Source organism: Pseudoalteromonas sp. NZS11_1, assembly GCF_015864275.1.
GTDB classification, from domain to species: Bacteria; Pseudomonadota; Gammaproteobacteria; order Enterobacterales; family Alteromonadaceae; genus Pseudoalteromonas; species Pseudoalteromonas arctica.
The window spans coordinates 1-57,671 of sequence record NZ_JADYXK010000012.1 but is presented as its reverse complement, the minus strand read 5'-3'; the positions used below and the strand labels follow the sequence as shown (position 1 = coordinate 57,671).

The window sequence follows — 57,671 nt, the reverse complement described above, 5'->3', positions numbered from 1 at the left end:
CAGGTAAGCTCACAAAATAATGAGTTTAAACAGGTTGCTGATTTAGCAGAATTAAAAGAAGCAGTTGCACAAGCAAACGACGAAGGTCGAATGGTTATGGTCGATTTATATGCCGACTGGTGTGTGGCGTGTAAAGAGTTTGAACATTACACCTTTCCTGATACCAAAGTGCAAAGTGAGTTTAGCCACTATCAGCTTATTCAAATTGATTTAACTGAGAGTGATAATAAAACAATTGAGCTAATGGAAGAGTACATGGTGTTTGGTTTACCTAGTATTTTGTTTTTTAATACTCAAGGACAAGAGCTTAGTACGCAGCGCGTAACGGGCTTTTTAAATGCTGAGGACTTTGCTAAACACCTAGCAGTTGTGCGCGCCAGCGCACAATAATAGTGCAATAGTGCCACTTGAATTGACTAAGTGGCACCTTCTTAATTCTTCTTATATTTGTACCCACGACACTGATAAGACCAGTATTTTGCTGCTATTTACGTCGAAATCACTATAATAGTTGGTTAACGTGAGAAATTGTTGCTACATTGCTTTTTCTGCTTACTTAAAAGTGAAAAACTAGTTAGTAACCGCTTAACTCATTACTTATAGGATATATCGCGTATTATGGCTGCAAAATTTAACCTTTTAGTTATAAATGGTCCAAATTTAAACATGCTTGGTAAACGTGAACCGGATAAATACGGTTTTCAGACGCTGAGTGAGATTATGGAGGAGCTAACCAGTGCTGCTAATAGTCTAGATGTTGAGTTAACGCATTTTCAAAGTAATAGTGAGCAAGCACTCATCGAACGCATTCACAATGCTTGGCAAGCGGTTGATTACATAATTATCAATCCAGCTGCATTTACGCATACTAGCGTCGCATTACGTGATGCACTGCTGAGTGTTGATATTCCGTTTTTTGAGGTGCACTTAAGTAATGTGCACGCACGTGAAGCCTTTCGTCATCATTCGTATTTTTCTGATGTGGCACAAGGCGTAATATGTGGATTAGGTGCAATGGGTTATCACGCAGCATTAAACGCCGCTGTTAACCGGTTGCAAAGCGCAATTTAATTTAAATTAACACACAAACAACTTACAGGCGGGTCGTGTAATGGATATTCGCAAGATAAAGAAGCTTATCGAATTAGTAGAAGAATCAGGTATTGCTGAGCTAGAAATCACTGAAGGTGAAGAATCAGTACGTATTAACCGTAACAACATGAGTGCAGGCCCAGGTTACCCACAATTTGCTCCACAGCAATATGCACCAGCGCCAGCAGCACCAGTTGCAGCGGCTCCTGTAGCTGTTGAAGCAGCAGCACCAGCTGAGCCAACGGGTCATCAAGTTAAATCACCAATGGTTGGTTCTTTTTACTCTGCTGCGTCTCCTGAAGCTCCAGCATATGTAGAAGTTGGTCAGCAAGTTAAAGTTGGCGATACACTTTGTATTATCGAAGCTATGAAAATGATGAACCAAATTGAATCAGATAAAGCCGGTACAGTAAGAGCTATCTTAGCTGAAAATGGCGAGCCAATAGAATTTGATCAACCTCTATTCATCATTGAATAATAGCGTAACCTAAAAGGCCAACTCTAATGTTAGATAAAGTAGTCATTGCAAACCGAGGTGAAATTGCACTTCGTATATTGCGCGCCTGCAAAGAGCTTGGGATCAAAACGGTTGCTGTGCATTCAACGGCAGATCGCGATCTTAAGCATGTATTGCTTGCAGATGAAACCATCTGTATTGGTAGACCATCAGCAACTGAAAGTTATTTAGATATTCCGCGCATTATTGCTGCGGCTGAAATAACTGACGCTGTAGCGATTCATCCTGGTTACGGTTTCCTTGCAGAAAATGCTGATTTTGCCGACCAAGTTGAGCAAAGTGGTTTTGTATTTATCGGTCCTCGTGGCGACACTATTCGCCTTATGGGTGATAAAGTGTCTGCTATCGCAGCAATGCGTAAAGCCGGCGTTCCATGTGTTCCAGGCTCTGACGGTCCGGTATCAGATGATAAAGAACGCAACATGCAAATCGCTAAGCGTATCGGTTACCCGGTAATCATCAAAGCCGCTGGTGGCGGTGGTGGTCGTGGTATGCGTGTTGTTCGCAGCGAATCTGAACTTATTGATTCAATTGCATTAACACAGCAAGAAGCTAAGCAATTCTTTGGTAATAGCATGGTTTACATGGAAAAATTCCTTGAAAACCCACGCCATATCGAAGTTCAAGTATTAGCAGACGGCCAAGGTAATGCAGTACATTTAGGTGAACGTGATTGTTCTATGCAACGTCGTCACCAAAAAGTAGTTGAAGAAGCTCCAGCACCAGGAATTACTGCTGAAACGCGTAAATTCATTGGCGAGCGCTGTACACGTGCATGTATCGAAATTGGATACCGCGGTGCAGGTACGTTTGAGTTTTTATACGAAAACGGCGAGTTTTACTTCATCGAAATGAATACACGTATTCAGGTTGAACACCCTGTAACTGAAATGGTTACTGGTATCGATTTAGTGAAAGAGCAGTTAAAAATTGCAGCGGGTCAACCGTTATCATTCACTCAAGACGACGTTGTTATTCGTGGTCATGCTATTGAGTGTCGTATTAATGCTGAAGATCCTGAAACGTTTATCCCGTCACCGGGTAAAATTACACGTTTCCATCCAGCAGGTGGTTTAGGTATTCGTTGGGACAGCCATATTTACGCTGACTACACGGTTCCACCACATTACGATTCAATGATTGGTAAGTTGATTACTTACGGTGAAAACCGTGACGTAGCTATTGCCCGCGCGCGCAATGCACTTAACGAGCTAGTAATTGACGGAATTAAAACTAATACTCCTTTGCATAAGAGAATTCTTGCAGATGAAAACTTCCAAAATGGTGGTACTAACATCCACTATCTTGAGAAGAAATTAGGATTGTAATTCTAGCCTGCAAAAGGCGTTTTATCTCAGTTAATAACCAGAGTTGTTAATCTGATTTAAATAATTAAAAATCCGATATCAGGAGACTGATATCGGATTTTTTAATGCCTGTAATTTATACCAATTCGCTTAATTAAATGATCTATTTTGAGGGCAGAAAAACGTGTTGCTAGCTAGGCAAAAAATTCGCTATTTAGTTGTTTTAAATGAGAGTTTTTTAACGCAGGTAGCGACGCGTTTAGCCCCGCAAAATGATTAAGTATTATTGCGGATTGGTATTAAGCCTTATAGGCAATAAAAAAGTCCATAAAATATACTGCAAAGAGTAAATTCGATGGACTCAATATTTATACAATATGTTGAACTAACATTAAACTAATTTAGATTCAATTAACTGCAGTGCTTCTTCTAAAATTGTTTCTACTGCTTTTTTAGCGCGTTCAGGGTCGCGTGACTTTATGGTCTCTAAAATATCAGCGTGCTTAGCAACGTCTGCGCCCGGTACACCTTTAATGTGGTTTGTATAACGAATACTTACTCTAAGGGCTGTACTAATAAACTCAGTTAACTGCACAAAAAAGCGATTGTTACTGGCAACTAATATGCTGGTATGAAAAGCAATGTCAGCTTCTAGTGGATCGTCTAAGCCTTCGTCTGCTTCAGCCATACGGGCTAAAGCGTTATCAATTTCAGCGAGTTGTTCTGCAGTTGCATTTAGTGCAGCAAGAGCGGCTGCTTGTGGCTCAAGCGCGACACGTACTTGAGTAAACTCTTTTAATAATGACAGTGATGGCTTACTGCTTAAAATCCAACGTAGTACGTCGGTATCAAACATGTTCCAGCTGCTTTCAGGTAATACACGAATACCTTGCTTAGGACGAGAAGAAATTAACCCTTTAGCTGAGAGCATTTTTACCGCTTCGCGGGTGGCGCTGCGACTTACATCATATTTTATACATAAATCGGCTTCAGAAGGCAGGCCTTCGCTTACAGGGTAAACACCACGCACAATAGCAAAACCCAAATCGTGGGTTAATTGTTGTGTTAAATTTTGACGGGGTTGGCTTTTCATTGCGCAGGATTCCGAGTTGATATATTGCTTTATTATATATCATATATCATATTAATGTACTCAAGGATATGATATAAACTTTTAATTAGCTAAATATTTTAACACAGCAATAACAGCTTAGTTTGGCTCTTTATAGTGTAAGTATAAGTTTATAAAGAGTTTAAATGAAATTGAAAATGCGCTGTATGGAGAGTTGAATTTGAACACCCTCGCTCAATATCATAGTCTTTCTGGTAAAGTTATTTTTATTACTGGTGGTGCATCAGGCATCGGCAGAGCAATGGTTAAGTCCTTTGTAAACCAAAATGCAAAAGTAGCATTTATAGATATTGATGATAAGGCAGCGCAATCGCTTATTCGTGATTTACCCAATGCAAAACTATGGTATAGGCAAGTTGATGTCACTGACTCTCATGCACTTCAGCAATCACTTGTGGATGCATGCGCCGCTTTTGGTGCCATTAATGTACTAGTTAATAATGTAGCGAACGACCGCCGCCAAGCGAGCGAAGACGTTACAGTGCAAGACTGGGATCAGTGCTTACAAATAAACTTAAACCCTGCATTTTTTGCTTCTCAAGTTGCTATGTCTTTTATGAAAGGCGATGGAGCCGGCAGTATCATTAACTTTAGCTCTATTAACGCGATTATGGGCCAGCCACAAATGGCAGGCTATGTAACCGCAAAAGCAGGGCTAATTGGCATGACTAAGGCATTGGCTCGCGATTACGGCGAGTTTGGTATTCGCGTTAACGCTATTTTACCTGGATGGGTTGCTACCGACCGTCAACTAGCAAGTTGGTTTACCGAAGAAGAGCAAGTTAAGTGGATGGAAGCCATGGCGCTTAAAAAATTAGTAACCCCTGAAGATGTTGCTAATTTGGCACTCTTTTTAGCCGCCGATGAAAGCAGTATGATCACCGGGCAGAGTATTAAAATCGACGGTGGGAGGCTTTAAAGCTTGGCTAATTCATCTCTTTTTATTGCTGTTGACTGGGGCACGAGCCATTTACGTGCTTATTTGTGCGAAGTACATGCGCAATCAACACTTAAATTACTAGCACAGCGTGATGGCCCAGGAGTTGTTAAGGCGAATCAAAATTTTGAGCAAACCTTAATTGACACCATTGCGGTGTGGAAGCAAGAATATGGTAGTTTACCCGTTTATATTGCCGGGCAAATTACCTCAAGTATTGGCTGGCACGAAACGCCTTATTTAGAGTGCCCAATTAATCCCGAAGGGTTACTTAATGCTGCGGTTAGTTTTGATTGCAATGGGCATACTATTAAAGCGTTACCCGGCACAAAGTGTACGCTGCAAAATAGCTTATTTGATGTAATGCGCGGCGAAGAGCTGCAAATTTTAGGGTTTTTAAAACAAAATCCAGAGTATCAACAAGGTAAAATATTATTATGTTTGCCTGGTACACATACTAAATGGGTGCTTATAAACAACGGCGAAATCATTTGCTTTAAAACAGCCATGACCGGCGAGTTATACGATTTGTTATGTCATCAAAGTGTTTTAATTCCTAATGACTGCGCAGAAGGTGAGTTTGACTTTAAAGCATTTGAGCAAGGCTGTGAGCTAACTTTAGGTAGTGATAGCGGTAACTTGGCACATGGTATTTTTAGTGTGCGTACACGCCAGCTTTCAAAGGAGTTAACGCCAGTACAAGCCAAAGCCTATTTGTCGGGTGTATTAATTGGCAGCGATGTACGAGCAGCTCGCCATGCTAGCGAATGGCAATTATTGAGTGATACACAAGTTGTAGTGATTGGCACAAAGCAGCTGAATAAGTGTTTTACTACGGCGCTTAATCAAATAGGTGTGAAGTGTGTTGAGTTTGATATTAAAACAGCCACGCTAAGCGGCTTTAATTACTTATTTAATTTAGAGTCAAAAAAATAAACCCCTCTATAAAAATTAAATTATAAAGGGGTTAACAGGAAGCTATTATAACTTAATAGTTAAGCGCTTTTAGCTGCTTGGTTATGCTCAATGTAATCATTGAGCGCAGCAACTTGTGCCTCATTAAAACGTAGTCCTAATTTGCTGCGGCGCCATAAAATATTGTATGCGTTTTCTGCCCACTCTTCATTTAGCAAGTAATCTACTTCTGCTGCAAATAAACCATGGCCAAAATCTTGGCCTAAATCACTCAACCCAGTTGCACTACCTAATATATTTTTAGCACGAGTACCATAAGTGCGTACAAAGCGTTTAAGTGTTATTTCAGGTAGCCATTCATATTTTGCTTTTAGCTCTGATTTAAGTGCTTCTACAGAGCTAAAATCACCACCAGGGAGCGAGCTATGCTTGGTCCACGCTTTGCTCATTTGTGGGTAAAAGTCTTCAAGCTTATTAACCGCAGCTTCGGCAAGTTTGCGATAAGTTGTAATTTTTCCACCAAACACACTCAATAGAGGTGCTTGCTTAGCATCACTCGAAAGCTCTAATTTATAATCGCGAGTAACGGCTTGTGCATTAACTGATTCGTCATCAAGTAATGGGCGTACGCCTGAAAAGGTATGTACTATGTCTTCGCGTTTAATCGGTTGTTTAAAGTAGGTATTAGTAATATCAATTAAGTAGTCAATTTCTTCATCACTAATTTTAACGTCTTGTGGGGCACCTTTGTGCTCTACATCGGTTGTGCCAATAAGTGAGAAGTCATCTTCAAACGGAATAACAAACACAATACGCTGATCTTTATTTTGTAAAATATAAGCTTGTTTCTCATCGTGAATGCGAGGCACTACAATGTGGCTACCTTTTACAAGGCGAATATTTTGTGGCGATTTTTCTGTTAGGGCTTCATCAAATAATTTAGCTACCCACGGGCCTGCAGCATTAACAATGCCTTTGGCAGAAATGGTGTATTTAGCTTTGCTCTTTTGCTGCTCAAGCGTTACCTGCCATTTACCTTGCTCACGTTTAGCATTTACACACTTAGTTTGTGTGGTAATAACGGCGCCTTTTTCCTGCGCTGCAAGGGCGTTTAAAACGACTAAGCGAGAATCGTCAACCCAGCCATCAGAGTATTCAAACCCTTTGGTAATAGAGGGTTCTAAAACACTATTTTCGCCAAATTTAATGCTTCGAGAACCCGCTAGTGTTTCGCGTTTCGCTAGGTTGTCATACATAAACAAACCAATGCGAATCATCCATGCAGGGCGTAGATGCTTTTGATGCGGCAATCTAAAGGTTAGTGGCCACATAATGTGAGGTGCGTTTTTAAGTAGCACTTCACGCTCGGCTAAGGCTTCTTTTACTAATCTAAATTCGTAGTGCTCAAGGTAGCGCAGACCACCGTGGATCAGCTTAGAACTGTTTGAAGATGTTGCACAGGCAAGGTCTGATTGTTCGCACAAGAGTACTTTTAATCCTCTGCCTGCTGCATCAGCTGCTATTCCAGTGCCGTTTACACCGCCACCGATGACTAGTAAGTCATATTCGTTATCTGCTAATTCCACCGAGCTAACCTTTTTATTTGTAATATAAATAAGACATAAGCATCATAAAGCTGCTGTTTTCATTTGACAATAGAAAACCCAGTTTTTTATTCGTTAATTTTGACGCTGATCCATTTTCAATTTAAAGCAGTAAAGCATCCCTTTAAATCTAGCTATTGGCTAAGTTAAAAAGGCGAAGTGGCTAAAGTATTGGCTTAGCCACTTAGTACTTACTCCGGACAGTTTTTATTCGTTAAACATACTTGAGCAACGCAGTGTTGCCATTTTGCATATAAATCGTTACGTTCGTCGGCGCTCATAGTTGGCTCAAAACGACGGTCGCATGTCCACATTTTAGATAACTGCTCAGTTGACTCGTACACACCTGTTTGTAAGCCAGCTAAATATGCTACGCCTAAAGAGGTGGTTTCGGTCACAGTTGGGCGCTCAACTGTTGCGCCTAAAATATTTGATAAGAAGGTCATAACCCAGTTATTTTTTACCATACCGCCATCTACACGAAGCACACTTGGGCGAAGACCATCACGCTCCATCGCTTTTTGTAAATCTTTGGTCTGGTAACCAACTGATTGCAGAGCAGCCGCAACAATTGTGCTAATACCTGAATCGCGTGTTAGACCTAAAATAGCGCCACGTGCATTAGGGTCCCAATAAGGAGCGCCTAAACCCGTAAACGAAGGCACTAAAAATACACCATGATCGAGGGGGACATCTTTAACCATCGATTCACTTTCGCCAGCATGGCTAAGTAGCTTTAAGCCTTCAACAATCCACTGCATCGTTGCGCCAGCCATAAATATGCTGCCTTCAATGGCGTAAGTTGGCTTGCCGTTTAATCTATAGGCAACAGTGGTCAATAAGCGGTTTTCTGAGGTCAGTGCTTTTTCGCCAGTATTAAGCATTAAAAAACAGCCTGTACCGTAAGTGCTTTTTGCCATGCCTTGTTCAAAACATGCGTGGCCAACAAGTGCAGCTTGCTGATCGCCTGCAATACCACAAACACGAATTGGCGCACCAAAAATGTCAGCACTGGTTGAGCCAAACTCGTCAGCTGAATCCATTACTTCTGGAAGCATAGATTCTGGAATATCGAATAACTCTAAAAGCTCTTGATCCCATTGCTGGGTATGTATATTAAATAACATGGTGCGCGATGCATTGGTTGCATCGGTGCGGTGCTCTTTGCCGCCCGTTAGCTGCCAAAGCAGGTAGGTGTCAACCGTACCAAAAGCGAGCTCACCTGCAAGAGCTTGTTCGCGTGCGCCTTCAACGTTATCTAAAATCCAACGAATTTTAGTGGCCGAAAAATAAGGGTCGAGCAATAAGCCTGTTTTTTCGCTTATTGTTTGGCAAAGCTCATCAGTTGTTAGGCTTTCGCAATAGTCACTAGTGCGACGGTCTTGCCAAACAATTGCGTTATAAATTGTTTTGCCTGTTTTTTTGTTCCACACTAACGTGGTTTCGCGTTGGTTGGTGATACCAATGGCAATAATTTCTTCAGGCTTTACATCGTTTTTAGTTAAGACTTCGCGGCTAGTGCTAAGCACTGTTTGCCAAATATCGTTAGGGTCGTGTTCTACCCAACCATTTTGTGGAAAATGCTGCGAAAATTCTTGTTGTGCTGTACCAAAAACGTCTGCATCTTTTGTAAACAAGATGGCCCGAGAGCTTGTGGTTCCTTGATCAATTGAGAGTATGTATTTGGACATGATATTTGTGTTATTTATCTTATCTTATATATGACTAGATTGCCTTTAACCGAAGTTAATGGCAATGGTTTTTTCTTAAAATAGCAGATTAAAAAATAAACACGCTAATATTTGTTGGTAACTCTTTTATATAAAAGGCGTTTTATTTTTGCATTATTTTAAGGGCGTACGCGGCTATTGATTAAAACAGCCGCTTAAAGCTTATTATTACTTGGTGTGAGGTTTAGCTTGTTGCCAATCCATACCGGTAGAAAAGCGATTATCAAACCCGCGCCACTGTGGCAGCGGCTTACCATCAACAACAGCTTGGTCGCCGTTTTGTGGTAAATCTAAGTATTTACACTCGTTGGCTATGCCTTTTACGTGGCAATCCATCATGGCAAGTACAAAGTGTTTGTTGATTTCGTTTAGTGTACGCATAGACCACGAAGGCTCGTAGTAATGGCCTATATCTAGCTCACTGCTGCTTTGTGCAATAGCAGGGGCTGGGTGTGGTGCAATATTATGGCGTGCATTTTTGTAAGTAAGCATGTACTTATCTTTGCTGCCTGTTTGGTTATAAAGGTTTTTAATACCTTCATAGCCAGAAATGTCATCTAAGTTACCGGCTACATAAAGCGAAGGTACTTTAATATTTTCCATTGCTTTGGCATCAAATATAGCGTGCTGTCCGCCCCATGGTGCAAAGGCCACCATCGCTTTTATACGTGGGTCTACTTTTGGGTTTTGGTATTGCCCACCAGCGCAGCTGTTTAGTAATTGCTGTACTTTTTCAATTTGAACAGGGTCTTTCATACCCGTAAACATAGCCGTTGTTTGCTCATTAAAAGCGTAACAACCACCTATCGTATTTACAGCGCCATAGCCACCCATTGAGTAACCAATTACGCCTGCGCTTTTGTTGTCTACTTGCTTGCTTGCAAAGTTGTTTTGCTCATTAAAGTAATTAATAACAAACTGCTGATCGCGTGAGCGATTTACAAGCGTGCTAAAAAAGCCAGAGAATGGCGCGTTTTTAAAATCAACATCGGCGTTGGTTGAGTCAGTATGATCAATAGCTACCACAATGTAACCGTGCGACGCTAAATGCTCGCCAAGGTAGTACATAATTGTACGGTAACCGGTATAACCGTGCGAAAGCACTATCACAGGGTAGTGTTCTTTATTATTAATGGCGACATCACGCATTGCATCGGCTTGCAAAGTAAACTCTTTACCTGAGCGAGTTTCATCTTTGTAGCTGGTAAGTGGCGCTTTTGCTGTCTTTGCAGCCGGATACCACACTTCTACTTTTAAAGGACGATCTTTTTGGCCTTGTGTAGCGGGGTTAAATTGCGCGGGGTTAACTAAATCAAGTGTTTGCACACCTACATTGTAGCTACCTTTAGCTGCAAGCTCTGGGAGTACTTCGCTAGTGATTGGCGGGTATAGCTGCTCTGGTTTATTAGATTCAGCAACAGCTACACTGGCAGATAAACTGCACGTAGCAAGTAATATAGCTTTTGAAAGCGCCTTGAGTGTGTGTGTCATTGTGTGTCCTTGTTGTGTATTTTTATTTTTTAATTAATCAGTTCAGCCGACTCGACGGCATTGCTATATTGCAACTGCCATTGTGCTCGTAAGGTATCCATTATGTTCATAACTCGTAAGCTAGTACCGAGGGGCAACACGCTGCTTTGGGTTTGTTTTTGTAATATACACTGCGTGACATGTGCAATTTCAAACTTAAAATTTTCATCGTCGCTAAAGTCGTATTCAAAGTATTGCGGGTCTTGGTCGTTTATGTGTAGCTCTAGCGTTTTTGCACCTACAAACTGAGGTATTCGAATATAGCCAAGCTCACCATTAATACATGCTTCTGTTGGGCCATTTTGCTGCAGTGCGCTGGCAAGAGATGCAAATTGCCCGTTACCGTAATCAACTATAGCAGTGCTTCGCTCATCAACACCGGTTGTGCTTTTATGTACAAAGGATTTGATGTGTTCAGGGGCTTTATTAAATACCACATCAGCAATCGAAATAGGATAAATACCTAAATCGAGTAGGGCGCCACCCGCTGTTACAGGGTTCATTAATCGGTGGCTGTCGGCAAAGCTGCCGGGTAAACTAAAGTTGGCATTAACACTGTGCACATTACCAATAACACCTTCATTTAGGAGCTGCTGTAATTTTACTATGGCTGGTAAAAATCGCATCCAAACGCCTTCCATTAAAAAGCAGTTTTGTTGCTCTGCAAGCTCAGTGAGACTTTGCAACTGCTTAGCATTAACGGTAATTGGTTTTTCGCTTAGCACGTGCTTATTGTGTTTTAAGCATTGGGCGATAGTTTTAAAGTGTTGATCGTGCGTATTGGCAATATAAATAGCATCTATATTTGGGCATTGCATAAGAGCTTGATAGCTTTCATAGCCTTGAATATTGTACGGTGTGGCAAATTCTTTAGCGCGCTGCATGCTCGTTGATGCCGCGCCAATAAGCTGTGCATCACTGCAATGCGCAATGCTTGTAGCAAAGGTGTGAGCTATATTGCCACACCCAATAATTCCCCAATTAACCTTTGCCATGCTTATTCCTTAAGTTTATTTAAAAAGACGTAATTTGTAATCCTGAACCCGCTGAACATACGTAAATATCAGCATTTAAGTTAAAGCGCTCAAAGTAATGCTTTTCTACCGCTGCTTTAATAAGAGGTACTTCCGCATCGCGACACAAACATACAATTGCGCCACCAAAGCCGCCACCCGTCATGCGCACTGCGCCGCGATCGCCCATCGCTTCTTTACAAATTTCTACTAGGCCATCGGTTGCAGGTACGGTTACTTCAAAATCGTGTTTAAGCGATTGATGCGATGCAGCCATTAGCGTACGAAGTGCATCCATATCATTATTTTGTAGTGCAGTTGTTGCTGCAATTACACGGTCGTTTTCGCTAATTACGTGGTGTGCACGTTTATATTCGTTTTCGCTTAATGTTGCTTTTACTGCTTGCAGGCCAGTCATGGTGGCTTGGCGAAGTGTTTCTACACCCATTTTTACAGCAGCTTGTTCGCAGTCAATGCGGCGCTGGTTGTACTCGCTATCAACCAACTTACGCGGGTAGTTAGAGTTAACAATAACAATATTTAAATCATCAGGAACTTTAACTGATTTGGTTGCTAAGTTTTCACAGTCGATTAATAGTGCATGACCGTTCTCGCCTTTAGCTGAAATAAGCTGATCCATAATGCCGCATTGGCAATGCATAAAGTCGTTTTCGGCTTCTTGGCCAAATAGCGCAATTTGCTCTGGCGGTAAACCAAGCTGTGCAATATGGTTAAACATACCGCCTACAGCAACTTCTAGTGCGGCCGATGACGACAAGCCACTACCTTGCGGTAAGTTGCTGTCAATAAGTAGGTCGGCGCCACGCAGTGTGTAGCCCGCTCTTTTAAGAACATAAGTAACAGCACGAATGTAGTTACCCCACTGCGACTGGCCTTCAGTAATTTCTTCATCAACGCTAAAGCTGTCTTTTTCGCCTGGGTAATTTAAAGAATGCACAGTAATAATATTGTCGTCGCGCTCTTTAAACATTACTTGGGTTCGAAACTCTAACGAACACGGTAAAACAAAACCGTCGTTGTAGTCGGTAAATTCGCCAATAAGGTTTACACGCCCCGGTGCTGCTGCAATACCTTGAGCAGGCGCGCCATACAGTGACAAAAATTGTTGTTGGAATTCGTTAAGCTTCATCTGTGTGTCCTGCTGTATCTTTATAGTGTGTTGTACTGGCTGCTTTTAAAATAGAAGCAGCGGTTTCTGCGCTTAAGTCGCGTTGGCTTTCGCCTAGCATTTCGTAGCCTACCATGTGTTTTTTAACAGTAGCAGAGCGAAGTAGCGGCGGATAAAAATGGGCATGCAAACGCCAATGTTGCTCATCAGAGCCTCTGTTAGCGGGTGCATTGTGCCACCCCATAGAATACGGGAAGCTACAATTAAATACGTTGTCGTACTTAGTGGTTAATACTTTAAGTGCCTGGGCCAAAGAATCGGTTTGCGCATCGTTTAGCTGGCTAAAGTTTTGAATATTATCTTTAGTTACTAGCATTGTTTCAAACGGCCACGCTGCCCAAAATGGCACAACAACAAGCCAATGTTCGTTTTCAAATACAACACGTGTTTGATCTGCTTGCTCTTTTTGCGCGTAATCGGCAAGCATGGCTGTGCCATGCTTTTTATAATAGTTAAGCTGCTGGTTATCTTCGGCTTCTATTTCGGTTGATAAATGCGAGTGAGCCCATACTTGGCCGTGAGGATGAGGTTGCGAACAACCCATGATCTCGCCTTTATTTTCAAAAACTTGTACGCATTCGTACTGCTGTGCAAGCTCTGTGTAATTTTGTTTCCAGGTTTTTACTACTTCGTGCAATGCGTTTTGGCTAAGCTCTGGTAGTGTTTTATTATGCTCTGGCGAAAAACAAATTACGCGGCATTCGCCACTGGCTTCGTCGGCAATAAATAAATCGCTGTCTGATTCTAAGCTTTGTAATTGCTCGCTGGCATTAGGTGTGAGTGCACCAAAGTCATTTCTAAATACGTGTGTGTATTTATAATCTGGGTTACTGTCGCCATTTGCACGGGTATTACTTGGGCAAAGTGGGCAGCTTTCATCGTGTTTTGGTAATACGTTTTCGTTAACGGCTTCTGTTGCGCCTAACCATGGGCGGTTATTACGATGTGGTGAAACTAATACCCAACGACCCGTTAGCGGGTTTTTACGTCTGTGAGTACTTTCTAATAAAGCCATGTTAACTCTCCAACCCACTTGGGTAATTAGTTTGCCAGCGCCATGTATCGTTGGTCATGTCGCTAAGTGTTAGTTCTGCGTGCCAGTTAAGTGTGTTTTGCGCTTTTGTAGCATCGGCGTAATTACAGGCAATATCGCCTGCTCGGCGCGGTGCACTTTTATACGGAATATCTTTATTGGCTGATGCGCTAAATGCTTTGATCATATCGAGCACTGAATAGCCTTGCCCGGTGCCTAGGTTATAAGCATGAAAGGCGGTATCTGTTTTATGCTGCATAAAAGCGGCAACGTGGCCTTTAGCTAAGTCTAAAACATGAATATAGTCGCGTACGCCTGTGCCATCTTCGGTGTCATAGTCGTCACCAAAAATATTAACCACGTCGCGTTTACCTACCGCAGTTTGAGCAATAAATGGCATTAAGTTATTAGGAATGCCATTAGGACTCTCACCTAATAAACCACTTGGGTGTGCACCTACAGGATTGAAGTAACGCAGTGCGATGCCCATAAATTTACTGTTGGCATTACATACATCTTGCATGGCTTGTTCAACCATAACTTTAGTCCAACCATATGGGTTAGTTGCGCGTATAGGGTGTTTTTCGTCAATAGGGAGGTAGTCGGGTTCGCCGTACACAGTAGCCGATGAGCTAAATATAATATGGTTAACGTCTGCCTCTTGCATGTTTTGTAGCATGCTTAATGTGCCCGACACATTATTTTGATAATAACGCAGTGGTTGCTCAGTTGATTCGCCAACGGCTTTTAAAGCCGCAAAGTGAAAAACAGCTTCGGCTTTAGTATGTTTTAGGGCGAGTTTAAATTGTTGCTCGTCTTGAATGTCACCCAATATAAACTCAAACCGAGTACCTGTAATCTTTTCGAGTTGGTCAAGTACCCGCGCACTTGCATTAGACAAGTTATCATAAATAACAGGTGTAATACCTGCTTCATGCAATGCAATACATGTGTGACTACCTATGTAACCCATGCCGCCAGTGACTAAAACTTTCATGTTTATTCTCGAAAAGTGTATTTATATGATAAATACTACTATTAAGGTGGTTTAAAAACAATAGTTATGATTACTGGATAATTCAAATAAAAGCATAAAAAATATTCAGATTGAACACTCGCTTGTGTTTAAGTGGCATGTTTTTATTTTAACTAACATAGACTTAGCTTTATCAATTGATTAGATAAACTGATTCGATTATTGACCTAATTTCAGCGGTAGGGGTGCTGCTAATATAGCGAGAACAAAGTTAGGAGAAAGCAGCATAAATAAAACAGTTTTACTTACCGGTGCTACCGATAGCACTTGCTAGAAACGCAAAGATGTTATTAACCCAAGTACTGTATTTATGAAATCTGTGGGTGGCTTTGTAAAGTTTTAGAAAAAATCCTTATGGTTGATCTAAAGAGCTCACTTGTCAGTGAGCTCTTTTTTTAGCTGGATTACTGCTCTTGCTGCAAGCGCTCGTATAGCCAATCTTTTAATTCTGTACGTTCATGTTTTAGCTGATGCATTTGCTCATCGCTTATGGGCGCATCTTTGAGCTCTAACACTCTAATTTCTTTATCTAGCTTGTCGTACTTATCTGCTTTTTTTGCAAATTCAGTATCGCTTTCATTTAACTCGGCAATTGTCCTTAAGTACTCTGGAAAGTCATTAGTTAATGAGTGGTCTTCGCCTAACATATTCGCTCCTTAATAGGATATAAATGAGCTCACAAGTAAGTGAGTTGTATGAGTGAATTACTGCCTTTCATATAATACACTGGGGCTTATATAGATATAATTCAACCATTGAGCCGCTAATTTGATGCAGCTCAAACAATCTGTTTATTTTGCTCAGTAAGGCATTTCACTAAAGTGTTTAATAGAGCGATCAATAAACGCACGTACTTTAGGGGTCAATAATTTATTGTTGGGGTATACAGCCTAAAAGGTGTGTTAACTACTCGCGAAAAGCTTAAAACTCGATATTATTGCTCAAGGTGCAAGGAATCTCTGGCTTGAGAGAATAAATTTAAATATCACCATGATTTAATACGTTAATAAATCTCTTAACCAGAGTTCGGGTTAAGTGAACCAGTACCCACTAAAGACTTTAAAGAACTTTTAGCAAAAACAGTTAATTTTTAACGCTTTTTGCTAATTTATGTTGGCTAGTTAATAGTGGTAGAATGCAGCGCTTAGTACCGCTTGCGTGAAGTAAGTGGTCAATAATTTATAAGGTTTGTTGTGTAATGCTGTTAATGATCGATAACTACGATTCGTTTACTTACAACTTAGTGCAATATTTTCAGCGTTTAGATCAAGACGTTTTAGTAAAACGTAATGACGAGCTAAACATTGCACAAATAAAACAGTTAAACCCGCAGCACATCGTGTTATCGCCTGGGCCATGTACCCCTAATGAAGCGGGTATTTCATTAAATGTTGTTGAGCAACTAAAAGGACAATATCCTATTCTAGGGATTTGCTTGGGGCATCAAACTATCGCGCAAGCTTTGGGGGGAGATGTAATTCGTGCTAAAAAAGTTATGCACGGTAAAACATCACCCATAGTTCACACTAATAAAGGTGTGTTTAAAGGTTTAGCTAACCCGTTAACAGTATGTCGTTATCATTCTTTAGTGGTTAAAGCGCAAACTCTACCTAAAGAGCTTGAAGTAACAGCATGGACTCAGACTGAGCAAGGCGAGTTTGACGAAATTATGGGATTACTTCATAAAGAATTAGCAATCGAAGGTGTGCAGTTTCACCCCGAAGCTATTCTAACTGTTCAAGGCTTAGAACTGCTTGATAACTTTTTAACTCGCTTCTAATGTTATAATACACAGAGCATTTAATACTTTATTAATGGATGTCATGACTGAACTTGAAGCGCAACAGCGTACTGCCAAAATATTAAGCCAACGGGCTCATGACTTATTGCTTGGGCACAGCTTTGCGCATCAGCAAATTGGTTTCATTCATACATTAGATATAGATTACGGCGAACCGATGAAGCAACGTACTTTGCTTCAGGTTGAAGTGGCCGCACAGAATAAACGCCAGCAAAGCAGTACTGCACATCATAAGTATCGCGCTCAAGCGAGTGAGCAACTGCACAAAACAATTGAAACAGCTATATATAAGCAGCTTGAAGATATAGATGGCGTAATTCACAGTACTATAGGTATTGAAGATGGCATTGCCAATATACTCGATATATTAGCTGTAAAGTCGGCATCGGTAGGGCGTTTAGAGCCACTGGTTAATGATATAAGCTGGTTGGGTAGAGAATTAGTAACGCTTGTTAATTTACCTTACTACCGTAATCAACGTAGTAAAAACACGTCTGTAAAAGTAGATAAACCATCGCTTGCCCTTCGTTATATTGGCCTTGATAACTTACAGCTTGTTATTCCTACATTTGCTGCGCGTCATTGGATGCCACATAGCACCGAACCATTTTCATTATTAAAACGCCGGCTACGCGACAGCGCGATGGCAAACGCGATTGCAGCGCAAAAAATTGCACAAATTAATAATGTGAATGACGTACATGCATTTACCCTTGGAATGCTTTTAGATGTAGGACGAATTGCATTAGTGCGCTTGTACTTAAAAACGTTTGAGAAAGTATGGCAACGCAAAGTGCAGTTAGCCCGAAATGAAAACCAAAAAGATTTGCACACCGCATTATTAGAGCTACAGCCCGACCCGCTATTTTTAACCACTCTACTTAGCAATAAGTCGATAGAAGTAAGCGCCAAAGTAATAGACAAAATGGCTTTTAAATATTTACCGTTTAAAGGTGTCATGCAGCAGCTAGTAAATGGGGTAGATAAAGGCGATACATTACTGCCATTAACAGAAGTAATGCTAAAGGCACGTTGCTACTCTCAATATCTTAATTTAAAAGAGCATCAACTTATTGAGCCTGATGAAACTCTAAGCTGGTTTTCGTACTTTAAGTTCACTAAAACGGAACTAAAAACCCTCCAATCGAGTAATTTTACCAATTTAGCTATTCAAATTGACTAAAAATCTGAATTTTTTGTTAATTTTTTTGCGACTAACCATTCATTCTCACTCTATTGTTATATTGCATATTTGCCGATTAAAGCATGCGCGCCTTGGTGCTCATGCGGTTAGTTGTTTAAAAATAAGCATAAATAGCTATGCAAATAGTTATTCACTATCTATGAAATAATATCTTTAGCCCTTTATTTTCAAGGGATACATGAAAGTTTTTAACGAGACAGATATAAGTAATTCTGAAATAATGTGCGTCTGAAAATTGAACCACAAAGCAATTTTGCGCAATTATCAGGTTACTGATCTTGCCTATAAAGTTGGTTACAAATATTAACCAAACACCTATTTTGATGTTTTGTGTTGCTCACAATTAAGAGGAAATAAAATGACAGTCAATCGCGAATTATTTGATCACGTAATGGTTCCTAACTACGCACCTTCAAGCGTAATTCCTGTTCGAGGCGAAGGTTCTCGCGTATGGGATCAACAAGGTCGAGAGTTTATCGACTTTGCTGGTGGTATTGCAGTTAACTGTCTTGGCCATTGCCACCCTGCATTAGTAGGCGCATTAAAAGAGCAAGGCGAAAAAATCTGGCATCTATCAAATGTAATGACCAATGAGCCGGCACTTCGCCTAGCTAAAAAAATGGTTGATGCTACATTTGCTGAAAAAGTTTATTTTGCCAACTCAGGCGCAGAAGCAAACGAAGCAGCGCTTAAGTTAGCGCGTCGTTTTGCACTTGATAAGTTTGGCGCAGAAAAATCACAAATCATCGCGTTCAACAAAGGTTTCCACGGTCGTACATTCTTTACCGTAACTGTTGGTGGCCAAGCTGCATATTCAGATGGTTTTGGTCCTAAGCCTGGCGACATTGTACATTGTGATTACAACGACCTAGCTGCTTTTGAAGCGCTTATCAGCGACAAAACATGTGCCGTAATGATGGAACCTCTTCAAGGTGAAGGCGGTATTGTTTCGCCAACTGACGAGTTTGCTCAAGGCGTTCGCGATTTATGTACTAAGCATAACGCACTGCTTATTTTTGATGAAGTTCAAACAGGTGTTGGCCGTACTGGCGATTTATACGCATACCAAGGCTTAAACATAGTACCTGATATTTTAACTTCAGCTAAAGCACTTGGCGGCGGTTTCCCTATTGGCGCTATGATCACAACAACTGAAATTGCACAGCATCTTAAAGTAGGTACTCATGGTTCTACTTATGGCGGCAACCCGCTTGCGTGTGCTGTTGCAGAAGCTGCATTTGATACAGTAAATACCCCAGAAGTACTTGCTGGCGTAAAAGCTAAAGCAGCATTATTTAATGAACTACTTACTGCGGTTAACGAAAAATACAACGTATTTAGCGAAATCCGTGGCCAAGGTTTATTAATTGGTGCAGTAGTGAACGAGCAATATAAAGGTCGTGCAAAAGAGTTTTTAGTGGCAGGGACTGAGCAAGGCCTTATGTCATTAGTTGCTGGTGCAGACGTAATACGTTTCACTCCATCTTTAGTAATTCCTGAAGCGGACATTCGCGAAGGTATGGCACGCTTTGAAAAAGCAGTAGCAAGCGTAGTAAACGCATAAGCGACTTAAGCCAACCAATTAAGGGCAAGCACTGCTTGCCCTGCAATTCCTATTTACCGTTATTTATAAGGGAGCAAGCGGACTCATGATGATCCTTCGCCCAATCCAGCAAAATGATTATTCAGCATTACTGAAAATTGCCCACGAATCAGGGCATGGTTTTACGTCTTTGCCATTAAACGAAGAACTATTGCAAAAAAAGATCGACCATTCAGTAAGCTCTTTTGCTAAACAAACGTCACAACCTGGTGACGAAGGCTACCTGTTTGTTCTTGAAGATAGCGAAACCGGTGAAGTTGTAGGAACGTCTGCAATTGAAGCGGCAGTAGGGCTTGATGATGCATTTTATCATTATCACTTAAGTAAAGTGATTCACTCTTCGCGCACATTAGACGTATACAAAGCGGTTGATATTCTAACGCTATGTAACGACTACACAGGTGCTACAGAGCTTTGCACATTGTTTTTAAAAGATGGTTATCGTAAAAATTGTAACGGTAAACTACTTTCCAAAGCGCGCTTTATGTTTATAAAGCAGCATCAAGAGCGTTTTGCACAAACAGTGATTGCAGAAATGCGCGGTGTGTCTGACGAAAACGGCAGTAGCCCTTTTTGGCAGTGGCTAGAAGAGCATTTTTTCTCAATGGATTTTCCAACAGCCGATTACCTAACAGGTATTGGCCAAAAGGTTTTCATTGCTGAACTAATGCCTAAATATCCAATTTACGTAAATTTGCTAAGTAAAGATGCGCAAGCTGTAATAGGTAAGGTACACGACAATACACGCCCAGCAATTGAATTATTAAAAAGCGAAGGCTTTACGTTTAATGGCTACGTAGATATTTTTGACGCGGGCCCAACTGTTGAAGCCAAAGTAGATAACATTGCGACTATTCGTAATGCGCATAACTTTAAAGTTGAAATAGGCCAAATGACTGGCGACACCATGGTGTTACTAGCTAACGAAAAGCTTAATGACTTTAGAGCGACTGTTGCGCCAATGTCGTTTGACGATCGAGCTAAAAGCCTTATTTTATCGCAAGAAATAGCAGATGCACTGCATTTGCAAGCTGGCGATATTGTTAGCGCAACCCCAGTTTAATTTAGGAGAAAGTATATGACTCATCCTGCACAATTTATAAATGGTCAATGGTCACAAGGCCAAGGCACAGAATTTAACTCAGTAAACCCTGCAAATAACGACGTTATTTGGCAGGCTTCATCGGCAACTGCGGCGCAAGTAGACACCGCCGTAAATGCAGCGCGCGAAGCGTTTTATGCATGGGCTGATAAAAGCTTTACTGAGCGTTTAGAAATAATTAAAGCATTCGCAGCGCAATTAAAAGAAAACAGCGAAGAGCTAGCTATTACTATCGCACAAGAAACAGGTAAGCCACTGTGGGAAACTCGCACAGAAGCGGGTGCTATGGTTGGTAAAATTGCCATTTCTGAAAAAGCATTTTTAGAGCGCACTGGCGACGTAGAAAACGCAATGCCACTTGGGCGCGCGATGATTCGTCATAAGCCACATGGTGTTGTAGCCGTATTTGGTCCGTATAACTTTCCGGGTCACTTACCTAATGGGCATATTGTTCCAGCGCTTTTAGCGGGTAACACAGTTGTGTTTAAACCGTCTGAACTGACTCCTAAAGTGGCTGAGCTTACGCTTAAACTGTGGGAAAAAGCAGGTTTACCAGCAGGTGTAATTAACCTTGTACAAGGTGAAGTAGAAACGGGTAAAGCCCTTGCTGCTCACAAAGGTATTGATGGCTTGTTCTTTACGGGTTCTTCTCGTACTGGTCATATTTTACATGAACAGTTTGCGGGTCAGCCTGGTAAAATTTTAGCGTTAGAAATGGGTGGTAATAACCCACTTATTATTACTGACGTTGAAGATACTAAAGCCGTTGTACACGATATTATTCAATCTGCATTTATCTCAAGTGGTCAACGTTGTACGTGTGCACGTAAATTATTTTTACCAACAGGTAGCAAAGGTGATGTGATACTTGAGCGTTTAATCACAGCAACTAAAGCGATTAAAGTAGGTAACTATGACGATGCAGACCAGCCGTTTATGGGTTCTATGATCTCATCAGCTGCAGCTGCAGGCATGGTTAAAGCGCAAAACGAGCTTGTTGAGCTTGGTGGTGAAGTATTAGTAGAACTTGAGCACACAGCTAATACTGGCTTTGTAACACCAGGTATTATTGAGTGTACAAATATTAGTGACTTCCCAGATGAAGAGCATTTTGGACCACTTTTAAAAGTATTCCGCTTTGACGACTTTGACCAAGCCATTGACAAAGCAAACGATACAACCTTTGGTTTATCGGCTGGTTTATTAAGTGATAGTGCAGCAGATTACGACCATTTCTTACGTCGTATTCGTGCAGGTATTGTTAACTGGAATCGCCCAATTACTGGCGCATCAAGCGCAGCACCGTTTGGTGGTATTGGCGCATCGGGCAACCACAGAGCAAGTGCGTATTACGCAGCCGATTACTGTGCATACCCAGTTGCTTCGGTAGAGCTTGAAAAAGTAGCTATGCCAGCAACACTAAGCCCAGGCTTAAAAATAGATTAAGTAGTAATACTACTTAATTATTATAAAAGCAGCTTCGGCTGCTTTTTTTGTATTGCTAACGCGCAAAGCTAGCAATCAACAGCGCTTTCTGCTTAAATCAAAAATAATTAATTATACAAAGGTGGTACAAAAATGGTTTTAGATAGGCAAGGGTACGATGATTTGATCATGTATCTAACTCAAAATTTAGCATTGTTTGAGAAGCCAGGCGAAATAAAACCAGGTGCCCCAACAGTAATGGAATTAATCGAAGACGTTATTGCACAAAATGTGATGCTTATTTGCGAGCAGCACACAAACCTCAACACAGAGCAGCGTAGTCAAATTGTACGTGAAGTTGATGGCATAGTTTACGATTTAGAAGAAGTCCTCAGCAGCATCACCTCACAGCCTGTCACGGTTGAACAGCATGCCTTTATAGATGAATTTGCAGGTTTAGTAAAAAACCTCTTTGATAGCGCTTTAACACAACAATCTTAGCCATTTTATAGCCCTGCGTTGCATTTTCATTTGCAACTACGGCTAACTTGCTTACAATCAAGAAAATATTTTTTTGAGATATAACAATGCAAGCAAATGTAAAATGGGTTGAAGGCGATACGTTTATTGGTCGTTCTAATTCTAACCACAATGTTGTGTTTGATGGCGGCAGCGATAGTGCAGCACCAAGCCCAATAGAAATGGTTTTAATGTCAGTTGGCTGTTGTTCATCAGTTGATGTGGTTAGTATTTTAAAAAAAGCCAAACAAGATTTTTCAGACGTACAAGTGCAACTAAGTGCAGAGCGCGCCGAAACAGCCCCACGTGTGTTTACCAAAATCAACTTACACTTTGTTGTTAAAGGCAATAATGTGTCTGAAAAGCACCTTGCACGCGCGGTTTCACTCTCTGCTGAAAAGTATTGCTCAGTTGCATTAATGCTTGATAAAACAGTAGAAATTACGCATAGCCACGAAGTTGTGCAAGATCAAGCAAAATAACGCTTTTTCCACGAGGGAAATTCGTATAAAATCCGCGAACTTTTCATTCTGCAGGTGCAGAACCCACTAATTTATAGGTTGGTTTATTATGAACAAACCCTTCGATAAACTTAAACTTCATGGCTTTAACAATTTAACCAAAAGTTTAAGCTTTAGTATTTATGATATTTGTTACGCAAAGACCGAGCAACAACGTAAAGAATATATTGAATATATCGATGAGCAGTACAGTGCAGATAGACTAACCGACATTTTAGGTGAAGTTGTTGATATTATTGGTGCTAACATTTTAAATGTAGCGCGCCAAGATTATGAACCGCAAGGCGCAAGTGTAACTATTTTGGTTTCAGAAGAACCAGTAGAAGAGCAGCAAAATTACGATGCTGACGAAGCACCAGGCCCATTACCTGATTCAGTTGTTGCGCACCTAGATAAAAGCCACATTTGTGTACACACATACCCAGAAGCTCACCCTGATGATGGTATTTGTACATTCCGTGCTGATATTGAAGTGTCTACTTGTGGCATTATTTCGCCACTTAAAGCGTTAAACTTCTTAATTCATAGCCTTGAGTCAGACGTAGTAACAATTGACTACCGCGTTCGTGGTTTTACCCGCGACATAAACGGTGTTAAGCACTACATTGATCATGCTATTAGCTCGATTCAAAACTTCATGACAGAAGATACAAAAGAAGCGTACCAAATGATGGACGTGAACGTGTACCAAGAAAACCTGTTCCATACCAAAATGATGTTAAAAGAAACCGATCTAAACACGTATTTATTCGGCCTTTCTACGGCAGATTTATCAGAGGGCGAAGAAGACGAAATTCGCTCAAAGCTGACCCGTGAAATGCAAGAAATATTCTATGGCCGTAACCTGCCAGATACAGAATAATAGCAACGAATTAAATTAAAAATGGCGCTCAGTGAGCGCCATTTTTTTTGCTTTATTTTACAAGCAATAGCTGTGTTTGTCGGCCATTTAAATACCAGACACCGCTTTTATCAAAAATAGCATCTTCCTCTAGCATTATTCTTATTTCTTTATTCCACTGTTTTATAAACACAGCATTGTTAAGCTCAATTGAGTAAGCCGTATTTAAATGCAGCGGATAGTCACCATCTCCCGGTACACCTTGCTGAGAATCCCACATACCTAATGTAGTGCCAGCTGCGTGGCCATGATAGCCAAGAGGATGGGTATAAATAGTGGGCTTTAATCCCTGCTCAATGGCGGCTTTTCGTGCTGCAGCTAAAACCTCATTACCGGTTTTACCTACCGCAAATTGACTGGTAAATATGTCTTGTAGTTTATTACCGCTTTTTAGTGCTTCAACTAAGTAACTAGGCGCACTCGTTTCGTTTTCTTTGAGCACATACGCATGCTGCTGCGTGTCGGTATTTAAGCGTAAATAAGTAATCCCAAAATCTACATGAAGTAAGTCACCGGCTTGTATAACGTTATCATCGTAGCCATTGGTAAAGCTTTCTTCATGATTAAACGACTTCGCATCGGCGCGCTGAATAGCAATACTTGGGTGAAACCATGTTTGTAGTTTTAGCTCTTTTACGCGCTCTCTAAACCACCATACCAAGTCATCGCTAGTTGTTTCACCAACCGTAATTGTTTTACCCGAAAACCCCTCTGCAATAATATGATGGGCAATAGCGACAATATGTTTATACATTTTAACTTCTTCAGGAATGCGTTGCTCTAACCACGCAACAGCAAGCGGCTCTGCAGAAATTATTTTATTGTGATAAGCGGCGGGCAAGTTAGCCATTAAGGTTTTGTAATCGCCTAGCACAAGGCCATCGGCATGTGCCCAGTCGGTAGAAGTATTAAGCGCAATGTTGCGAGGTTTGTATTGCTCAATAAGTGTATTGAGTGCTTCCCACTGGCTTGGTTGTGTTTGTTTATCCCACCCTTTTTTAAATACGTTACCTATTTTATAAGGCGCAATAGCGTAAGCATCAACACCACCTTGTTTATTAAGTGCAAATAGCAAAATAGTGGTGCGTCTGGCTGAAAGCCATGTTGCTGGCAGCATTGTTTTTAATATTGGATCTTCGTTATATTCTCGACTTATAAGTAGCCACATATCAGTGTTGTGCTGCTTCATTAACAAGGGCATTAAGGTATTAACTCTAAGCTCAGTTATTTTATCTATAAACGTAGCGCGCTCTTTCATCGATAAAATAGCGGGAGCGTCATCAGCTTTAACAAAGAGGCTTAAAACAAGCGTAGTTAGCAAGCTTACGTAAAGTAGGAGTTGTTTAGTAAAGTGCATAATTGTTTTATTTTTAGGCTAGTTAATTTATAACATGCCTGAAGAGCGACTATAAAAAAACAATTTGAGATAAACAGCACACAAAAAAGCCCAGCTAAAAAGTAGCCGGGCTTTTGTATAAACAGCTTTATTACTTAAGCATGCTGTATAAAAGTGCAAATACAGCAAGTGAGCCAACCGCTAATATAAATAGCGTGCTAAAGCGATTTCGGTATTTATTAAGTGCAGGTACTTTATAAACTGCAATCATTGGCATAATGAATAAAATCATCGCAATGATAGGGCCCGATAACTGATCCATCATGTCTAAAATACTTGGGTTTTTAACAGCACAAAACCAAATAGCTAAAAACATGATTAACACACCAATTTTATCGGTAACGCCAGCGCTTAAGCCTGTTTGTTTAGTTACTAATCCTGTAAAGCTTTCGCGTGCACCTAAAAAATGACCCAAAAACGACGATGTAATAGCAATAAAGGCAACAAGTGGCCCAAGTGTGGCAATAAACGAGTTATCAGTAATATTAGCAAGGTAGGATAAAACCGATACATTAGCCGCTTTAGCTGCTGCCATTTGCTCGCCTGTAAGCGACAGCACGCAAGAGAACACAAACAACAGTACAAAGGTAATAAGTAGCAAGCTAGTGCGCTTTAAAATCGCCTCAGACTTATGTGTAGCTTGTTCGCCGTAATGACCGCGTTGCACATTCACAAAGCTTGAGATAGCCGCTGCGTGGCTAAACGAAAACACAATTATAGGAATCGATAACCACAACGTTTTACCAAAGCTGCCTATTTCAGGCACAGTCATATCTGGCATCTGCCAGCTAGGGATTAAATAAAGTGATAAAAAGAACAATATGCCCACAAGCGGATACACTAAAATAGCAAAGGCACGTAGCATTAAGCGCTCGCCGCCCATCATTAAGCTAATCATACCTGCAACTAATACGCCCGAAAGTAGCACGCGAGAAGGTGATTCCATCTCCATTTGATTAACCATAAAACTATCAACGGTATTGGTTAAACCCACACCGTAAATAAGCAAAATTGGGAATATAGATAAAAAGTACAACAAGGAAATTAACCGCCCCGCAGTCACACCAAAGTGCTCTTCAACTACGTCGGTAAAATCGGCATCTTTATTTTTTGATGAAAGTACAAAGCGCGCTAATCCACGGTGCGCAAAAAAGGTCATTGGGAACGCTAAACACGCCATAATAATTAACGGCCAAAAACCGCCAATACCAATGTTAATAGGTAAAAATAAAATACCCGCACCAACGGCGGTACCAAATAAACTTAATGTCCACTGCGTATCGTGCAGGTTCCATTTAGTTTTTGTATTTGAATTTTTGCTTGAATTTGTGTGTGTGTTTGGTGATGCATTTGAAAGCGTTGCATCTTGAGATGTTGTCATGTGTGTGTGCTCATCCATTATTTAAATAATAATCGCGCGCAAGAATATAGTTTTTAGCTAAAAATTTCATGTTTTGAGAGGATTTGTAGACTAATTAATTAGACTCAATTGGAGGGTAAGTGTCATGAATACGAAACAGCGGTGTAAAAGTGAGCAAAAGCCTTAAATGGCGAGCCATATTATAGAGTTACTGTACGGGTAGGTTGGTTAGTTGGAGCGAAACCTAACACGCTATAGTGTCACGCGAGCAGCAAAGCCGAGATAGGCGGTTTTCATAACGTAAAATAGGGGAAGGTCATTTTATTGGTTTTCATTTAAAAATCAAAGTCTGCTCTCAAAAGCTGTTAAGTAGAAGCCATTGATCTCAACTTCATAAGAGATTTTTATTAAACTCCGTTATACTTCCTGCAATTGAATATGCCAAACGAAGTAAATAGGCCACTAACTGCAATGAGCAAAGAAATTCTTTTCCATACTACTTTTGCGCACGAAACCAGTAAAACATGGGTTGTATTTGTCCATGGAGCAGGTGGTAGTTCGGCAATTTGGTTTCGTCAGCTTAAAGCCTATAAAAAAGAATATAATGTGTTGTTGCTAGATCTTCGTGGTCACGGTAAATCGAATAACTTAGTACAAAATTTTGTTGATAATAATTATTCATTTAATAATGTCTCTAAAGACATTATCGATGTGTTAGATCATAACAATATCACCAGCGCACACTTTGTTGGTATTTCATTAGGCACAATTATTATTCGAAATATTGCTGAAATTGCGCCGCAATATGTTTCTAGCATGGTGCTAGGTGGAGCGGTTACTCGTTTTAATACTCGCAGTAATACATTGGTTTATTTAGGTAATACTTTTAAACACTTCCTGCCTTATATGTGGCTGTATCGCTTATTTGCTTTTATTATGATGCCGAAAAAGCGTCATAAAGAATCTCGACTTTTGTTTGTTCGTGAAGCAAAACGCTTGTGCCAAAAAGAGTTTATAAAGTGGTTTAAATTAGCCATGGACGTAAACCCTTTAATGCAATACTTCAAAGAAAAAGACATTGATATTCCCATTCTGTATATTATGGGTAAGGAAGATCATATGTTCCTTGGCCCTGTTAAAGAAATGGTTAAGCGTCATAAAAACAGCGTACTGCAAACTATTCACCATTGCGGCCATGTCTGTAATGTGGAGCGCCCAGACTTATTCAATCAGCACTCGCTTGCTTTTATCGCCCAGCAAAATCGTTAAGGGTTGTAGATAAAATAGGGATAGGACTTTCTTTTTTGACTTACAAAACTTAAAAAAGATCTAAATGGGTTAACTTAAAAGGAATTTAAATTGGAAGCGTTAAGTACAGCTAAGCAAGTTATTGATATCTTTTCGGCTTTATTAAGCCCTGTAATTGCCATCTCAGTAGGCTTTATTGCATACCAGCAGTGGAAGCTTAATGTTGATAAAGAGAAGCGTGAAAGTAACTCAAATAAACTGCATATTTATATAGTTGTAAAAAGGTTTTTGCGTAGTGTTGATATAAATCGTGTGGTCGATGATAAGTTATACGAAGAGCTTCAAGAGGCACTTGCCCTAGCTGATTTCTATTTTGACGGTATTGTTACCGATTGGTTATTTCAAGTAGACTCTGATGCATCAGCTTGGCTAAACTTAATGCGAATTAATTCATTACCTGATACGCAAGAATCAAACCCCGAGTTTACTCGTAATCTAAGGGAAATTGAGGAGCTAATTGATAATCTTCAAAAGTTTCATTGTGAGTTATTTGATGTATTTAAAGGTAGTATGATGTACTTAAAAACTAGTAAGTAGTTAATAAGGCTTGTTTCTTTTTCACCGTTTGCTAAACACAGCTTGATGACTCAAGGAGTAAAAGCTATCACTTGTCTTTTTAACAACCGATAGCTAACCACTCAAAACTACCCTTACTCTTCTATCGCACTCACAATAAAATACGGATTCAAGTACTCGTCTTTGGTGTTATAAATAAGCGGGCTGCCATCAAGTTGGGTCACTTTAGCACCGGCTATTTCGGCGATTGCATGGCCTGCGCCTGTATCCCATTCGCAGGTTGGGCCCAAGCGCGGGTAAATATCGGCGCTGCCCTCAGCCACTAAACACAGTTTTAGTGAGCTGCCTTTAGACACCATTTCAACCTCGTCAAAGCGTTTTACAAACTCGGCTAAATCGGGAGATGGGTGCGAGCGGCTGCCTACAACACGAATTAACCCTTTGTTAGGTTTGGTAGTTACCTTAAGCTCAATTCGCTCATCGCCTTTATCTTTAAATGCGCCAATGGCTTCGGCGGCTAAGTACGATACGCCAAGGGCAGGTGCATCTACTACGGCTAAAATAGGAGTGCCGTTTTTAATTAGGGCGATGTTTACGGTAAATTCACCGTTCTTTTTAATAAATTCTTTAGTGCCGTCGATTGGGTCAACTAACCAGTAGCTTTTCCACGTTTGGCGTACATCCCAGCTTATGTCGGCGTTTTCTTCACTGAGTATTGGAATGTCGGGTGTGAGCTGTTGAAGCCCTGCCACAATCAGTTTATGAGCTGCTAAATCGGCGTCGGTTACGGGGCTTTCATCGGCTTTGTACTCAACGTTAAAATCCTTTTCGTAAATTCCCATTATCGCTTGGCCTGCTTTGCGGGCAAGGATGAGGGTTTCTTCTAGCAGTTCGGTTTGATTCATGGGGTTAACCTATATTATGTGCTTTTGTTTTAGATACGTTATCAGTTGTGTAACCGATTGGTCTAGGGTGTTTTTACTTGTATCTAAAATTATTTCTGGATTGTTTGGCACTTCGTAGCTTGAATCGATACCAGTGAAGTGTTTTATCTCCCCTGCGCGGGCTTTTTTGTATAAGCCTTTTGGATCGCGGCTTTCGCATACATCCAGTGGGGTATCGATAAATACTTCAATAAATTCGCCGTCATCTACTAGGCTGCGCACCATATCGCGCTCTGCTCTAAAGGGCGATATAAACGCAGTAAGTACTAACAAGCCAGCGTCGGTCATTAATTTAGCGGTTTCGCCTACGCGGCGTATGTTTTCAATGCGGTCTTCGTCGCTAAAGCCTAGGTCTTTGCATAAACCGTGGCGTACGTTGTCGCCATCGAGCAGGTAAGTGTGCGTACCTTGTTGATTAAGCGCCGCTTCTAGTGCGTTTGCTACGGTGCTTTTACCAGAGCCTGAAAAGCCGGTAAACCATAAAATAGCGGGCTTATGTTTTTTTTGCTCACTACGCTGTGCTTTTGTAGTTGCGTAGTTATGCCAAACTATATTTTCATCCATAGTGAGAGTCTCTTATGCTGTGAGCGCAGGTATTAAAACGGAAATACCAGCGGGATCAAGGTTAATACCGTGATTGAATAAATAATTGAAAGGGGTAAGCCCATCACTATGTAATCTTTTAAGCGATAGTTACCCGCGCTATAAACCATTAGATTAGTTTGATACCCAAATGGCGATATAAAGCTGGCTGATGCGCCAAAGGCAACCGCCATAATAAATGGTAACGGGTCTACATTAAAACCAACCGCGAGCGAGTAAGCAACAGGGAACGACAAGGCAGCTGCTGCGTTATTAGTAATAAGCTCGGTAAATAATACGGTCATTAAAAATATGGCAATAAATGCGCCGTAAGGACCAAAGTCGCCAAGTACCATAAACATGGCGTCGGATATTTGCCCGGCAAGTCCGGTGCCTATCATTAACTTAGCAAGGCCAATGGCACTGCCTACTACCACTAATAACTCGATAGGAAAACGGCGTTTTACTTCGTTAAGTTTTATGGTGCCGCTGAGCATTAAGCCAATCAGTAATACTAATAAGCCTTTAACCAGCGGCACTATGCCAATAATGCTTAAACCCAGTACTGCGGCAAAGCACAGTAGCACAATATTTGATTGCTTAGGTGCAAGGTGGGCTTGTAAGTCAAATCCTGAAATATACACAAATTCGCGCTTTAAATTAGGCAAAGTGTAAAAGTTTTTGCCTGGGGCAAGTATTAGCGAGTCGCCAGCTTGTAATTGCACTTGCCCAAGGCCGCCTTGTAAGCGGTCGTGCCCACGGCGAATAGCAATAACGGCTGCATGAAACTGTTCTCTAAAGCGGGCTTCTTTTACGGTCTTGCCAATAAATTTTGAAGACTGACTTACGACTACTTCTACTAAGTGTTCTATGTCTTTTTGATGATTCTCGTGCACTACTTTTAGGCCGTCGAAACGGGTAAGTAATGGCACCGATTTTATGTCACCTACAAAAAGCAGCACGTCATCTTTTTGAATAATTTGCTGCGGGGTGACTGCGCAAATGCGGCTGCCATCGCGAATAATTTCAGCGAGGAATAAGTCTTTTAAATCACGCAGGCCATTTTCTTCAACGGTTTGGCCTATTAACTTTGAGTTTGCTTGTACTTTGCCTTCGAGGTAAAAAGGCACGACTTCTTGGTCGCTTTTACCGTTGTCGGGTAAGTATTTAAGCATTACTAAAATGGTAATTAGGCCTACGCTTAGCGCGCCTAAACCCACTAAGGTAAAGTCAAAAAAGCCCAGCGGTTCCATGCCCGCATCAACTGCAAAGCCATTAACGATTAAGTTGGTTGATGTACCAATAAGCGTAATGGTGCCGCCCAAAATAGCAGTGTACGACAGCGGTAATAATAGCTTTGAAGGGGAGTGATTAGGGTTGTCTTTTATCGCGGTAATAAGCGATGCAACAACGGCGGTATTGTTAGTAAACGACGATAAAAAGGCGGTTGATAAGCCCAATTTTGTTACCGATTTTACTAAACTACCTTTAGATAGCGATTGCGCTAACTTTTGAATTAGGGTGGTTTTTTCTATTGCGGTCGACACTAACACCAATAGCACTAAGGTGATAAGCGACGGGTTAGCATAATTAATTAACATGCTTTCAAGATCGATTAGCCCTGCTAAGTAGCTGGTGCCAATGGCGCTTACAAATAACCATGCTGGATTAATACGGGTGCCAAAAAGGCACCCGACTAAGGTAAGCATAATGCCTGTTAAAACGAGCTGTTCTACCATGCTTTTAAATTCCTAACAGGCTAAAGTTAACTTATAACTTAGAAATATCAAGCGCTTGCCAATGCGGAAAGTGCTTGCGTACTAAGCTGTTAAATTCAACTTCAAATTCGCTAAAGTTACTTTGCTGTGCTTGGCTTTGCAGTACTTGTTCAATCATGCCCGCAGCAACCGTTAGGTTTGATAAGCGATCGATTAGTATAAACGAGCCTGTTTCGTGATTGCTGTGGTACTCGTCTGCCAAAATAGTTTCGGTTAGTTCAAGTGTTACAATCGCAATTTCGTTTAACTGCAGTGAGTCGCTAGTGCCATGTTCAAGCGTGTTCACATCAATTGTGTAATCAATTTTTGTAACAATAGCTGAAGTGTTTTTGCTGCCTAGCTTTAGGTTATAGCTTTTACCTAATACTAATGGCGACTCATGCATCCACACAATTTTAGCTTGCAGCTGGTTAGTAACAACGGCCGTTGAATTTGCAGGTACTATTACGTCGCCTCGGCTAATATCAATTTCGTTATTTAGGGTAACGGTAATTGCTTGGCCTGCTTCAGCACTATCTAAATTGCCATCAAAAGTAACAATTTCTTTAATGCTTGATGTTTTACCCGACGGTAATACTTTTATTGCATCGCCTACGTGTATCTTGCCCGACGTAAGTGTGCCCTGAAAACCACGGAAGTTTAAGTTAGGACGCACTACATATTGCACCGGTAGGCGCGCTTCAAAGCCTGTATCTGTTTCGGCTGCTGGCGAATCTTCTAGTAATTCAAGTAGCGGCTTGTCGGTGTAATACGGTGTATGAGCAGATCGCGTTACTACGTTGTCGCCTTTAAGCGCCGACATAGGCACAAACTTAATGTTTGATACGTTAAGTTGCTCAGCAAATTTAAGGTAATCGGCCTTAATTTTTTCATACACGGTTTCGTCAAAATCAACGATATCCATTTTATTAACGGCAACAACAAACTGCTTAATGCCAAGCGAGTCACAAATAAAGCTATGGCGCTTGGTTTGTACTTGCACGCCGTAACGCGCATCAACCAAAATAATGGCGACATCGCTTGTTGATGCACCTGTTACCATGTTACGCGTGTATTGCTCGTGCCCAGGTGTGTCGGCAATAATAAATTTACGCTTAGCCGTTGAAAAGTAACGGTACGCTACGTCAATGGTAATACCTTGCTCACGCTCAGCTTGTAGGCCATCGACCAATAATGCAAGGTCAAGATCTTCACCTGCATTACCTACTTTTTCGTTATCTTTATGAAGGGCAGCTAGCTGATCTTCATAAATTTGGTGGCTGTCGTGCAGTAGGCGGCCAATCAATGTTGATTTACCGTCATCTACGCTGCCACACGTAAGCATACGCAATAAGCTTTTGTCTTGTTGGCGTGCTAGGTAGGCGTCTATGCCTATTTCTTTTACTTCGTTAAATGTATCGTTATTTTGGCTAGACATTAAAAATACCCCTCACGTTTTTTCTTCTCCATTGAGCCTGCTGAATCATGGTCAATAACACGACCTTCACGTTCAGATGACGTAGATAGCAGCATTTCTTCAATAATTTCGGTTAGGTTACTTGCTGTTGACTCAACTGCACCGGTAAGTGGGTAGCAGCCTAACGTACGAAAACGTACAGATTTCATTTGCGGTACTTCACCCTCGTTAAGTGGCATACGCTCATCGTCAACCATAATTAGGGTGCCATCGCGGTCAACAACAGGGCGCTCTTTTGCTAGGTAAAGCGGCACCATGTCGATGTTTTCTTGGTAAATGTATTGCCAAATATCAAGCTCAGTCCAGTTAGATAACGGGAAAACACGAATGCTTTCGCCCGGATTAACTTGGCTGTTATAAGTGTTCCAAAGCTCAGGACGTTGGTTTTTAGGATCCCAGCGATGGTGTTTGTCGCGGAACGAGTAAACACGCTCTTTTGCGCGTGACTTTTCTTCGTCGCGGCGTGCGCCACCAAATGCAGCATCAAAACCATATTTGTTAAGTGCTTGCTTTAAGCCTTGGGTTTTCATTATGTCTGTATGTTTACCCGAGCCATGCGTAAACGGGCCTACACCCATTTCAATGCCTTCTGGATTTTTATGTACCAGTAGGTCAAAACCGTATTCTTTAGCTATACGGTCGCGAAACTCAATCATTTCACGAAACTTCCAATTGGTGTCTACGTGCAATAACGGAAACGGAATTTTTGCAGGGTAAAATGCTTTACGCGCTAAGTGCAAAAGTACCGACGAATCTTTACCAATAGAGTAAAGCATTACTGGGTTCTCAAACTCAGCGGCGACTTCGCGCATGATTTTGATACTTTCAGCTTCAAGTTGCTGAAGGTGAGTTAAAGCCATTGTTAGTCGTCCTACTAAAATGATTAAAAGTTACAAATTTAAAATTCGGTTATGTATTTGATACATCTGTTAGCGGCTGTGCAAAACTGCTTGTTTGCTCGTTTTTCCCAAACCACGCTAGTTGCGAGTGCAGGGCGGCTACTTCACCAATAATGAGTAGCGCAGGCGATATAATGCTGTTGCGCTGGATTAAGTCGGCAAGTTCGCCTAATTGACCTGTTACTACACGCTGATTTTTGCGTGTACCGTTTTCGATAATGGCAACAGGTGTGTCGGCTTTGCGGCCATGTTTTAAAAGCTCGCTTTGTATGTGCGGCGATTTAATTACGCCCATGTAAATAGCAAGCGTTTGATTAGCTTTTGCCAGCGATTGCCAATCAAGTTCTTGGCCGTCTTTTTTACAATGGCCAGTTACAAATTGAATGGCTTGTGCATGGTCACGATGCGTAAGCGGAATACCCGCATAAGCACTACAGCCTGCAGCGGCTGTAATACCCGGTACAATTTGATAATTTACGTTGTTAGCAGCCAGTACTTGTACTTCTTCGCCACCACGACCATAAATAAACGGATCGCCACCTTTAATGCGGCACACTTTTTTGCCTTGTTTAGCAAGGTCGACCAGCATTTGGTTGGTGTCGTCTTGAACAACACTATGATCGCCTAAACGTTTGCCTACACAAATAAGGTCAGCATCGCGGCGCACTAATTCCATAATTTCGTCAGACACTAAAAAGTCGTAAACGACGACGTCGGCTTGTTGCATAAGTTGTAGTGCTTTAAGTGTTAAAAGCTCTGGATCGCCAGGGCCTGCACCTACTATATATACTTCGCCTTCAGGTTCTGCTTTAGCATCTAGCATTTGCTCTAGTTGTTGCTGTGCGGCTTGAGTATCACCGGTTTGCACTTTACTCACGACAGATGAGTCGAATACGCCTTCCCAAAATTGGCGGCGGTCTGAAAAATGTTTAAAGCGTTTTTTTACTTTGTCTCTAAAGCCACCGACAAGTGTTGCAAGTGGGCCAATATGATGCGGAATAAGGGTTTCGAGCTTTTCGCGTAAGCGACGCGCAAGTACGGGCGCTGTGCCTGCACTTGATATAGCAATCGTAATTGGGTCGCGGTCAACAATGGATGGGAATATAAACGTACATTTAGGTTGGTCATCAACCACGTTTACAAATACATTGCGGGCATTGGCAAGTTCAAATACGTTGTTGTTTACTTCATCGCGGTCGGTTGCTGCAATAACAAGCATTTTTCCATCGAGATGCGACTCATCAAAATAAGCATCAATAAGCGTTACTTCATTATTATGTGCATGCTCTTTTAGTTCGTCGCAAAACCAAGGCGCTACTAAAGTAACGCTCGCTCTCGCTTTTAAAAACGCGCGACATTTGCGTAATGCGACCTCTCCACCGCCAACAACCAATACTGGTTTGTTGTCGAGTTTGGTAAAGATAGGTAAATACTGCACGTTAATAAGACCCCTAAACAAATTCAAATATAAGAAAACGCTTTATTCTGATAAGGAGAATATAGCGGCTATCAATAAGTAAAAAATAATTAAAACCAAGTTGATATAACCAAAAGTTATAATAGGTGGGCTTTTTAGGCCTAAGAGTTAGTTAACAAGGGATTGCGCCGAGTTACAAGTAAAATAAACAGCTTATAGTGTTTGGTTATGAGCTATAGCGAGTTTGGTTTAATTTGTTAATATGGAAGCATATTCTATTTTGTACTTATACCAATTGCATTAAATTAGTGATCTATTATAGCGACGAGAAAATAGCTCAATAACAAGGCTAAAATTATGATACATAGTTGTTCTATATAAATAATTTTTAACGTAGTTAGTGAGTTATTTAATACGCTAAAATGATTATGTTTTTAATAAAATTGGTATTACATAAGCAACGGAGCTCTAATGACACAACACCAAAAAGATGCCGCATTAGCAGTCGCACTGATGGATTTAACAAGCTTAAACACCAGCGATACCACCAAAAACATTCAAGCGCTTGTTGATAGTATAAACCCGACGCTGGGCACACCTGCTGCAGTATGTGTTTATAGCGACTTTGTTGATGATGCAAAAATAGCACTCGCAGCACGTGAGCTTAACTACGTAAAAGTAGCAACGGTCACTAACTTTCCAACGGGTGATGCGCCACTGAGTGATGTAATTAACGAAACACTTATTGCGATAGAGCGCGGCGCTGACGAAATTGATTTGGTTATTCCTTACAAAAAACTCATAGCGGGCGATGTTCAAACAGTACTTAGCTATATAAGCGAAAGTAAAAAAGCATGTGGGTCGCGCGCCCAACTAAAAGTAATAATAGAAAGCGGTGAGCTAAAAACCGAAGCGCTAATAACGCAGGCTACTCAATTGGCAATTGAAGGTGGTGCCGATTTTGTAAAAACCAGTACGGGTAAAGTGGCCATTAATGCAACCCTTGAATCAACAAAAATTATGCTAACAGCCATTAAAAATTCGGATAAACGTGTGGGCTTTAAAGCTGCCGGCGGTGTTAAAACTGTTGCCGATGCCAGTGATTATTTAGCGCTAGCACGCGCAATAATGGGTGATGATTATTTGCAAGCAAATACATTTAGATTTGGTGCTTCAAGCTTACTGAGTGATGTTTATAAAACCTTAGAAAAATAACCAATATTTTAGGATTGTACATTTATATAACCGATTAAATTATTAGCAGTTTAAGCAATAATGTAATTAATTAATTAGATTTTCCAATGTGGGTATCTTTTAGGCTTGTGTTAATGAACTGCGTAAGTATAATAGGCATCCACTTTGCAGGGGCGTAGTTCCAATTGGTAGAACAGCGGTCTCCAAAACCGATGGTTGGGAGTTCGAATCTCTCCGCCCCTGCCAGTCTTACTTGTTATTTGAGTAGTCTGAGCTTAAAAACCGGTTTAAATTAAGTCTGTTTTTAAGTTTAGATTTTAATGGATTAACCCTGCCGTAGTGTAGGGTTGTTGTGTCTGTAGTTAAGGTAATAATATTATGAGCACGAATGTAGAAACACCATCAAGTGCGATGGAGTCAGTAAAGTGGTTAGTAGCAATCGCGCTACTTGCAGGCGCAGTTGTTGGTAATCACATGTATGCAGATCAATCTGTACTACTACGTGCTATCGGCGTTGTTGTTGCAATAGCGGCCGGATTAGCAATTGCCTCGCAAACATTTAAGGGACGTAACTTTCTTGCTTTCGCTAAAGAAGCTCGAATTGAAGTACGCAAAGTTATTTGGCCAACGCGCCAAGAAACTACCCACACGACATTAATTGTAATGGTTGCAACAGTGATTATGGCACTTATCCTTTGGGGATTAGATGGCATTTTATTCCGCGCTGTAGGCTTTTTAACTGGATTGGAGATCTGATCCCATGTCGGATGAGAACGAGAACAAAGAAATTAAGTTACGTTGGTATGTAGTACAAGCCTTTTCTGGTTACGAAAAGCGTGTAGCTCAAACGTTAACTGAACACATTAAAATCGAAGGTCTTGAATCGAGCTTTGGTGAGATACTAGTACCAACTGAAGAAGTTGTTGAGATGCGCGCTGGCCAAAAGCGTAAATCTGAGCGTAAATTCTTTCCAGGTTATGTATTAGTACAAATGGATATGAATGACGCAAGCTGGCACTTAGTGAACAGCACTGAACGTGTAATGGGCTTTATTGGTGGAACGTCTGATCGTCCTGCTCCAATAACTCCTAAAGAAGCAGAACGCATTCTTAATCGCCTTCAAGAAAATGCTGAAGCACCTAAACCTGCTACATTATTTGAACCAGGTGAAGTTGTTCGCGTTACAGACGGACCATTTGCAGATTTCAGTGGTGTAGTTGAAGAAGTTGACTACGAAAAGAGCCGCGTAAAAGTATCTGTACTTATTTTTGGTCGTTCTACGCCAGTTGAGCTTGAATTCGGTCAAGTTGAGCAAGATAAGTAATTGATTAAAAAAGCTTCGCTAATTTTTATTTAAATTTTGGCATGAAGCTTGAAAAAGGCCGCTGATTAACTTATAATCAGCGGCCTTTTTGTATTAAGGTAAAATTTATTTTTACTGTGCAAAAAGTACGAAACCAATTTTTAAACTGGGAAGCCGTTAGAGTACGCGTCCTCGCGCGCACAAGGCTGAGACCCACCAAATGAGGTATTTATAATGGCTAAAAAAGTTGAAGCTCTAATCAAGCTACAAGTTGCCGCTGGTATGGCTAATCCTAGTCCTCCAGTAGGTCCTGCACTAGGTCAACACGGTGTAAACATCATGGAATTCTGTAAAGCGTTTAACGCACGTACAGAGTCTATCGAAAAAGGCGCTCCAGTTCCTGTAGTGATCTCTGTTTACGGTGACCGTTCATTTACGTTCGACATGAAAACGCCACCTGCTGCTTACTTACTTAAGAAAGCTGCTGGTATCAAGTCAGGCTCAGGCCGTCCTAACACTGATAAAGTAGGCACAGTAACTCGTGCTCAACTTGAAGAAATTGTTGAGACAAAACGAACTGACCTTACAGCTGCCGATATGGACGCAGCGGTTCGCACTATCGCAGGTTCTGCGCGTGCGATGGGCTTGAACGTAGAGGACTAAGAAATGGCTAAATTAACTAAACGTATGCGTACTATCCGCGAAAAAGTGGAAGTAACAAAAGATTACGAAATCAATGAAGCAGTTGCTCTTTTAAAAGAGTTAGCGACAGCTAAATTCGTAGAAAGTGTTGACGTTGCCGTTAACCTTGGTATCGATGCTCGTAAATCTGATCAAAACGTTCGTGGTGCTACTGTACTACCTAACGGTACTGGTCGTGACGTTCGTGTTGCTGTATTCACACAAGGCGCTAATGCAGAAGCTGCAAAAGAAGCCGGTGCTGAATTAGTAGGCATGGAAGATCTTGCTGAACTAGTTAAAAAAGGCGAGATGAACTTTGACGTTGTTGTTGCATCACCAGACGCTATGCGTGTTGTTGGTCAACTAGGTCAAATCTTAGGCCCACGTGGTCTAATGCCAAACCCTAAAACTGGTACTGTAACGCCTAACGTTGCAGAAGCAGTTAAAAATGCTAAAGCAGGTCAAGTACGTTACCGTAATGACAAAAATGGCATCATCCATACTACTATTGGTAAGGTTGATTTCACTGCAGAGCAATTACAACAAAACCTTGAGTCTCTAATTGTTGCGCTTAAGAAGGCTAAACCTTCTCAAGCTAAAGGTGTTTACTTGAAGAAAGTAACTATCTCTACAACAATGGGCGCAGGCGTTTCTGTTGACCAAAACACTTTAAGCACAACTGTAGCTTAATCAGTGTTTACATGGCGTGAAATTTGTACTATAATTTCGCGCCATTTTGTTGATTAATTTATTAATTGGCAAAGTAAAGAATTCGGGTTGAAGTCCATAATTTCGTTAAGCCTTCGGGGTTAACGATAAATTGGGCTTCCGTCCAAGACCGTAGGTGGCTTCGGCCTTAATATTCACCTACGTAGACGGTGTAGACCCCAGATAGATTTTTCCTAATCCTTCTGGCTCTCGCCGTAAAAAGCATCTCTACCTTGTTTGGTAGGGAAGAGTAGAACAGGGGAATCCGATAATCGGTATCCCCATTAAACCAGGAGTAACACCCATGGCTTTAAATCTTCAAGGCAAAAAAGCAATAGTTGCTGAAGTCAACGAAGCAGCCAATGGTGCTCTATCTGCAGTTGTTGCAGATTCTCGTGGTGTAACAGTTGGCGCAATCACTGCCCTTCGTAAAGAAGCTCGTGCAAATGGTGTTTGGATGAAAGTTGTCCGTAACACTTTAGCAAAACGTGCTCTTGAAGGAACAGATTTTGAGTGTCTTTCTGATTCATTTGTTGGTCCAAGCTTAATCGCTTTCTCATCAGAGCACCCAGGTGCTGCTGCGCGTATCTTTTCAGATTTCGCGAAAAAGAATGAGAAATTCGAGCTTAAAACGGCCGCTTTTGAAGGAAATGTTGTTGATGCAGCAATGCTTGCTACATTACCTACATACGACGAAGCTGTTGCACGCTTAATGAGTGCTATGAAAGAAGCGTCTGCTGGCAAATTGTGTAAAACAATTGAAGCAGTACGTGTACAGAAAGAAGAGCAAGCTGCTTAATTTCAAGCTGTTTAATCTCACTTTCGGTGTAAAATTTATTTGGACGTAATGTCCGTTAATTATTAGGAAATTTGTAATGTCTGTATCTAAAGACCAAATCCTTGACGCAATTGCTGAAATGTCAGTAATGGACGTTGTTGCTCTTATCGAAGCAATGGAAGAAAAATTCGGCGTAACTGCTGCAGCTGCAATGGTAGCTGGTCCAGCTGCTGAAGCTGCTGAAGAGAAAACAGAATTTGACGTAATCCTTACTGGCGCTGGCGCTAACAAGGTTTCTGCAATCAAAGCTGTTCGTAGCGCAACTGGCCTTGGCCTTAAAGAAGCGAAAGCTCTTGTTGAAGCTGCTCCTACACCTGTTAAAGAAGGTGTATCTAAAGAAGAAGCTGAAGCACTTGCAAAAGATCTTACTGAAGCTGGTGCTGAAGTTGAGGTTAAGTAATTTAGCTTTTGCTAAGTTCGCTGCCTGAGAAATCAGGCAAGGGCTGGTGATTATTTAATCACCGGCCTTTTTGCGCTATAGAGTGATGCACTCTTTTAGTTCAAATAAAATCTGATTTTTTCTTTACTTTCAACGCTTTATAGTTTGCTAGTGTTAAAGTGGGATCTAATTAGAACAACAGTTAAATGTTGTAAAATCTTGGCATAGCTGCCAGTTAAGTCTGTTCTTACAAGAACAGGTCGGGTCAAAGATCAGCAAGCTGAGGAACCCCATGGCTTACTCTTATTCTGAAAAGAAACGTATCCGTAAGGATTTTGGTAAACGTCCACAAGTTTTGGATATACCTTTTTTACTGTCTACACAGTTAGAATCGTTTAAAAAATTCTTAGTGCCGGACGCTGATGGCGATCATGGTTTGGAAGCTGCCTTCCGTTCTGTGTTCCCTATTAAAAGCTACTCGGGAAATTCTGAGCTTCAATACGTAAGTTACCGTATTGGTGAGCCAGTTTTCGATGTAAAAGAATGTCAAATTCGCGGTGTGACTTATTCTGCTCCACTTCGCGTGAAACTGCGTCTTGTTGTTATGGACAAAGAAGCACCAGGCACAGTTAAAGACATTAAAGAGCAAGAAGTTTACATGGGCGAAATTCCGCTCATGACAGATACCGGTACTTTTGTAATCAATGGTACAGAGCGTGTTATCGTTTCTCAGCTACACCGTAGCCCTGGTGTATTCTTTGATAACGACCGCGGTAAAACCCATTCATCGGGTAAAGTATTATATAACGCACGCGTTATACCTTACCGTGGTTCATGGTTAGACTTCGAATTTGATGCAAAAGATAACTTATATGTACGTATTGACCGTCGTCGTAAATTACCGGCGTCTATCATCCTACGTGCACTAGAGTATTCTAGCGAACAAATCCTAGATATGTTCTTCGATAACACTACGTTTGAAGTAACGAATGGTAAAGTTCTTATGGAACTTGTACCTTCGCGTTTACGTGGTGAAACTGCCGCTTTTGATATCAAGAGCGAAGACGGTGAAGTATTTGTTGAAAGCGGTCGTCGTGTTACGGCTCGCCACATCAAGAGCATCGAAAAGAAAGGCATTAAGCAATTAGAAGTACCACATGAGTACATCATTGGCCGTATTGTAGCTAAAAACTATGTTGATGAGTCAACTGGTGAAGTTATTGCAAATGCAAATGACGAGCTAACTCTAGAGCTAATGGCTGAATTGGTTAAAGCCGGTTACACTAAAATTGATACGTTATATATCAATGAAGTGGACAGCGGTGCTTACATGTCAAATACATTAAACATTGACTCTGCAAGCAGCCGTTTAGAAGCACTAGTAGAAATTTACCGCATGATGCGCCCAGGCGAGCCACCGACGAAAGACGCGGCTGAAGCCTTATTCCAGAACTTGTTCTTCTCTGAAGAACGTTATGACTTATCTACTGTAGGTCGTATGAAGTTCAATAGCCGTGTTGGTTACGATACAGACACAGGCCCTGGTACATTAAGCAAAGAAGACATCGTGTCTGTTATGAAAGTATTAATTGCTATTCGTAACGGTCAAGGCGATGTTGATGATATCGATCACTTAGGCAACCGTCGTATACGTAGTGTTGGCGAAATGGCTGAGAACCAATTCCGTGTTGGTCTAGTACGTGTTGAACGTGCTGTACGTGAGCGTTTAAGCTTAGGTGACCTTGACGCAATAATGCCACAAGATCTTATTAACGCTAAGCCTATTTCGGCAGCTGTTAAAGAGTTCTTCGGCTCGTCTCAGTTATCACAGTTTATGGACCAAAATAACCCACTATCAGAAGTTACGCATAAACGTCGTATCTCTGCATTAGGTCCGGGCGGTCTAACTCGTGAACGCGCAGGCTTTGAAGTACGTGACGTTCACGTAACTCACTATGGTCGCGTATGTCCAATCGAGACTCCTGAGGGTCCAAATATCGGTCTAATTAACTCGTTGTCTACGTACGCACGTACAAATGACTACGGTTTCTTAGAAACACCTTACCGCAAAGTGGTAGACGGTGTTGTAACTGATGAAGTTGATTATTTATCAGCCATTGAAGAAGGTCAGTTTGTTATCGCACAGGCGAACTCAAACTTAACTGAAACCAATGAGTTTGTTGATGAACTTATCCCATGTCGTCACAAAGGTGAATCTACCTTTATGGGTCGCATGGACCAGCAGTATATGGATGTATCACCACAACAGGTGATCTCTGTAGCGGCAGCACTTATCCCGTTCCTAGAACACGATGATGCTAACCGTGCATTGATGGGTTCAAACATGCAACGTCAAGCAGTACCAACATTGAAAGCGGATAAGCCGTTAGTAGGTACTGGTATTGAGTTAACACTAGCGAAAGATTCTGGTGTAACTATCGTTGCTAAACGTGGTGGTGAAGTAATGTATGCTGACGCAAGTCGCATCGTTGTAAATGTACATGAAGAAGAACGCATTCCTGGTGAAGCGGGCATCGACATCTACAACTTAACCAAATACACACGTTCAAACCAAAATACATGTATTAACCAAAAACCAACTTGTATGGTTGGCGAACCGGTTACTCGTGGTGACGTGTTAGCAGATGGTCCTTCGACTGACTTAGGTGACTTAGCCCTTGGTCAAAACCTTCGCGTGGCATTCATGCCATGGAACGGTTATAACTTCGAAGATTCAATCTTGTTATCAGAGCGCGTAGTTGAAGAAGATCGTCTAACGACTATCCATATTCAAGAACTACAGTGTGTTGCCCGTGATACTAAATTAGGTCCAGAAGAGATCACTGCAGATATCCCGAATGTGGGTGAGTCTGCGCTAGGCAAGCTTGATGAATCAGGCGTTGTATATATTGGTGCTGAAGTTAAAGGCGGCGATATCCTAGTAGGTAAAGTGACTCCTAAAGGCGAGACACAGCTTACACCTGAAGAGAAGCTACTGCGTGCTATCTTCGGCGAAAAAGCGTCTGACGTTAAAGACAGCTCTTTACGTGTACCAAATTCTGTAACTGGTACTGTAATTGACGTGCAAGTTTTCACCCGTGATGGTGTTGAAAAAGATAAACGCGCGTTAGAAGTTGAAGACATGCAGCTTCGCGAAGCGAAGAAAGACTTCAACGAAGAGTTCCGTATTTTAGAAGCAGGCGTTTTAGACCGTGCACGTAAGCTACTTATAGCTGCTGGTTTTGATGAAGATAAACTTGCATCTCTAAATGCTGAAAAAGTACTTACGCAAAGCCTTGCTGAAGAAGACAAGCAAGCTGAGCTTGAGCAACTAGCTGCACAGTACGATGAACTTAAAGCTGAATACGATAAGAAGTTTGAAAACAAACGTCGTAAAATTACCCAAGGTGATGACTTAGCACCAGGCGTACTTAAGATTGTTAAAGTATACCTAGCTGTTAAACGTCGTATCCAACCGGGTGATAAAATGGCGGGTCGTCATGGTAACAAAGGTGTTATCTCGACTATCGTACCAGTAGAAGATATGCCTTACGATGACAAAGGTCGTACGGTAGATATCGTATTGAACCCACTAGGTGTACCATCACGTATGAACATCGGTCAGATCCTTGAAACACATATGGGTCTTGCTGCACGTGGTATCGGTGAACGTATTGAAGAGATGATGAAAGAGCAACGTGAGCTTCATGAGCTACGTGACTTCATCAAGCAAGCATACGAAATTGGCGAATCTCGCCAAGTTGTAGATATTGCTAGCTTCACTGATGACGAAATTCGTCGTCTAGCTGAAAACTTAAAAGGTGGTTTACCAATAGCTACTCCTGCATTTGATGGCGCGAAAGAAAGCGAAATCAAAGACATGCTTGAGCTTGCGGGCTATCCTCGTAGTGGTCAGGTTACACTTTATGATGGCCGTACTGGCGATCAGTTTGAACGTCAAGTAACTGTTGGTTACATGTACATGCTTAAACTTAACCACTTGGTTGACGATAAGATGCACGCACGTTCTACTGGTTCTTACAGCCTTGTTACTCAGCAGCCGCTGGGTGGTAAAGCACAGTTCGGTGGCCAGCGTTTTGGTGAGATGGAAGTATGGGCACTTGAAGCTTATGGTGCTGCTTACACTCTACAAGAAATGCTAACAGTGAAATCGGATGACGTGAACGGTCGTACTAAGATGTATAAAAACATCGTTGATGGTAACCATAAAATGGAACCAGGTATGCCAGAATCGTTCAACGTATTGTTGAAAGAAATCCGCTCACTGGGTATCAACATCGAGTTGGAAGAAAATTAAGCCAATTAGATGCTGCAGTTAACGCTGCAGCATCTGTTACGGCTGAATAGAATGTAGGGACGAGATTATCCGTCCTCAAGATTAACTCCGACAGGAGAGCTAAGGTGAAAGACTTACTTAAGTTTCTGAAGCAACAAAATAAGACCGAAGAATTCGATGCAATTCGCATTGGTCTTGCTTCACCAGACATGGTTCGTTCATGGTCATACGGTGAAGTAAAGAAACCTGAGACTATTAACTACCGTACTTTCAAGCCTGAGCGCGATGGCTTATTCTGTGCCCGTATTTTCGGCCCAGTGAAAGATTATGAGTGTTTATGTGGTAAATATAAACGCCTTAAACACCGTGGTGTGATCTGTGAAAAGTGTGGCGTTGAAGTAACACTCACTAAAGTGCGACGCGATCGTATGGGTCATATCGACCTTGCGAGCCCAGTTGCACATATATGGTTTTTAAAATCATTACCGTCACGTATTGGCTTAATGCTAGATATGACGCTTCGTGATATTGAACGTGTTCTTTACTTCGAATCATTCGTAGTAACTGAACCTGGTATGACAACGCTTGAGCGTGGTCAGCTATTAGGTGAAGAAGAATACTTAGATTCACTAGAAGAGCACGGTGATGAGTTTGAAGCTAAGATGGGTGCTGAAGCAGTTTTAGACTTGCTTCGTGAACTTGATCTTGCTCAATTAATTGCTGAGATGCGTGAAGAGTTACCAACAATTAACTCTGAAACTAAGCGTAAAAAAATCACTAAACGTCTTAAGTTAATGGAATCGTTCCACCAATCAGGTAATAACCCTGAGTGGATGATCATGACAGTACTTCCAGTATTGCCACCTGATCTACGCCCATTAGTACCATTAGACGGTGGTCGTTTTGCGACATCTGATCTAAATGACCTTTACCGTCGTGTTATTAACCGTAATAACCGTCTTAAGCGTCTACTAGATTTAGCAGCACCAGACATTATTGTACGTAACGAAAAACGTATGTTACAAGAAGCGGTAGATGCGCTACTTGATAACGGTCGTCGTGGTCGTGCAATTACAGGTTCTAACAAACGTCCTCTTAAATCTCTTGCTGATATGATCAAGGGTAAGCAAGGTCGTTTCCGTCAGAACTTACTTGGTAAGCGTGTGGATTATTCAGGCCGTTCTGTAATCACAGTTGGTCCTACACTTAAGCTTCACCAATGTGGTCTTCCGAAGAAGATGGCACTAGAGCTATTCAAACCATTCATCTATGGCAAATTAGAACGTCGCGGCATGGCTACGACAATCAAAGCTGCTAAGAAGATGGTTGAACGTGAAGTTCCGGAAGTATGGGATGTACTTGACGAAGTAATTCGTGAACATCCAGTATTACTTAACCGTGCACCAACACTTCACCGTTTGGGTATCCAAGCGTTTGAGCCTGTGCTTATCGAAGGTAAAGCGATTCATTTGCATCCATTAGTATGTGCGGCTTACAACGCCGATTTCGATGGTGACCAAATGGCGGTACACGTACCGTTAACAATCGAAGCGCAGCTTGAAGCTCGTGCATTGATGATGTCAACAAACAACATTCTATCTCCTGCGAATGGTGAGCCAATCATCGTTCCTTCACAGGATGTTGTATTGGGTCTTTATTACATGACTCGTGACCGCATTAACGCTAAAGGCGAAGGCGCGATATTTAAAGATCCAAAAGAAGCAGAAAAAGCATACCGCAGTGGCAATGCAGACCTTCACGCAATTGTGAAAGTACGTATTAGCCAATCAGTTAAAAACGAAGACGGCGTAGTAGAAGATACTATTACTGTTATCGATACAACTGTTGGTCGTGCGATTCTGTCTCTAATTTTACCTAAAGGCATGCCGTTTGCGTCAATCAACCAGCCGCTAGGTAAAAAGCAGATTTCTGGCTTATTGAATGAGTGTTACCGTCGTCTAGGTCTTAAAGATACAGTTATCTTTGCTGACCAAGTTATGTACACCGGTTTCCATTATGCAATGAAGTCAGGTGTATCTATCGGTATTGATGACTTAGTTATCCCACCGGTTAAAGCACAGATAATTGAATCAGCTGAAGCTGAAGTTACTGAAATCAACCAACAATTCCAATCAGGTCTTGTAACGGCTGGTGAAAAGTACAACAAAGTTATCGATATCTGGTCACGTGTAAACGAAAACTTATCACGTGAGATGATGTCTAACTTGTCGAAAGACACAGTTATCAATGCACAAGGTGAAGAAGTAGAGCAACCGTCATTTAACTCAGTGTTTATGATGGCCGACTCAGGTGCTCGTGGTAGTGCTGCACAGATTCGTCAGTTGGCGGGTATGCGTGGTCTAATGGCACGTCCAGATGGTTCAATCATCGAGACTCCAATCACAGCTAACTTCCGTGAAGGTCTAAACGTACTTCAGTACTTCATCTCAACGCATGGTGCGCGTAAAGGTCTTGCCGATACAGCACTTAAAACAGCAAACTCGGGTTACCTAACGCGTCGTCTAGTAGACGTTGCACAAGATTTGGTAATCAATGAAGATGACTGTGGCACAGAAGATGGCTTAACAATGAAACCGCTTATTGAAGGTGGTGATGTTGTAGAAGCACTTCGTGAACGTGTTCTAGGTCGTGTTGTTGCTGAAGATATTGTGATTCCAGGTACTAATACAGTGCTTGTTGAACGTAATATCATGCTAGACGAAAAACTGTGTGATCTTTTAGAAGAGCATTCAGTAGATGAAGTTCGTGTACGTTCTGTTATCACTTGTGATAATGACTTTGGTGTTTGTGCTAACTGTTATGGTCGTGACCTAGCACGTGGTCATATCATCAACGCTGGTGAATCAGTGGGTGTTATCGCGGCACAGTCAATTGGTGAGCCGGGTACACAGTTAACAATGCGTACCTTCCACATCGGTGGTGCGGCATCTAGAGCGTCTGCAGAAAATAATGTACAAGTTAAAACTAACGGTACATTAAAACTTCATAACTCTAAGTACGTATTAAACACAGACGGTAAGATTGTTATTACCTCTCGTTCTACGGAAATTACTATCATTGATAGTCATGGTCGTGAGAAAGAGCGTTATAAAGTACCTTACGGTGCGGTATTAACAGTGCAAGACAATGCTGAAGTTCTAGGTAACGATATCGTTGCTACTTGGGACCCGCATAGTCACCCAATCGTTCTTGAGCATAAATCAAAAGTATCGTTCAGCGATATCGATGATTCAAATACTGAAGCACAGACTGATGAGCTAACTGGTTTAACCCGTGTAGTTGTAAAAGATCTTGCTAAAGTAAATACGAAAGAACCAAAGCTTATCATCGAAAGTGAAGAGCGCGGTCTGCAAGAAACACGTCTTCCTTCATTCACGACGATTGAAGTTATTGACGGCGTTACAGCAAACCCAGGTGACGTGTTAGCACGTATTCCGCAAGAAGGTTCGAAAACTCGTGATATCACGGGTGGTCTACCACGCGTAGCCGACTTATTTGAAGCTCGTAAGCCAAAAGAACCAGCTATATTAGCTGAAGTAACTGGTACAATTAGCTTCGGTAAAGAGACTAAAGGTAAGAAGCGTTTAGTTATTACTCCAGCTGAAGGTGATCATTACGAAGAGATGATTCCTAAATGGCGTCAACTTAACGTGTTTGAAGGTGAGCAAGTGTCTAAAGGTGAAGTTATCGCCGATGGTCCTGAATCACCGCACGACATCTTACGCCTACGTGGTGTGACTCATGTTGCTAACTATATCGTTAACGAAGTGCAAGAGGTTTACCGTTTGCAAGGCGTTAAGATCAATGACAAGCACATTGAAACAATTATCCGTCAAATGTTACGTAAATGTACCATTATGCACGGCGGTGATACTGACTTCTTAGCCGGTGAACAAATCGAAGTGGCGCGCGTTAATATCGCAAACCGTGACCTTGAAAAACAAGGTAAGATACCAGCTAAGTTTGAAATCCAGTTAATGGGTATCACAAAAGCATCACTAGCAACAGAATCTTTCATCTCTGCAGCGTCTTTCCAAGAGACAACACGTGTTCTTACAGATGCGGCAGTGAATGGTAAGAGCGATGAGCTTCGCGGTCTTAAAGAAAACGTAATTGTGGGTCGTTTGATCCCAGCCGGTACCGGTTTTGCGTATCATCAAGAACGTATGGCTCGCCGTAAACAAAGCAAAGTAGTAGTAGAAGAGCAAACAGTAAGTGCAGAAGAGGCAACTCAAGCACTTACAGACGCTCTAAATGCTGATTTGTCTGGAAATCAATAAACTGTTCTTAATCAATAGATTAAGTGATCGCAAGTCAGTTATATGCTGTCTTGCGGTTAGTTTAGGTTGACAGGTTAAACTTTGCTCATTAAAATTCCGCCACCCATTTACTTGTGTGCTTAATGCAGGCTCGTAAATAAAGGGCGGATTTTTTATTTTTTTCAGTAGTAATTTTAATTTCAGGAGCTATTTAAATGGCAACTATTAACCAGCTAGTGCGTAAGCCACGCCGTAGCAAGGTTACGAAAAGTAACTCAGCTGCACTAAAAGCGTGTCCGCAAAAGCGCGGTGTATGTACTCGCGTATATACAACTACACCTAAGAAACCAAACTCGGCGTTACGTAAAGTAGCACGTGTACGTTTAACTAACGGTTTCGAAGTAACTTCATACATTGGCGGTGAAGGTCATAACCTTCAAGAGCATAGTGTAATCCTAATCCGTGGTGGTCGTGTTAAAGATTTACCAGGTGTGCGTTTTCACACTGTTCGTGGTGCACTTGACTGTGCAGGCGTTAGCGATCGTCGTCAAGCTCGTTCTAAATACGGTGCAAAACGCCCTAAAGGCTAATTGTTTTCCGTTAGTAAGGCCAAGCACTAAATATTTATAATTATTGTTTTGGGTGATTGACTCGAAAGAGCAAACCTGAATAAACCGGAGATACAAAATGCCTAGAAGACGCGTAATCGGTCAACGTAAAATTCTTCCAGATCCTAAGTTCGGATCGGAACTTCTTGCTAAATTCGTTAACATCGTGATGTTAGACGGCAAGAAATCTACTGCTGAAAAAATTGTTTATGGTGCGCTAGACGTGGCTGCTGAGAAATCAGGCAAGTCGCACCTAGAAATCTTTGAAACTGCACTTGATAACATCCGCCCACAGGTAGAAGTTAAATCTCGCCGTGTTGGTGGTTCAACTTATCAAGTACCAGTTGAAGTACGTCCAGTTCGTCGTAACGCATTAGGTATGCGTTGGTTAGTAGACGCTGCACGTAAGCGTGGCGAAAAATCTATGGGCTTACGTTTAGCTCAAGAAATCGTTGACGCTTCTGATAATAAAGGCACTGCGGTTAAGAAACGTGAAGACGTTCACCGTATGGCTGAAGCGAATAAAGCATTCGCTCATTACCGTTGGTAATCTGTCTTTAACCTTTAAGAGGATCATATGGCACGTACAACTCCACTTGAGCGCTATCGTAATATAGGTATTGTCGCTCACGTAGATGCAGGCAAAACCACCACAACAGAACGTGTTCTGTTCTACACGGGTCTTTCTCATAAGATCGGTGAAGTACATGATGGCGCTGCAACTATGGATTGGATGGAGCAGGAACAAGAGCGTGGTATCACAATCACTTCTGCTGCAACAACGTGTTTTTGGAAAGGGATGGATGCTCAATTTGACGCCCATCGTATCAATATTATTGATACTCCAGGACACGTAGATTTCACTATCGAAGTAGAGCGTTCTTTACGCGTATTAGATGGTGCGGTAGTTGTTCTTTGTGCTTCATCTGGTGTACAGCCGCAAACTGAGACAGTTTGGCGTCAAGCGAACAAATACGAAGTTCCGAGAATGATCTTCGTAAATAAAATGGATCGCACGGGCGCTGACTTCTTAGCTGTGGTTAGCCAGGTGAAATCTCGTCTTGGAGCAACGCCTGTTCCAATTCAGTTGCCTGTAGGCGCTGAGGACGACTTTAAAGGTGTTATTGACCTTATAAAAATGAAAGTGATTAACTGGAACGAAGCGGACCAGGGTATGACTTTCTCTTATGAGGCAATACCGGCAGAACTTCTGGAATTAGCTGAAGAATGGCGCTCTCACTTAGTTGAAAGCGCTGCTGAAGCAACAGAAGAACTAATGGATAAATACTTAGAAGGTGAAGAGTTAAGTGAAGCAGAAATTAAAAATGCTTTACGCCAACGAACATTAGCTAATGAGATTGTTCCAGTTACTTGTGGTAGCGCATTTAAAAACAAAGGTGTTCAAGCTGTGCTTGATTGCGTTGTTGAATATATGCCCTCACCAGAGCAAGTGAAACAAATCCAAGGTATCTTAGAAAATGGTACTGAGGAAGAACGTCCAGCTAATGATAAGGCGCCGTTTGCTGCACTCGCTTTTAAGATTGCAACAGACCCGTTTGTTGGAACCTTGACCTTTTTCCGTGTTTACTCTGGTACTGTTAAACAGGGTGACACGGTATATAATCCAGTAAAAAGTAAGCGTGAGCGACTTGGCCGTATCGTACAGATGCATTCAAACTCTCGTGAAGAGATCAAAGAAGTTTTCGCAGGCGACATCGCGGCAGCTATTGGTCTTAAAGACGTAACAACAGGTGAAACACTGTGTGATCCGAATTCTATTATTACGCTTGAGCGTATGGAATTCCCTGAACCAGTAATCTCTATTGCGGTTGAGCCTCGCACTATAGCTGACCAAGATAAGATGGGTATCGCGCTGGGTAAACTAGCTGCTGAAGACCCTTCTTTTCGAGTACAAACTGACGAAGAATCAGGCCAGGTTATAATCTCTGGCATGGGTGAACTTCACCTAGATATCATCGTCGACCGTATGAAACGTGAATTCAGTGTTGAATGTAACGTTGGTAAGCCGCAGGTCTCATACCGAGAAGCTATTCGTTCAACTGTTAAGGTTGAAGGGAAGTTTATACGTCAGTCAGGTGGTCGTGGTCAATATGGTCACGTTTGGATTAAACTTGAACCGATGGATATTACGGATGATGAGTCACCAATTTACGAGTTCGTTAACGAAACCGTAGGTGGTTCTGTTCCTAAAGAGTTCGTCCCTGCGGTAGACAAAGGTATCCAAGAGCAAATGTCTCAAGGTGTACTGGCAGGCTACCCATTACTTGGCGTTAAAGCGACTTTATATGATGGTTCATTCCATGATGTAGATTCGAATGAAATGGCATTTAAAATAGCAGGTTCACTGGCAATGAGAGATGGGGCGCTTAAAGCTAACCCTGTACTACTAGAGCCAGTAATGAAGGTTGAAGTACTCACTCCTGATTCAAATATGGGTGATGTAGTTGGCGACTTAAACCGTCGCCGCGGCATAATCGAAGGCATGGAAGATGCATTAGGTGGACTTAAGCAAATTAATGCGCAGGTTCCTCTTTCTGAAATGTTTGGTTATGCAACTGCTTTACGATCTGCAACACAGGGCCGTGCCTCATACTCTATGGAGTTTGTGAAGTACGCTGAAGCCTCTAAAAACGTTGCAGATACAATAATTTCAGCTCGCGCTGTTATATAATTTTAGCTTGTCTGGCTCAATAGTGAGTCAGGCTTTAATTTCTTTATTAGGAATTTTTTAAGATGGCAAAAGAAAAGTTTGAACGCGTAAAACCGCACGTAAACGTTGGTACAATCGGCCACGTTGACCACGGTAAAACTACACTAACTGCAGCAATCACTAACGTACTTGCAAAAGTATACGGCGGTGTTGCTAAAGATTTCGCATCAATCGACAACGCTCCTGAAGAGCGCGAACGTGGTATCACTATTTCAACGTCTCACGTTGAATACGATACTCCTTCACGTCACTACGCACACGTAGATTGTCCTGGTCACGCCGATTATGTTAAAAACATGATCACTGGTGCTGCTCAAATGGACGGCGCGATCTTAGTAGTTGCTGCGACTGATGGCCCTATGCCACAAACGCGTGAGCACATCCTTCTTTCTCGTCAAGTTGGCGTTCCTTACATCATCGTGTTCATGAACAAATGTGACATGGTAGATGACGAAGAGCTACTTGAACTAGTAGAAATGGAAGTTCGTGAACTTCTTTCAGAATACGATTTCCCAGGTGATGACTTACCTCTAATTGCTGGTTCTGCGCTTAAAGCGTTAGAAGGCGAGAAAGAGTGGGAAGATAAGATTGTTGAGCTTGCAAACGCACTTGATACTTACATCCCAGAGCCAGAGCGTGACATCGATAAGCCTTTCATCATGCCTATCGAAGACGTTTTCTCAATCCAGGGTCGTGGTACTGTTGTAACTGGTCGTGTTGAAGCTGGTATCATCCGCATCAATGACGAAGTAGAAATTGTTGGTATCAATGATACAACTCGTTCTACTTGTACTGGTGTTGAAATGTTCCGTAAGCTTCTAGACGAAGGTCGTGCTGGCGAAAACATCGGCGCACTTCTACGTGGTACTAAACGTGAAGACGTTGAACGTGGTCAAGTACTAGCTAAGCCTGGTTCAATCAACCCACATACTACATTCACTTCAGAAGTATACGTACTTTCGAAAGATGAAGGTGGTCGTCATACTCCATTCTTCAAAGGTTACCGTCCACAGTTTTACTTCCGTACAACTGACGTAACAGGTGACGTACAGTTACCAGATGGCGTGGAAATGGTAATGCCTGGTGATAACATCAAGATGACAGTAACTCTAATCGCACCAATCGCGATGGATGAAGGTCTTCGTTTTGCTATCCGTGAAGGTGGTCGTACTGTAGGTGCTGGTGTTGTAGCAACTATCGTAGCGTAATTATTAGCCTAGCTAATTGTTACCAAAAAGCCCGAGCTTAGTCTCGGGCTTTTTAATGTCTAGAATAAAGTGTCATATGAAGGTGGCGCTCTTACTTTATGCGTAGGTGCGTTGTAGTAACGTTCAAAGCGTAATTATTAGCCTAGCTAATTGTTACCAAAAAGCCCGAGCTTAGTCTCGGGCTTTTTAATGTCTATAATAAAGTGTCATATGAAGGTGGCGCTCTTACTTTAGGCGTAGGTGCGTTGTAGTAACGTCCAAAGCGTAATTATTAGCCTAGCTAATTGTTACCAAAAAGCCCGAGCTTAGTTTCGAGCTTTTTAATGTCTAGAATAAAGTGTCATATGAAGGTGGCGCTCTTACTTTAGGCGTAGGTGCGTTGTAGTAACGTTCAAAGCGTAATTTTTAGCCTAGCTAATTGTTACCAAAAAGCCCGAGCTTAGTCTCGGGCTTTTTAATGACTAAAATAAAGAGTGATTTGAAGGTGAGAATCTCACATTAGACGAAGATGCTTGGTAACAACATGCAAAATATTATTGGTATTAATAAAAAACCCGAGCCTAGCCCGGGTTTCGATAAGTTATGAATATGCCATAATTGGCTGAAAACTATTCAATATTTTGGATCTGTTCTCTCATTTGTTCAATCAACACTTTTAACTCTACAGCGGCAGTAGTGATGTCACTATTGATAGACTTAGATGCTAGCGTGTTAGCTTCACGATTAAATTCTTGCATCATAAAATCTAGGCGGCGGCCGCATGCGCCACCTTTTTTAAGGATTTTTTTAGTTTCTTTAACGTGAGACTTTAAACGATCTAATTCTTCAGCTACATCTTGTTTTTGAGCAAGATAAATAAGTTCTTGTTCAAGGCGCGACTCGTCAATGTTTGCTGTTAAGTCTTCTAGCTTTTGAGCCAGTTTTTCACGTTGCCACTTAGCAATCTCAGGCATGTGCGTTTCTACAATTTCTACTTGCTCTAAAATCGCATCAAGGCGGATTGCTATCATTTCTTCAAGGTTTGCACCTTCATCGCCACGAGCTGATTTAAAATCTTCGATTACTTGATCAAGACCAGCAATTAGTGCTGTATTAACGCTATCCATATCAAGTTCTTCAGCTTCCATAACACCAGGCCAACGTAATATATCAACAGGATTAATGTCGCCATTACTTTGCTGTTGAACCCATTTCGCGCTATTTATAAGTTGCTCAGCAAGGGCTTGGTTAATTGATAGCTCACCAACATGGGCAGGATTTGCTACAAACTTTAAAAAAACCTCAACTTTACCGCGTTGTAAGTGTTTGCGTAAACGCTCACGAATAACTGGCTCCATGCCACGAAATTGCTCTGGTGCGCGAATAAATGTTTCAAGGTAACGCTGGTTCACTGAACGAACTTCCCAAGTGCCAGTTCCCCAATCGCCTTTTATTTCGCGACGCGCATAAGCTGTCATACTGTGGATCATGGATATTTTCCTAAATTTATAAATACAATATTACGATGATTATACCGTAACACCGCTTAAGCTCTAGGGAAAATTTAATACACTGAATATTTTGCATACAGCTATTTATTTAAATCAGCATGGTATCTATACCCACATACACTTATAATGTCGCAAATTCTGAATTAAGGGGATCGTCAATGCGTCCAAGCGAAAGAACACCTAACCAAATTAGACCTGTTACATTTACACGTAATTATACTTTGCATGCTGAAGGCTCAGTACTTGTTGAGTTTGGTAACACCAAAGTACTTTGTACAGCTACTGTCGAATCGGGCGTTCCTCGTTTCATGAAAGGTCAGGGTAAAGGTTGGATCAATGCTGAATACGGTATGTTACCGCGAGCAACGCATACGCGTAATGCTCGAGAAGCTGCACGTGGTAAGCAGGGCGGTCGTACTATGGAAATTCAACGTTTAATTGCACGTGCACTTCGTGCTGCTGTTGATTTAAAAGCACTTGGCGAAAACACAATCACTATCGACTGTGATGTAATTCAAGCAGATGGCGGTACACGTACTGCTTCTATAAGTGGTGCATGTGTTGCACTTGTTGATGCGCTAACGCATATGCGTGCCAAGGGTATGATTAATTCAAACCCACTTAAACATATGATTGCGGCTACTTCAGTAGGTATATACAAAGGCCAAGCAATTAGCGATTTAGAATATATTGAAGATTCAGCAGCAGAAACTGATATGAATGTAATTTTAACCGAAACAGGTAAAATTATAGAAATTCAAGGTACAGCCGAAGGCGAACCTTTCTCGTTTGATGAGCTAGATGAGTTACTTACTTTAGCTAAACATTCTATTCGTGAAATCATTGACGTACAAAAGCAAGCATTAGCATAAATAGGTAGGCCACTAGATATGAAAGATTATCAAAAAGAGTTTATAGAATTTGCTCTAGAGAAGCAGGTATTAAAATTTGGTGAGTTTACTTTAAAGTCTGGGCGCATAAGTCCTTACTTTTTTAATGCCGGTTTGTTTAATACAGGTCGTGACTTAGCACGTTTAGGTCGTTTTTATGCATCAGCATTAGAAGATTCAGCGATAGAGTACGATGTACTATTTGGTCCCGCGTATAAGGGTATCCCAATAGCGACAACGACGGCAGTTGCATTAGCAGATCACCATGATAAAGATGTACCGTACTGTTTTAACCGTAAAGAGAAAAAAGCACACGGTGAAGGTGGTACATTAGTAGGCTCAGAACTCAATGGCAAAATAATGCTAGTTGATGATGTAATTACCGCAGGTACCGCTATTCGTGAGTCTATGGAAATTATTGCACAAAATGGTGCAGACCTTAGTGGTGTTTTAATTGCATTAGATCGCCAAGAAAAAGGTAAAGCCGAGTTATCAGCTATTCAAGAAGTTGAACGCGACTTTAATACCAAAGTAATTTCTATTGTAAAATTAGCAGACCTTATTAGCTACCTTGAAAACCAAGGAACGATGGGCGAGCATTTAGCCTCAGTTAAAGCTTACCGTGATCAATACGGCGTAGCATAAATAAAAAGCCTCGCAGTGCGGGGCTTTATTTTTACCTTCATTCATAGAGTTTATTAATGAAAGATGTATTAAAACCAAATGGCTTAGGCCTCAAACGCGTTTTCAAAGCAACCTATTGCTCCTATCTTGGCTTTAAAGCAGCATTTAAAGAAGAAGCTGCATTTAGACAAGAGCTATTACTAAGCCTTATATTATTCCTCACTTCATTTTGGCTTGCTTCATCATTATTACACTGGGCAATACTAATTAGCTCACTGCTTATTATTCTAATTGTTGAATTGCTAAACTCTGCCATTGAAGCATTAACAGATCGAGTAAGTACAGAATTGCATGTATTGTCAGGTAGAGCCAAAGATATGGGATCTGCAGCCGTAACACTTTCATTAACGATCGTATTGATCATATGGGGTGTAAGTCTTTATATGAAGATCGTTTAAGCTTACTTTTAATATTAGTGAAGTTTAAACACCTTTAGTTGTTAATAATTTGCTAGTTATGTTGTATTTTTAACGTGTTTAGCTCAAATGCTCAGCGAACAGCACATTATTTCAAGTTTTCTTCAAAAAAGGGTTGATCTGTTTTCGGATCTCCCTATAATGCGACCCCACTGAGACGGGAAACGCCAACGCATAGCGAGGCACGAACAACTCAG

The 57,671-nt window shown here is 41.4% G+C and carries 50 protein-coding genes and 1 tRNA gene (1 of these 51 running past the window's edge); 33 read left to right on the top strand and 18 right to left on the bottom strand.

The annotated features are described in order from the left end of the window. The 4 genes from I6F44_RS10465 to accC form a co-directional block, all read left to right on the top strand. On the top strand, positions 1 to 390 hold the 3' end of the coding sequence (locus I6F44_RS10465; RefSeq protein ID WP_197173743.1) for a protein-disulfide reductase DsbD. It extends 1,446 nt beyond the left edge of the window; the window shows 390 of its 1,836 coding nt (coding positions 1,447-1,836); its start codon lies off the left edge, out of view; the stop codon is at positions 388 to 390. A gap of 228 nt (positions 391 to 618) precedes the next feature. Further along, positions 619 to 1,071, top strand: coding sequence for a type II 3-dehydroquinate dehydratase (gene aroQ, locus I6F44_RS10460; protein ID WP_197173742.1), 453 nt, complete (start codon positions 619 to 621; stop codon positions 1,069 to 1,071). 40 nt (positions 1,072 to 1,111) lie between these two features. Beyond that, the gene (accB, locus tag I6F44_RS10455) at positions 1,112 to 1,570 is read left to right on the top strand and encodes an acetyl-CoA carboxylase biotin carboxyl carrier protein (protein ID WP_007580042.1); all 459 of its coding nucleotides are present in this window, start codon (positions 1,112 to 1,114) and stop codon (positions 1,568 to 1,570) included. Between the two features lie 26 nt (positions 1,571 to 1,596). Beyond that, entirely contained in the window at positions 1,597 to 2,937 is a 1,341-nt protein-coding gene (accC, locus tag I6F44_RS10450) for an acetyl-CoA carboxylase biotin carboxylase subunit (protein WP_007580045.1), read from the top strand. 370 nt (positions 2,938 to 3,307) lie between these two features. Here the strand turns inward: accC and I6F44_RS10445 are convergent, their stop codons facing one another. Beyond that, complete coding sequence (locus I6F44_RS10445; protein WP_007580047.1) at positions 3,308 to 4,009, bottom strand: FadR/GntR family transcriptional regulator; 702 nt, start codon at positions 4,007 to 4,009, stop codon at positions 3,308 to 3,310. A 199-nt stretch (positions 4,010 to 4,208) separates the two neighbouring features. Between I6F44_RS10445 and I6F44_RS10440 the strand changes: the two genes are divergently transcribed. Together I6F44_RS10440 and I6F44_RS10435 are read left to right on the top strand one after the other, a co-directional pair. Further along, positions 4,209 to 4,967 (top strand): SDR family NAD(P)-dependent oxidoreductase, encoded by a 759-nt coding sequence (locus tag I6F44_RS10440; protein WP_002958845.1) that lies wholly within the window; start codon positions 4,209 to 4,211, stop codon positions 4,965 to 4,967. Between the two features lie 3 nt (positions 4,968 to 4,970). After that, positions 4,971 to 5,921: a 2-dehydro-3-deoxygalactonokinase gene (locus I6F44_RS10435; protein WP_197173741.1), complete on the top strand. Its 951-nt coding sequence runs from the start codon at positions 4,971 to 4,973 to the stop codon at positions 5,919 to 5,921. Positions 5,922 to 5,980: 59 nt separating this feature from the next. On the opposite strand, the gene glpD is transcribed toward I6F44_RS10435, so the two are convergent. The 8 genes from glpD to I6F44_RS10395 form a co-directional block, all read right to left on the bottom strand. Next, positions 5,981 to 7,486, bottom strand: coding sequence for a glycerol-3-phosphate dehydrogenase (gene glpD, locus I6F44_RS10430; RefSeq protein ID WP_197173740.1), 1,506 nt, complete (start codon positions 7,484 to 7,486; stop codon positions 5,981 to 5,983). 209 nt (positions 7,487 to 7,695) lie between these two features. Continuing rightward, positions 7,696 to 9,195: a glycerol kinase GlpK gene (gene glpK, locus I6F44_RS10425; protein ID WP_033037088.1), complete on the bottom strand. Its 1,500-nt coding sequence runs from the start codon at positions 9,193 to 9,195 to the stop codon at positions 7,696 to 7,698. Between the two features lie 207 nt (positions 9,196 to 9,402). Then, positions 9,403 to 10,725 (bottom strand): alpha/beta hydrolase family protein, encoded by a 1,323-nt coding sequence (locus tag I6F44_RS10420; RefSeq protein WP_197173739.1) that lies wholly within the window; start codon positions 10,723 to 10,725, stop codon positions 9,403 to 9,405. A 29-nt stretch (positions 10,726 to 10,754) separates the two neighbouring features. Further along, positions 10,755 to 11,759, bottom strand: a complete 1,005-nt coding sequence (locus tag I6F44_RS10415) for a Gfo/Idh/MocA family protein (protein WP_197173738.1) — start codon at positions 11,757 to 11,759, stop codon at positions 10,755 to 10,757. 19 nt (positions 11,760 to 11,778) lie between these two features. Further along, a complete protein-coding gene (gene galK, locus I6F44_RS10410; protein WP_169061139.1) occupies positions 11,779 to 12,927 on the bottom strand; it encodes a galactokinase in 1,149 nt (382 codons plus the stop codon). Then, a complete protein-coding gene (locus I6F44_RS10405) occupies positions 12,917 to 13,981 on the bottom strand; it encodes a UDP-glucose--hexose-1-phosphate uridylyltransferase (protein WP_076925769.1) in 1,065 nt (354 codons plus the stop codon). Before I6F44_RS10405 ends, galK begins: the two co-directional genes overlap by 11 nt. 1 nt (position 13,982) lies before the next feature. Next, positions 13,983 to 14,996, bottom strand: coding sequence for a UDP-glucose 4-epimerase GalE (gene galE, locus I6F44_RS10400; RefSeq protein WP_197173737.1), 1,014 nt, complete (start codon positions 14,994 to 14,996; stop codon positions 13,983 to 13,985). Positions 14,997 to 15,439: 443 nt separating this feature from the next. Then, positions 15,440 to 15,682 (bottom strand): YdcH family protein, encoded by a 243-nt coding sequence (locus I6F44_RS10395; protein ID WP_024600067.1) that lies wholly within the window; start codon positions 15,680 to 15,682, stop codon positions 15,440 to 15,442. Between the two features lie 551 nt (positions 15,683 to 16,233). Here I6F44_RS10395 and I6F44_RS10390 point away from each other — a divergent pair. The 8 genes from I6F44_RS10390 (at position 16,234) to speD (ending at position 24,072) form a co-directional block, all read left to right on the top strand. Then, positions 16,234 to 16,815 carry an anthranilate synthase component II gene (locus I6F44_RS10390; RefSeq protein ID WP_197173736.1) on the top strand — a complete coding sequence of 194 codons (582 nt, stop codon included), beginning with the start codon at positions 16,234 to 16,236 and terminating at the stop codon, positions 16,813 to 16,815. Between the two features lie 43 nt (positions 16,816 to 16,858). After that, a complete protein-coding gene (locus I6F44_RS10385) occupies positions 16,859 to 18,019 on the top strand; it encodes an HDOD domain-containing protein (protein ID WP_197173735.1) in 1,161 nt (386 codons plus the stop codon). Between the two features lie 379 nt (positions 18,020 to 18,398). Further along, positions 18,399 to 19,604, top strand: a complete 1,206-nt coding sequence (locus tag I6F44_RS10380) for an aspartate aminotransferase family protein (RefSeq protein WP_169044608.1) — start codon at positions 18,399 to 18,401, stop codon at positions 19,602 to 19,604. Between the two features lie 85 nt (positions 19,605 to 19,689). Continuing rightward, positions 19,690 to 20,706, top strand: coding sequence for an arginine N-succinyltransferase (astA, locus tag I6F44_RS10375; RefSeq protein WP_024600071.1), 1,017 nt, complete (start codon positions 19,690 to 19,692; stop codon positions 20,704 to 20,706). A gap of 15 nt (positions 20,707 to 20,721) precedes the next feature. Beyond that, positions 20,722 to 22,191 (top strand): succinylglutamate-semialdehyde dehydrogenase, encoded by a 1,470-nt coding sequence (gene astD / locus I6F44_RS10370; RefSeq protein ID WP_007580085.1) that lies wholly within the window; start codon positions 20,722 to 20,724, stop codon positions 22,189 to 22,191. Between the two features lie 132 nt (positions 22,192 to 22,323). Then, a complete protein-coding gene (locus I6F44_RS10365; protein WP_007580087.1) occupies positions 22,324 to 22,671 on the top strand; it encodes a DUF3802 family protein in 348 nt (115 codons plus the stop codon). Positions 22,672 to 22,757: 86 nt separating this feature from the next. After that, on the top strand, positions 22,758 to 23,171 hold the full coding sequence (locus tag I6F44_RS10360) for an OsmC family protein (RefSeq protein WP_197173734.1): 414 nt from the start codon (positions 22,758 to 22,760) through the stop codon (positions 23,169 to 23,171). Between the two features lie 88 nt (positions 23,172 to 23,259). After that, entirely contained in the window at positions 23,260 to 24,072 is an 813-nt protein-coding gene (gene speD, locus I6F44_RS10355) for an adenosylmethionine decarboxylase (RefSeq protein WP_007376266.1), read from the top strand. Between the two features lie 52 nt (positions 24,073 to 24,124). Here speD and I6F44_RS10350 read toward each other — a convergent pair whose 3' ends face one another. Both I6F44_RS10350 and I6F44_RS10345 read right to left on the bottom strand, forming a co-directional pair. Next, positions 24,125 to 25,468, bottom strand: coding sequence for a M24 family metallopeptidase (locus I6F44_RS10350; RefSeq protein WP_197173733.1), 1,344 nt, complete (start codon positions 25,466 to 25,468; stop codon positions 24,125 to 24,127). A gap of 130 nt (positions 25,469 to 25,598) precedes the next feature. Further along, positions 25,599 to 26,888 (bottom strand): aromatic amino acid transport family protein, encoded by a 1,290-nt coding sequence (locus I6F44_RS10345; protein WP_197173732.1) that lies wholly within the window; start codon positions 26,886 to 26,888, stop codon positions 25,599 to 25,601. Positions 26,889 to 27,338: 450 nt separating this feature from the next. Here I6F44_RS10345 and I6F44_RS10340 point away from each other — a divergent pair, with 450 nt between their 5' ends. Further along, positions 27,339 to 28,136: an alpha/beta fold hydrolase gene (locus tag I6F44_RS10340; protein ID WP_007580097.1), complete on the top strand. Its 798-nt coding sequence runs from the start codon at positions 27,339 to 27,341 to the stop codon at positions 28,134 to 28,136. Between the two features lie 90 nt (positions 28,137 to 28,226). Next, positions 28,227 to 28,712: a hypothetical protein gene (locus I6F44_RS10335; protein ID WP_169061127.1), complete on the top strand. Its 486-nt coding sequence runs from the start codon at positions 28,227 to 28,229 to the stop codon at positions 28,710 to 28,712. Between the two features lie 113 nt (positions 28,713 to 28,825). Here I6F44_RS10335 and cysQ read toward each other — a convergent pair whose 3' ends face one another. Genes cysQ through cysG form a run of 6 tightly spaced genes read right to left on the bottom strand, consistent with a single transcriptional unit; the run spans position 28,826 to position 35,788 of the window. Beyond that, positions 28,826 to 29,596 carry a 3'(2'),5'-bisphosphate nucleotidase CysQ gene (gene cysQ / locus I6F44_RS10330; RefSeq protein WP_197173731.1) on the bottom strand — a complete coding sequence of 257 codons (771 nt, stop codon included), beginning with the start codon at positions 29,594 to 29,596 and terminating at the stop codon, positions 28,826 to 28,828. Positions 29,597 to 29,605: 9 nt separating this feature from the next. Then, on the bottom strand, positions 29,606 to 30,199 hold the full coding sequence (cysC, locus tag I6F44_RS10325) for an adenylyl-sulfate kinase (RefSeq protein WP_010555008.1): 594 nt from the start codon (positions 30,197 to 30,199) through the stop codon (positions 29,606 to 29,608). A 32-nt stretch (positions 30,200 to 30,231) separates the two neighbouring features. Then, positions 30,232 to 31,956, bottom strand: a complete 1,725-nt coding sequence (locus I6F44_RS10320) for an SLC13 family permease (protein WP_165740257.1) — start codon at positions 31,954 to 31,956, stop codon at positions 30,232 to 30,234. Between the two features lie 31 nt (positions 31,957 to 31,987). After that, on the bottom strand, positions 31,988 to 33,412 hold the full coding sequence (gene cysN, locus I6F44_RS10315; RefSeq protein WP_007580108.1) for a sulfate adenylyltransferase subunit CysN: 1,425 nt from the start codon (positions 33,410 to 33,412) through the stop codon (positions 31,988 to 31,990). Further along, on the bottom strand, positions 33,412 to 34,311 hold the full coding sequence (cysD, locus tag I6F44_RS10310; RefSeq protein WP_138586364.1) for a sulfate adenylyltransferase subunit CysD: 900 nt from the start codon (positions 34,309 to 34,311) through the stop codon (positions 33,412 to 33,414). The genes cysN and cysD overlap by 1 nt, the downstream gene beginning before the upstream one ends. 49 nt (positions 34,312 to 34,360) lie before the next feature. Beyond that, the gene (gene cysG, locus I6F44_RS10305) at positions 34,361 to 35,788 is read right to left on the bottom strand and encodes a siroheme synthase CysG (protein ID WP_024589588.1); all 1,428 of its coding nucleotides are present in this window, start codon (positions 35,786 to 35,788) and stop codon (positions 34,361 to 34,363) included. Positions 35,789 to 36,238: 450 nt separating this feature from the next. Between cysG and deoC the strand changes: the two genes are divergently transcribed. From deoC to tuf, 14 genes are all read left to right on the top strand, one after another. Next, positions 36,239 to 36,982: a deoxyribose-phosphate aldolase gene (deoC, locus tag I6F44_RS10300; protein ID WP_197173730.1), complete on the top strand. Its 744-nt coding sequence runs from the start codon at positions 36,239 to 36,241 to the stop codon at positions 36,980 to 36,982. A 148-nt stretch (positions 36,983 to 37,130) separates the two neighbouring features. Further along, positions 37,131 to 37,207 (top strand) — tRNA-Trp (locus tag I6F44_RS10295). A gap of 132 nt (positions 37,208 to 37,339) precedes the next feature. Beyond that, positions 37,340 to 37,717, top strand: coding sequence for a preprotein translocase subunit SecE (gene secE, locus I6F44_RS10290; protein WP_002958877.1), 378 nt, complete (start codon positions 37,340 to 37,342; stop codon positions 37,715 to 37,717). A 4-nt stretch (positions 37,718 to 37,721) separates the two neighbouring features. Continuing rightward, a complete protein-coding gene (gene nusG / locus I6F44_RS10285) occupies positions 37,722 to 38,285 on the top strand; it encodes a transcription termination/antitermination protein NusG (protein ID WP_007580122.1) in 564 nt (187 codons plus the stop codon). Positions 38,286 to 38,498: 213 nt separating this feature from the next. After that, the gene (gene rplK / locus I6F44_RS10280; protein WP_002958879.1) at positions 38,499 to 38,927 is read left to right on the top strand and encodes a 50S ribosomal protein L11; all 429 of its coding nucleotides are present in this window, start codon (positions 38,499 to 38,501) and stop codon (positions 38,925 to 38,927) included. Between the two features lie 3 nt (positions 38,928 to 38,930). After that, a complete protein-coding gene (gene rplA / locus I6F44_RS10275) occupies positions 38,931 to 39,635 on the top strand; it encodes a 50S ribosomal protein L1 (RefSeq protein WP_007580124.1) in 705 nt (234 codons plus the stop codon). Positions 39,636 to 39,957: 322 nt separating this feature from the next. Further along, positions 39,958 to 40,452, top strand: a complete 495-nt coding sequence (gene rplJ, locus I6F44_RS10270) for a 50S ribosomal protein L10 (RefSeq protein ID WP_002958881.1) — start codon at positions 39,958 to 39,960, stop codon at positions 40,450 to 40,452. Between the two features lie 76 nt (positions 40,453 to 40,528). Beyond that, positions 40,529 to 40,891 (top strand): 50S ribosomal protein L7/L12, encoded by a 363-nt coding sequence (gene rplL, locus I6F44_RS10265; protein WP_002958882.1) that lies wholly within the window; start codon positions 40,529 to 40,531, stop codon positions 40,889 to 40,891. Between the two features lie 271 nt (positions 40,892 to 41,162). Continuing rightward, positions 41,163 to 45,188 (top strand): DNA-directed RNA polymerase subunit beta, encoded by a 4,026-nt coding sequence (gene rpoB, locus I6F44_RS10260; RefSeq protein ID WP_007580127.1) that lies wholly within the window; start codon positions 41,163 to 41,165, stop codon positions 45,186 to 45,188. 104 nt (positions 45,189 to 45,292) lie between these two features. Further along, positions 45,293 to 49,468, top strand: coding sequence for a DNA-directed RNA polymerase subunit beta' (rpoC, locus tag I6F44_RS10255; RefSeq protein WP_007580130.1), 4,176 nt, complete (start codon positions 45,293 to 45,295; stop codon positions 49,466 to 49,468). 194 nt (positions 49,469 to 49,662) lie between these two features. After that, on the top strand, positions 49,663 to 50,037 hold the full coding sequence (gene rpsL, locus I6F44_RS10250; RefSeq protein WP_002958885.1) for a 30S ribosomal protein S12: 375 nt from the start codon (positions 49,663 to 49,665) through the stop codon (positions 50,035 to 50,037). A gap of 97 nt (positions 50,038 to 50,134) precedes the next feature. Beyond that, complete coding sequence (rpsG, locus tag I6F44_RS10245) at positions 50,135 to 50,605, top strand: 30S ribosomal protein S7 (RefSeq protein ID WP_010555004.1); 471 nt, start codon at positions 50,135 to 50,137, stop codon at positions 50,603 to 50,605. A 27-nt stretch (positions 50,606 to 50,632) separates the two neighbouring features. After that, a complete protein-coding gene (gene fusA / locus I6F44_RS10240; RefSeq protein WP_007580132.1) occupies positions 50,633 to 52,747 on the top strand; it encodes an elongation factor G in 2,115 nt (704 codons plus the stop codon). Positions 52,748 to 52,809: 62 nt separating this feature from the next. Further along, positions 52,810 to 53,994, top strand: a complete 1,185-nt coding sequence (gene tuf / locus I6F44_RS10235) for an elongation factor Tu (RefSeq protein ID WP_024589451.1) — start codon at positions 52,810 to 52,812, stop codon at positions 53,992 to 53,994. A gap of 608 nt (positions 53,995 to 54,602) precedes the next feature. On the opposite strand, the gene I6F44_RS10230 is transcribed toward tuf, so the two are convergent. Further along, on the bottom strand, positions 54,603 to 55,463 hold the full coding sequence (locus tag I6F44_RS10230; RefSeq protein ID WP_002958889.1) for a YicC/YloC family endoribonuclease: 861 nt from the start codon (positions 55,461 to 55,463) through the stop codon (positions 54,603 to 54,605). Between the two features lie 179 nt (positions 55,464 to 55,642). On the opposite strand from I6F44_RS10230, the gene rph reads away from it, so the two are divergent. The 3 genes from rph to I6F44_RS10215 are packed head-to-tail and all read left to right on the top strand — an operon-like array spanning position 55,643 to position 57,456. Then, positions 55,643 to 56,356: a ribonuclease PH gene (gene rph, locus I6F44_RS10225; protein ID WP_197173729.1), complete on the top strand. Its 714-nt coding sequence runs from the start codon at positions 55,643 to 55,645 to the stop codon at positions 56,354 to 56,356. Between the two features lie 18 nt (positions 56,357 to 56,374). After that, positions 56,375 to 57,019: an orotate phosphoribosyltransferase gene (gene pyrE, locus I6F44_RS10220; RefSeq protein ID WP_007583381.1), complete on the top strand. Its 645-nt coding sequence runs from the start codon at positions 56,375 to 56,377 to the stop codon at positions 57,017 to 57,019. 56 nt (positions 57,020 to 57,075) lie between these two features. Continuing rightward, positions 57,076 to 57,456 (top strand): diacylglycerol kinase, encoded by a 381-nt coding sequence (locus tag I6F44_RS10215; RefSeq protein ID WP_024591295.1) that lies wholly within the window; start codon positions 57,076 to 57,078, stop codon positions 57,454 to 57,456. Positions 57,457 to 57,671: the final 215 nt, after the last annotated feature.

What these genes read in the sequence shown, in the direction of transcription:
- aroQ (WP_197173742.1), top strand. Translation starts at nt 619, where the DNA reads ATGGCTGCAAAATTTAACCTTTTAGTTATAAATGGTCCAAATTTAAAC.
- accB (WP_007580042.1), top strand. Translation starts at nt 1,112, where the DNA reads ATGGATATTCGCAAGATAAAGAAGCTTATCGAATTAGTAGAAGAATCA.
- accC (WP_007580045.1), top strand. Translation starts at nt 1,597, where the DNA reads ATGTTAGATAAAGTAGTCATTGCAAACCGAGGTGAAATTGCACTTCGT.
- I6F44_RS10445 (WP_007580047.1), bottom strand. Translation starts at nt 4,009, where the DNA reads ATGAAAAGCCAACCCCGTCAAAATTTAACACAACAATTAACCCACGAT.
- glpK (WP_033037088.1), bottom strand. Translation starts at nt 9,195, where the DNA reads ATGTCCAAATACATACTCTCAATTGATCAAGGAACCACAAGCTCTCGG.
- I6F44_RS10420 (WP_197173739.1), bottom strand. Translation starts at nt 10,725, where the DNA reads ATGACACACACACTCAAGGCGCTTTCAAAAGCTATATTACTTGCTACG.
- I6F44_RS10415 (WP_197173738.1), bottom strand. Translation starts at nt 11,759, where the DNA reads ATGGCAAAGGTTAATTGGGGAATTATTGGGTGTGGCAATATAGCTCAC.
- galK (WP_169061139.1), bottom strand. Translation starts at nt 12,927, where the DNA reads ATGAAGCTTAACGAATTCCAACAACAATTTTTGTCACTGTATGGCGCG.
- I6F44_RS10405 (WP_076925769.1), bottom strand. Translation starts at nt 13,981, where the DNA reads ATGGCTTTATTAGAAAGTACTCACAGACGTAAAAACCCGCTAACGGGT.
- galE (WP_197173737.1), bottom strand. Translation starts at nt 14,996, where the DNA reads ATGAAAGTTTTAGTCACTGGCGGCATGGGTTACATAGGTAGTCACACA.
- I6F44_RS10395 (WP_024600067.1), bottom strand. Translation starts at nt 15,682, where the DNA reads ATGTTAGGCGAAGACCACTCATTAACTAATGACTTTCCAGAGTACTTA.
- I6F44_RS10390 (WP_197173736.1), top strand. Translation starts at nt 16,234, where the DNA reads ATGCTGTTAATGATCGATAACTACGATTCGTTTACTTACAACTTAGTG.
- I6F44_RS10385 (WP_197173735.1), top strand. Translation starts at nt 16,859, where the DNA reads ATGACTGAACTTGAAGCGCAACAGCGTACTGCCAAAATATTAAGCCAA.
- I6F44_RS10380 (WP_169044608.1), top strand. Translation starts at nt 18,399, where the DNA reads ATGACAGTCAATCGCGAATTATTTGATCACGTAATGGTTCCTAACTAC.
- astA (WP_024600071.1), top strand. Translation starts at nt 19,690, where the DNA reads ATGATGATCCTTCGCCCAATCCAGCAAAATGATTATTCAGCATTACTG.
- astD (WP_007580085.1), top strand. Translation starts at nt 20,722, where the DNA reads ATGACTCATCCTGCACAATTTATAAATGGTCAATGGTCACAAGGCCAA.
- I6F44_RS10365 (WP_007580087.1), top strand. Translation starts at nt 22,324, where the DNA reads ATGGTTTTAGATAGGCAAGGGTACGATGATTTGATCATGTATCTAACT.
- I6F44_RS10360 (WP_197173734.1), top strand. Translation starts at nt 22,758, where the DNA reads ATGCAAGCAAATGTAAAATGGGTTGAAGGCGATACGTTTATTGGTCGT.
- speD (WP_007376266.1), top strand. Translation starts at nt 23,260, where the DNA reads ATGAACAAACCCTTCGATAAACTTAAACTTCATGGCTTTAACAATTTA.
- I6F44_RS10350 (WP_197173733.1), bottom strand. Translation starts at nt 25,468, where the DNA reads ATGCACTTTACTAAACAACTCCTACTTTACGTAAGCTTGCTAACTACG.
- I6F44_RS10345 (WP_197173732.1), bottom strand. Translation starts at nt 26,888, where the DNA reads ATGACAACATCTCAAGATGCAACGCTTTCAAATGCATCACCAAACACA.
- I6F44_RS10340 (WP_007580097.1), top strand. Translation starts at nt 27,339, where the DNA reads ATGAGCAAAGAAATTCTTTTCCATACTACTTTTGCGCACGAAACCAGT.
- cysQ (WP_197173731.1), bottom strand. Translation starts at nt 29,596, where the DNA reads ATGAATCAAACCGAACTGCTAGAAGAAACCCTCATCCTTGCCCGCAAA.
- cysC (WP_010555008.1), bottom strand. Translation starts at nt 30,199, where the DNA reads ATGGATGAAAATATAGTTTGGCATAACTACGCAACTACAAAAGCACAG.
- I6F44_RS10320 (WP_165740257.1), bottom strand. Translation starts at nt 31,956, where the DNA reads ATGGTAGAACAGCTCGTTTTAACAGGCATTATGCTTACCTTAGTCGGG.
- cysN (WP_007580108.1), bottom strand. Translation starts at nt 33,412, where the DNA reads ATGTCTAGCCAAAATAACGATACATTTAACGAAGTAAAAGAAATAGGC.
- cysD (WP_138586364.1), bottom strand. Translation starts at nt 34,311, where the DNA reads ATGGCTTTAACTCACCTTCAGCAACTTGAAGCTGAAAGTATCAAAATC.
- deoC (WP_197173730.1), top strand. Translation starts at nt 36,239, where the DNA reads ATGACACAACACCAAAAAGATGCCGCATTAGCAGTCGCACTGATGGAT.
- secE (WP_002958877.1), top strand. Translation starts at nt 37,340, where the DNA reads ATGAGCACGAATGTAGAAACACCATCAAGTGCGATGGAGTCAGTAAAG.
- nusG (WP_007580122.1), top strand. Translation starts at nt 37,722, where the DNA reads ATGTCGGATGAGAACGAGAACAAAGAAATTAAGTTACGTTGGTATGTA.
- rplK (WP_002958879.1), top strand. Translation starts at nt 38,499, where the DNA reads ATGGCTAAAAAAGTTGAAGCTCTAATCAAGCTACAAGTTGCCGCTGGT.
- rplA (WP_007580124.1), top strand. Translation starts at nt 38,931, where the DNA reads ATGGCTAAATTAACTAAACGTATGCGTACTATCCGCGAAAAAGTGGAA.
- rplJ (WP_002958881.1), top strand. Translation starts at nt 39,958, where the DNA reads ATGGCTTTAAATCTTCAAGGCAAAAAAGCAATAGTTGCTGAAGTCAAC.
- rplL (WP_002958882.1), top strand. Translation starts at nt 40,529, where the DNA reads ATGTCTGTATCTAAAGACCAAATCCTTGACGCAATTGCTGAAATGTCA.
- rpoB (WP_007580127.1), top strand. Translation starts at nt 41,163, where the DNA reads ATGGCTTACTCTTATTCTGAAAAGAAACGTATCCGTAAGGATTTTGGT.
- rpsL (WP_002958885.1), top strand. Translation starts at nt 49,663, where the DNA reads ATGGCAACTATTAACCAGCTAGTGCGTAAGCCACGCCGTAGCAAGGTT.
- rpsG (WP_010555004.1), top strand. Translation starts at nt 50,135, where the DNA reads ATGCCTAGAAGACGCGTAATCGGTCAACGTAAAATTCTTCCAGATCCT.
- fusA (WP_007580132.1), top strand. Translation starts at nt 50,633, where the DNA reads ATGGCACGTACAACTCCACTTGAGCGCTATCGTAATATAGGTATTGTC.
- tuf (WP_024589451.1), top strand. Translation starts at nt 52,810, where the DNA reads ATGGCAAAAGAAAAGTTTGAACGCGTAAAACCGCACGTAAACGTTGGT.
- I6F44_RS10230 (WP_002958889.1), bottom strand. Translation starts at nt 55,463, where the DNA reads ATGATCCACAGTATGACAGCTTATGCGCGTCGCGAAATAAAAGGCGAT.
- rph (WP_197173729.1), top strand. Translation starts at nt 55,643, where the DNA reads ATGCGTCCAAGCGAAAGAACACCTAACCAAATTAGACCTGTTACATTT.
- pyrE (WP_007583381.1), top strand. Translation starts at nt 56,375, where the DNA reads ATGAAAGATTATCAAAAAGAGTTTATAGAATTTGCTCTAGAGAAGCAG.
- I6F44_RS10215 (WP_024591295.1), top strand. Translation starts at nt 57,076, where the DNA reads ATGAAAGATGTATTAAAACCAAATGGCTTAGGCCTCAAACGCGTTTTC.